57 protein-coding genes, 1 other RNA gene and 3 other annotated features (1 of these 61 only partly in view) are annotated in these 57,671 nt (G+C 37.3%); of the genes, 6 read left to right on the top strand and 52 right to left on the bottom strand.

Annotation, left to right across the window (positions count from 1 at the left end):
- Positions 1 to 15: 15 nt before the first annotated feature.
- The 14 genes from udk to cymR form a co-directional block, all read right to left on the bottom strand.
- Positions 16 to 654 (bottom strand): uridine kinase, encoded by a 639-nt coding sequence (udk, locus tag ACQKNZ_RS09575; protein WP_144535799.1) that lies wholly within the window; start codon positions 652 to 654, stop codon positions 16 to 18.
- The gene (locus ACQKNZ_RS09570) at positions 654 to 1,928 is read right to left on the bottom strand and encodes a peptidase U32 family protein (RefSeq protein WP_154312297.1); all 1,275 of its coding nucleotides are present in this window, start codon (positions 1,926 to 1,928) and stop codon (positions 654 to 656) included. The genes udk and ACQKNZ_RS09570 overlap by 1 nt, the downstream gene beginning before the upstream one ends.
- Before the next feature lie 56 nt (positions 1,929 to 1,984).
- Positions 1,985 to 2,914 (bottom strand): peptidase U32 family protein, encoded by a 930-nt coding sequence (locus ACQKNZ_RS09565; protein ID WP_427659381.1) that lies wholly within the window; start codon positions 2,912 to 2,914, stop codon positions 1,985 to 1,987.
- Between the two features lie 5 nt (positions 2,915 to 2,919).
- Positions 2,920 to 3,555 carry an O-methyltransferase gene (locus tag ACQKNZ_RS09560; RefSeq protein WP_427659379.1) on the bottom strand — a complete coding sequence of 212 codons (636 nt, stop codon included), beginning with the start codon at positions 3,553 to 3,555 and terminating at the stop codon, positions 2,920 to 2,922.
- A gap of 192 nt (positions 3,556 to 3,747) precedes the next feature.
- Entirely contained in the window at positions 3,748 to 4,866 is a 1,119-nt protein-coding gene (mltG, locus tag ACQKNZ_RS09555; protein ID WP_154310616.1) for an endolytic transglycosylase MltG, read from the bottom strand.
- A gap of 97 nt (positions 4,867 to 4,963) precedes the next feature.
- The gene (locus ACQKNZ_RS09550; protein ID WP_144535791.1) at positions 4,964 to 5,257 is read right to left on the bottom strand and encodes a DUF1292 domain-containing protein; all 294 of its coding nucleotides are present in this window, start codon (positions 5,255 to 5,257) and stop codon (positions 4,964 to 4,966) included.
- Positions 5,258 to 5,268: 11 nt separating this feature from the next.
- Complete coding sequence (ruvX, locus tag ACQKNZ_RS09545) at positions 5,269 to 5,688, bottom strand: Holliday junction resolvase RuvX (protein WP_144535789.1); 420 nt, start codon at positions 5,686 to 5,688, stop codon at positions 5,269 to 5,271.
- 2 nt (positions 5,689 to 5,690) lie between these two features.
- Entirely contained in the window at positions 5,691 to 5,957 is a 267-nt protein-coding gene (locus ACQKNZ_RS09540; RefSeq protein ID WP_053588802.1) for an IreB family regulatory phosphoprotein, read from the bottom strand.
- 76 nt (positions 5,958 to 6,033) lie between these two features.
- Complete coding sequence (gene alaS, locus ACQKNZ_RS09535; protein WP_427659375.1) at positions 6,034 to 8,667, bottom strand: alanine--tRNA ligase; 2,634 nt, start codon at positions 8,665 to 8,667, stop codon at positions 6,034 to 6,036.
- A 46-nt stretch (positions 8,668 to 8,713) separates the two neighbouring features.
- Positions 8,714 to 8,927 (bottom strand) — a binding site (T-box leader).
- Between the two features lie 38 nt (positions 8,928 to 8,965).
- Positions 8,966 to 11,401 (bottom strand): SF1B family DNA helicase RecD2, encoded by a 2,436-nt coding sequence (gene recD2, locus ACQKNZ_RS09530; protein ID WP_427659373.1) that lies wholly within the window; start codon positions 11,399 to 11,401, stop codon positions 8,966 to 8,968.
- Between the two features lie 23 nt (positions 11,402 to 11,424).
- Complete coding sequence (locus ACQKNZ_RS09525; RefSeq protein WP_427659371.1) at positions 11,425 to 12,081, bottom strand: tetratricopeptide repeat protein; 657 nt, start codon at positions 12,079 to 12,081, stop codon at positions 11,425 to 11,427.
- A 14-nt stretch (positions 12,082 to 12,095) separates the two neighbouring features.
- A complete protein-coding gene (mnmA, locus tag ACQKNZ_RS09520; protein WP_427659369.1) occupies positions 12,096 to 13,211 on the bottom strand; it encodes a tRNA 2-thiouridine(34) synthase MnmA in 1,116 nt (371 codons plus the stop codon).
- Positions 13,212 to 13,227: 16 nt separating this feature from the next.
- Positions 13,228 to 14,361 carry a cysteine desulfurase family protein gene (locus tag ACQKNZ_RS09515; RefSeq protein WP_427659367.1) on the bottom strand — a complete coding sequence of 378 codons (1,134 nt, stop codon included), beginning with the start codon at positions 14,359 to 14,361 and terminating at the stop codon, positions 13,228 to 13,230.
- A gap of 17 nt (positions 14,362 to 14,378) precedes the next feature.
- Complete coding sequence (cymR, locus tag ACQKNZ_RS09510; RefSeq protein WP_427659365.1) at positions 14,379 to 14,801, bottom strand: cysteine metabolism transcriptional regulator CymR; 423 nt, start codon at positions 14,799 to 14,801, stop codon at positions 14,379 to 14,381.
- A gap of 423 nt (positions 14,802 to 15,224) precedes the next feature.
- Between cymR and ACQKNZ_RS09505 the strand changes: the two genes are divergently transcribed.
- On the top strand, positions 15,225 to 16,511 hold the full coding sequence (locus ACQKNZ_RS09505) for a replication-associated recombination protein A (RefSeq protein ID WP_342577122.1): 1,287 nt from the start codon (positions 15,225 to 15,227) through the stop codon (positions 16,509 to 16,511).
- A gap of 139 nt (positions 16,512 to 16,650) precedes the next feature.
- On the opposite strand, the gene ACQKNZ_RS09500 is transcribed toward ACQKNZ_RS09505, so the two are convergent.
- The 3 genes from ACQKNZ_RS09500 to ssrS form a co-directional block, all read right to left on the bottom strand.
- On the bottom strand, positions 16,651 to 16,845 hold the full coding sequence (locus tag ACQKNZ_RS09500; protein WP_144535774.1) for a hypothetical protein: 195 nt from the start codon (positions 16,843 to 16,845) through the stop codon (positions 16,651 to 16,653).
- A gap of 67 nt (positions 16,846 to 16,912) precedes the next feature.
- Complete coding sequence (locus tag ACQKNZ_RS09495) at positions 16,913 to 17,674, bottom strand: tRNA threonylcarbamoyladenosine dehydratase (RefSeq protein WP_340863368.1); 762 nt, start codon at positions 17,672 to 17,674, stop codon at positions 16,913 to 16,915.
- A gap of 338 nt (positions 17,675 to 18,012) precedes the next feature.
- A non-coding RNA gene (gene ssrS / locus ACQKNZ_RS09490) (6S RNA) lies at positions 18,013 to 18,200 on the bottom strand.
- A gap of 223 nt (positions 18,201 to 18,423) precedes the next feature.
- Here ssrS and ACQKNZ_RS09485 point away from each other — a divergent pair.
- Both ACQKNZ_RS09485 and ACQKNZ_RS09480 read left to right on the top strand, forming a co-directional pair.
- Positions 18,424 to 19,053, top strand: a complete 630-nt coding sequence (locus ACQKNZ_RS09485) for a LysE family transporter (RefSeq protein ID WP_144535770.1) — start codon at positions 18,424 to 18,426, stop codon at positions 19,051 to 19,053.
- Positions 19,054 to 19,212: 159 nt separating this feature from the next.
- Positions 19,213 to 20,421 (top strand): MFS transporter, encoded by a 1,209-nt coding sequence (locus tag ACQKNZ_RS09480; RefSeq protein ID WP_427660134.1) that lies wholly within the window; start codon positions 19,213 to 19,215, stop codon positions 20,419 to 20,421.
- A gap of 284 nt (positions 20,422 to 20,705) precedes the next feature.
- Here the strand turns inward: ACQKNZ_RS09480 and ACQKNZ_RS09475 are convergent, their stop codons facing one another.
- From ACQKNZ_RS09475 to hisS, 3 genes are all read right to left on the bottom strand, one after another.
- Positions 20,706 to 20,981, bottom strand: a complete 276-nt coding sequence (locus tag ACQKNZ_RS09475; RefSeq protein WP_144535768.1) for a YqhV family protein — start codon at positions 20,979 to 20,981, stop codon at positions 20,706 to 20,708.
- A gap of 143 nt (positions 20,982 to 21,124) precedes the next feature.
- The gene (gene aspS / locus ACQKNZ_RS09470; RefSeq protein WP_144535766.1) at positions 21,125 to 22,885 is read right to left on the bottom strand and encodes an aspartate--tRNA ligase; all 1,761 of its coding nucleotides are present in this window, start codon (positions 22,883 to 22,885) and stop codon (positions 21,125 to 21,127) included.
- Between the two features lie 2 nt (positions 22,886 to 22,887).
- The gene (gene hisS / locus ACQKNZ_RS09465) at positions 22,888 to 24,165 is read right to left on the bottom strand and encodes a histidine--tRNA ligase (protein WP_154310601.1); all 1,278 of its coding nucleotides are present in this window, start codon (positions 24,163 to 24,165) and stop codon (positions 22,888 to 22,890) included.
- A gap of 54 nt (positions 24,166 to 24,219) precedes the next feature.
- Positions 24,220 to 24,458: a binding site (T-box leader), on the bottom strand.
- A gap of 113 nt (positions 24,459 to 24,571) precedes the next feature.
- Here hisS and ACQKNZ_RS09460 point away from each other — a divergent pair.
- Complete coding sequence (locus ACQKNZ_RS09460; protein WP_340844527.1) at positions 24,572 to 26,122, top strand: SH3 domain-containing protein; 1,551 nt, start codon at positions 24,572 to 24,574, stop codon at positions 26,120 to 26,122.
- Positions 26,123 to 26,436: 314 nt separating this feature from the next.
- On the opposite strand, the gene dtd is transcribed toward ACQKNZ_RS09460, so the two are convergent.
- The 6 genes from dtd to ACQKNZ_RS09430 form a co-directional block, all read right to left on the bottom strand.
- The gene (gene dtd / locus ACQKNZ_RS09455; RefSeq protein WP_144535760.1) at positions 26,437 to 26,874 is read right to left on the bottom strand and encodes a D-aminoacyl-tRNA deacylase; all 438 of its coding nucleotides are present in this window, start codon (positions 26,872 to 26,874) and stop codon (positions 26,437 to 26,439) included.
- Between the two features lie 37 nt (positions 26,875 to 26,911).
- Positions 26,912 to 29,104, bottom strand: coding sequence for a RelA/SpoT family protein (locus ACQKNZ_RS09450; RefSeq protein ID WP_144535758.1), 2,193 nt, complete (start codon positions 29,102 to 29,104; stop codon positions 26,912 to 26,914).
- 152 nt (positions 29,105 to 29,256) lie between these two features.
- Positions 29,257 to 29,769 (bottom strand): adenine phosphoribosyltransferase, encoded by a 513-nt coding sequence (locus ACQKNZ_RS09445; protein ID WP_144535756.1) that lies wholly within the window; start codon positions 29,767 to 29,769, stop codon positions 29,257 to 29,259.
- A complete protein-coding gene (gene recJ, locus ACQKNZ_RS09440; protein ID WP_427659359.1) occupies positions 29,760 to 32,117 on the bottom strand; it encodes a single-stranded-DNA-specific exonuclease RecJ in 2,358 nt (785 codons plus the stop codon). The genes ACQKNZ_RS09445 and recJ overlap by 10 nt, the downstream gene beginning before the upstream one ends.
- 199 nt (positions 32,118 to 32,316) lie before the next feature.
- Positions 32,317 to 34,587 (bottom strand): protein translocase subunit SecDF, encoded by a 2,271-nt coding sequence (secDF, locus tag ACQKNZ_RS09435; protein ID WP_154310595.1) that lies wholly within the window; start codon positions 34,585 to 34,587, stop codon positions 32,317 to 32,319.
- 152 nt (positions 34,588 to 34,739) lie between these two features.
- A complete protein-coding gene (locus tag ACQKNZ_RS09430) occupies positions 34,740 to 35,054 on the bottom strand; it encodes a post-transcriptional regulator (RefSeq protein WP_144535750.1) in 315 nt (104 codons plus the stop codon).
- Between the two features lie 91 nt (positions 35,055 to 35,145).
- Between ACQKNZ_RS09430 and ACQKNZ_RS09425 the strand changes: the two genes are divergently transcribed.
- Positions 35,146 to 36,672: an oligosaccharide flippase family protein gene (locus ACQKNZ_RS09425; protein WP_427659356.1), complete on the top strand. Its 1,527-nt coding sequence runs from the start codon at positions 35,146 to 35,148 to the stop codon at positions 36,670 to 36,672.
- Between the two features lie 291 nt (positions 36,673 to 36,963).
- On the opposite strand, the gene ACQKNZ_RS09420 is transcribed toward ACQKNZ_RS09425, so the two are convergent.
- The 8 genes from ACQKNZ_RS09420 to ACQKNZ_RS09385 form a co-directional block, all read right to left on the bottom strand.
- A complete protein-coding gene (locus tag ACQKNZ_RS09420) occupies positions 36,964 to 37,602 on the bottom strand; it encodes a DUF421 domain-containing protein (protein ID WP_427659354.1) in 639 nt (212 codons plus the stop codon).
- A 70-nt stretch (positions 37,603 to 37,672) separates the two neighbouring features.
- Positions 37,673 to 37,939: a preprotein translocase subunit YajC gene (gene yajC / locus ACQKNZ_RS09415; protein WP_225321660.1), complete on the bottom strand. Its 267-nt coding sequence runs from the start codon at positions 37,937 to 37,939 to the stop codon at positions 37,673 to 37,675.
- Between the two features lie 42 nt (positions 37,940 to 37,981).
- The gene (gene tgt, locus ACQKNZ_RS09410; protein ID WP_427659351.1) at positions 37,982 to 39,121 is read right to left on the bottom strand and encodes a tRNA guanosine(34) transglycosylase Tgt; all 1,140 of its coding nucleotides are present in this window, start codon (positions 39,119 to 39,121) and stop codon (positions 37,982 to 37,984) included.
- Positions 39,122 to 40,162, bottom strand: a complete 1,041-nt coding sequence (queA, locus tag ACQKNZ_RS09405; RefSeq protein WP_427659349.1) for a tRNA preQ1(34) S-adenosylmethionine ribosyltransferase-isomerase QueA — start codon at positions 40,160 to 40,162, stop codon at positions 39,122 to 39,124.
- A gap of 19 nt (positions 40,163 to 40,181) precedes the next feature.
- Entirely contained in the window at positions 40,182 to 41,192 is a 1,011-nt protein-coding gene (gene ruvB, locus ACQKNZ_RS09400) for a Holliday junction branch migration DNA helicase RuvB (RefSeq protein WP_427659347.1), read from the bottom strand.
- Between the two features lie 17 nt (positions 41,193 to 41,209).
- Positions 41,210 to 41,830 carry a Holliday junction branch migration protein RuvA gene (gene ruvA, locus ACQKNZ_RS09395; RefSeq protein ID WP_427659345.1) on the bottom strand — a complete coding sequence of 207 codons (621 nt, stop codon included), beginning with the start codon at positions 41,828 to 41,830 and terminating at the stop codon, positions 41,210 to 41,212.
- Positions 41,831 to 41,921: 91 nt separating this feature from the next.
- Positions 41,922 to 42,770 carry a hypothetical protein gene (locus ACQKNZ_RS09390; protein ID WP_154310591.1) on the bottom strand — a complete coding sequence of 283 codons (849 nt, stop codon included), beginning with the start codon at positions 42,768 to 42,770 and terminating at the stop codon, positions 41,922 to 41,924.
- 2 nt (positions 42,771 to 42,772) lie between these two features.
- The gene (locus tag ACQKNZ_RS09385) at positions 42,773 to 43,993 is read right to left on the bottom strand and encodes a LysM peptidoglycan-binding domain-containing protein (RefSeq protein WP_340863374.1); all 1,221 of its coding nucleotides are present in this window, start codon (positions 43,991 to 43,993) and stop codon (positions 42,773 to 42,775) included.
- 137 nt (positions 43,994 to 44,130) lie between these two features.
- Here ACQKNZ_RS09385 and ACQKNZ_RS09380 point away from each other — a divergent pair, with 137 nt between their 5' ends.
- A complete protein-coding gene (locus ACQKNZ_RS09380; protein WP_427659342.1) occupies positions 44,131 to 44,667 on the top strand; it encodes a transcription repressor NadR in 537 nt (178 codons plus the stop codon).
- Positions 44,668 to 44,980: 313 nt separating this feature from the next.
- Here ACQKNZ_RS09380 and pheA read toward each other — a convergent pair whose 3' ends face one another.
- The 18 genes from pheA to ACQKNZ_RS09290 form a co-directional block, all read right to left on the bottom strand.
- Positions 44,981 to 45,859, bottom strand: a complete 879-nt coding sequence (gene pheA / locus ACQKNZ_RS09375) for a prephenate dehydratase (RefSeq protein ID WP_225321659.1) — start codon at positions 45,857 to 45,859, stop codon at positions 44,981 to 44,983.
- A gap of 13 nt (positions 45,860 to 45,872) precedes the next feature.
- Positions 45,873 to 46,328 (bottom strand): ACT domain-containing protein, encoded by a 456-nt coding sequence (locus ACQKNZ_RS09370; protein ID WP_144535730.1) that lies wholly within the window; start codon positions 46,326 to 46,328, stop codon positions 45,873 to 45,875.
- Positions 46,329 to 46,343: 15 nt separating this feature from the next.
- Positions 46,344 to 47,633: a GTPase ObgE gene (gene obgE / locus ACQKNZ_RS09365; protein ID WP_154310587.1), complete on the bottom strand. Its 1,290-nt coding sequence runs from the start codon at positions 47,631 to 47,633 to the stop codon at positions 46,344 to 46,346.
- Between the two features lie 5 nt (positions 47,634 to 47,638).
- Positions 47,639 to 48,172 carry a Spo0B domain-containing protein gene (locus tag ACQKNZ_RS09360; RefSeq protein WP_427659339.1) on the bottom strand — a complete coding sequence of 178 codons (534 nt, stop codon included), beginning with the start codon at positions 48,170 to 48,172 and terminating at the stop codon, positions 47,639 to 47,641.
- A gap of 139 nt (positions 48,173 to 48,311) precedes the next feature.
- Positions 48,312 to 48,602 (bottom strand): 50S ribosomal protein L27, encoded by a 291-nt coding sequence (gene rpmA, locus ACQKNZ_RS09355; protein ID WP_144535725.1) that lies wholly within the window; start codon positions 48,600 to 48,602, stop codon positions 48,312 to 48,314.
- A 12-nt stretch (positions 48,603 to 48,614) separates the two neighbouring features.
- Positions 48,615 to 48,950 carry a ribosomal-processing cysteine protease Prp gene (locus ACQKNZ_RS09350; RefSeq protein WP_144535724.1) on the bottom strand — a complete coding sequence of 112 codons (336 nt, stop codon included), beginning with the start codon at positions 48,948 to 48,950 and terminating at the stop codon, positions 48,615 to 48,617.
- A 1-nt stretch (position 48,951) separates the two neighbouring features.
- Positions 48,952 to 49,260, bottom strand: a complete 309-nt coding sequence (rplU, locus tag ACQKNZ_RS09345) for a 50S ribosomal protein L21 (RefSeq protein WP_142538629.1) — start codon at positions 49,258 to 49,260, stop codon at positions 48,952 to 48,954.
- 14 nt (positions 49,261 to 49,274) lie between these two features.
- Positions 49,275 to 49,355, bottom strand: a sequence feature (ribosomal protein L21 leader region).
- 51 nt (positions 49,356 to 49,406) lie between these two features.
- Positions 49,407 to 50,015 (bottom strand): metalloprotease, encoded by a 609-nt coding sequence (locus ACQKNZ_RS09340; RefSeq protein WP_427659336.1) that lies wholly within the window; start codon positions 50,013 to 50,015, stop codon positions 49,407 to 49,409.
- Positions 49,993 to 50,541 (bottom strand): hypothetical protein, encoded by a 549-nt coding sequence (locus ACQKNZ_RS09335; RefSeq protein ID WP_195761994.1) that lies wholly within the window; start codon positions 50,539 to 50,541, stop codon positions 49,993 to 49,995. The genes ACQKNZ_RS09340 and ACQKNZ_RS09335 overlap by 23 nt, the downstream gene beginning before the upstream one ends.
- Positions 50,542 to 50,789: 248 nt before the next feature.
- Positions 50,790 to 51,590, bottom strand: coding sequence for a septum site-determining protein MinD (minD, locus tag ACQKNZ_RS09330; protein WP_144535718.1), 801 nt, complete (start codon positions 51,588 to 51,590; stop codon positions 50,790 to 50,792).
- A 1-nt stretch (position 51,591) separates the two neighbouring features.
- A complete protein-coding gene (gene minC / locus ACQKNZ_RS09325) occupies positions 51,592 to 52,263 on the bottom strand; it encodes a septum site-determining protein MinC (protein ID WP_144535716.1) in 672 nt (223 codons plus the stop codon).
- A gap of 36 nt (positions 52,264 to 52,299) precedes the next feature.
- Complete coding sequence (gene mreD, locus ACQKNZ_RS09320) at positions 52,300 to 52,827, bottom strand: rod shape-determining protein MreD (protein WP_151109332.1); 528 nt, start codon at positions 52,825 to 52,827, stop codon at positions 52,300 to 52,302.
- Positions 52,824 to 53,729: a rod shape-determining protein MreC gene (mreC, locus tag ACQKNZ_RS09315; RefSeq protein WP_144535712.1), complete on the bottom strand. Its 906-nt coding sequence runs from the start codon at positions 53,727 to 53,729 to the stop codon at positions 52,824 to 52,826. The genes mreD and mreC overlap by 4 nt, the downstream gene beginning before the upstream one ends.
- A gap of 13 nt (positions 53,730 to 53,742) precedes the next feature.
- Positions 53,743 to 54,762 (bottom strand): rod shape-determining protein, encoded by a 1,020-nt coding sequence (locus tag ACQKNZ_RS09310; protein ID WP_144535710.1) that lies wholly within the window; start codon positions 54,760 to 54,762, stop codon positions 53,743 to 53,745.
- A gap of 92 nt (positions 54,763 to 54,854) precedes the next feature.
- The gene (gene radC, locus ACQKNZ_RS09305) at positions 54,855 to 55,553 is read right to left on the bottom strand and encodes a RadC family protein (RefSeq protein ID WP_144535708.1); all 699 of its coding nucleotides are present in this window, start codon (positions 55,551 to 55,553) and stop codon (positions 54,855 to 54,857) included.
- Entirely contained in the window at positions 55,550 to 56,152 is a 603-nt protein-coding gene (locus tag ACQKNZ_RS09300) for a Maf family protein (protein ID WP_144535707.1), read from the bottom strand. Before ACQKNZ_RS09300 ends, radC begins: the two co-directional genes overlap by 4 nt.
- Positions 56,153 to 56,245: 93 nt before the next feature.
- Entirely contained in the window at positions 56,246 to 56,902 is a 657-nt protein-coding gene (locus tag ACQKNZ_RS09295) for a hypothetical protein (RefSeq protein ID WP_191696829.1), read from the bottom strand.
- A gap of 85 nt (positions 56,903 to 56,987) precedes the next feature.
- Positions 56,988 to 57,671, bottom strand: the 3' portion of a protein-coding gene (locus ACQKNZ_RS09290; RefSeq protein ID WP_427659331.1) for a prepilin peptidase. The gene runs 72 nt beyond the window's last position; only the last 684 of its 756 coding nucleotides appear in the window; the start codon falls outside the window, past its right edge; the stop codon is at positions 56,988 to 56,990.

The raw sequence follows: 57,671 nt of genomic DNA, 5'->3' as shown, positions 1-57,671 counted from the left end.
TCTTTCATCATCATATTATACAATAGCATTAGTTTCAAGAATAGTTTTTATTTTTGTAACCATTAAATCGATGGCCACCTCATTTTGACCACCTTCAGGGATGATTACGTCTGCATATCTTTTAGTTGGTTCGATAAATTGATTATGCATCGGACGAACTACCGTTAAATATTGCTCTACTACAGATTCTACTGTACGGCCTCTTTCATGAATATCACGTAATATTCTTCGAATAATGCGTAAATCGGAATCTGTATCTACGAATAACTTTATATCCATCAAATTTCTTAAACGCTCGTCCTCTAACACTAAAATTCCTTCTAAAATGATAACATCCTTTGGCTCGATTAAGATTGTTTCACTTGATCGAGTATGCTGAGCATAATCATAAATTGGTTTTTCAATAGCTTTGTCGTTTAACAAATCGTTTACATGCTGAATAAGCAAGTCATTGTCAAAAGCGAAGGGATGATCGTAATTTGTATTTAGTCTTTCTTCAAATGCCAAATGGCTTTGGTCTTTATAATAATAATCTTGTTCAATAACTACTACAGAATGGTCTTTAAAAACTTCACTAATTGCGTGGGTAACGCTAGTTTTTCCTGAACCGGAACCACCAGTGATACCAATGATAAGCGGAGTACGTTTAGCCATTATTTTAACCCCTTTCTCATCATGTTATTTGGATATAATTTTACAGGGCAATAAAATTGAACAATTTCCAAAGGATGTCTTGCCGCATCCAATTTCTGACCCTTTTCGTTTTTAATCTCTTCGATTACTAGACGTACGTTATCAATTTCAGGACCAAAAAACTCTACTTCATCTCCAGGCTTGAAATAGTTTCTTTGCTGTAACGTCACAACTTGTGTTTCCTCGTTATAATCAAGCACTAATCCTACAAAATCATATCCTAGTTTTTTGTCGTGAACTCCATACATTTGTTGTTCAACGCCAGGCTCTCCCTCGAAGAAAGCTGTATCTGCTTCTCGGTTTGCACATTTTTCAAGCTCGTCCAACCATTCTTGCTTCATTACAAAGTTAGCCGGGTCATTACAATACGAATCGATTACTTTACGGTATACACTAATAACCGTGGCAATATAGTGAATAGACTTCATGCGTCCTTCCACTTTGAGGGAATCAATACCCATTTCGATCATCTTAGGAATAGATTCAACAAGCTTCAAGTCTTTCGGACTCATTGCAAACGGAATATCTTCTTCCTCAAACAACGCTTTTTCCTCACCATTTGAATCTGTCTCATATAAATCATAGTCCCATCTACATGATTGACAACAACCACCCCTATTAGAATCACGAGCAGTCATATGGTTAGAAAGTGTACATCTGCCACTATAAGCAATACACATAGCACCATGGATGAATGTCTCAATTTCTATATCCACTTTTTCTTTCATTAGTTTAATCTCTTCACCGCTAGTCTCACGAGCTAAAACAACGCGGTGTAAGCCCTCTTCCTTCCAATATTGAACCGCCTTCCAATTTGAAAGCGATTGTTGAGTGCTTAAATGGATTTCAAGCTTAGGGGCCGCATTTCTACATGTTTCTATGATTAATGGATCGGCTACAATAATTCCTGTAACTCCCGCATCTTCTATAGACTTTAAATATGTCTCAAGTCCTTGCATATTTTCATTATGAGCAAAAATGTTAGTCGTTACATAGATTTTTGCCCCATAGCGTTTGGCAAATTCCACCCCTTCGCGCATTTCTTGAATAGAAAAGTTACCTGCGTTCGAGCGCAAACCAAACTCTTGACCACCTATAAAAACTGCATCTGCTCCATAATGAACAGCAATTTTTAACTTTTCTAGACTTCCTGCTGGCGCCAATAACTCAGGCTTTTTGGTAATAACACGTTTACCGTCGACTAATTCACTAATATGATCTATTCTGGTGCTTATCACATGTATTCTTTCCTTTCTAAACTGAAAATACAATTCAGCTACGAGCTAAGCAATTAATATACTGTTTCTTTAAAATAGAAACCGGTATCCAAAGGTCTAAGCGGCGGTTGAATAGCTTCGATTTTTTTGAGTAATTCTTTTTTAATTTCTTTGTATGCAGTTCGTGATTCGTAATATGCATCAATTGCCTGACGGTAGTAGCCAGTTACTTCTGTGACATAAGACGCCTCATGAAAAATACCATCAATTTTCAAACTATCCACTTCTGCATCCAAAAATTCGTCTAGCTCATCAATCATACAAATATCATTTGGACTAAAGATGTGTGTTCCATTTTGATCTTCGTAAATAGGATATTTATTCGAACGCTCTTTATCATGTAAAAACATATTATTGTTTTGAGAGCGATTTTCCACTTCCATTGCTTTATCTTGAAAAAGAAAGTAGTTACCGATTAATGAACGTTTTGATTGAAACATACATGTCATTCCATGTACTTGTGCCTCGATTTCTACTTCAGCGTTTTCTTTAATTTCAATAACTTCTTCCAAGCTAAGCTCGCGAGCCAACACTGCTCGAGTTGCTCCACGTTTTCCCCAATAATTTGCGGTAAAGAAGTTAGTTGCTGTTTGTTCAGTATTCCAATGAAGAGGTATAGTTACTTTTGCTTCTCTTTTTGCAATGATTACTGCTGGATCACCAAATACTATTGCATCCACACCGATTTCTTGCATTTTTTGCATATATGGACCTAACTCATCTACTTTATCGTTATGGAATATACCATTCATTGCAACATAGATTTTTTTATCATGTTCTCTTACTAGTTTAGTCGCCTCAGCTATTTCTTCAACAGAAAACTCCCCTGCTAACCTTAAGCCAAAATACTGCTCACCAACTAAAAAAGCATCTGCTCCTGCCTGAATTAGCTCGCGGATATGCTCAATATTTTTTGGAGTCACTAATAATTCCGTTTTATCCATAAATGTCACCTCTTTATACTGACTAGCATTCCATCTCCTACTGGGAAGAATGCTGTATCATAATCTGGGTGCTGCAATAGCCATTCTAAAAACTGATGCTGATTGCGCACCATCGTTCTTTTCCTTCTAGGAACATCCTCCATCGGAAGCTCTGAAAGGCCATTTAACAAAATGTTATCACAGTAAATAACACCTCTATCGTTTAACAAAGGTGCGTACTTTTCAAAGAATTTTTTATATTGTCCTTTTGCAGCATCTATAAATATTGCATCAAACCTTTGGTTATTTAAATCTTCGTCATTTATTTCTAACGCATCACCAGTAACTACTTGAATGCGATTATCCAAATTGGCTCGCTTTATATATTCCTTCGCGAGTTCTGCCTTATGCTCATCACGCTCTACAGTAACAATTTCAGTAGCTTCTAGCTTCATAGCCATGCGCATAGAGGAATAACCAATCGCTGTTCCTAGTTCTAAAATGGAGGAAGGCTTTTGAAGAGAGAGAAGCTGTAGTAATGCTTCCATCCCCGACAGTTGCATTATCGGAACATGGTTTTCTAGTGCATATTGCTCCATTTCAATTAATATGGACTCTCTCGGTTTAATAAGATTTTTCATAAAGTCTTCACTAATGTTCATTGCTTTGTTACTCCTTTTAGATGCCAGGTTGGTTCCTTATGTAGTGTATAGGGTCTTTGTACTTTCTCGAAATTCTACTCCTATAGACAAGTATATTCAACTGTTTAATATTACAGGGTCAATGAAAAAACCCATCTAATAATAACATAGCAGGAGAAGGAAAGCGATAACCTTCCTTCTCCTGCATGCTTATTATTTTAAATGTTCGTCAATTTTTTGAAGATGTTCCTCATATGTGACGGAGAAATAATTTTTTCCTTCTTTATCAGCTAGGAAATAAAAATACTCAGTATCTTCTGGGTCCAAAGCAGCTTCAATGGAGGACTTCCCGGCATTTGCAATTGGACCAGGTGGTAATCCTTTGTTTGTGTAAGTATTATATGGGTTTTCATATTCTAAGTCCTCATATAAAACGCGCTCTTTATGACTGCCTAGAGCATAAAGCACAGTTGGATCTGTTTGTAATGGCATATCAATCTCTAATCGGTTGTAAAACACACTAGAAATTTTCTGACGATCTGTTTGAGCAGTAGCTTCCTCTTCTAACAATGAAGCAAAAGTCAAAAGCCAGTGAACAGATTTTTCTTCTGCTTGTAATAACTCATAATAAGGTGCCATAGTTCTATCTGTCTGTGCTAATAACAATTCTGCAATCTCTTCATTAGTCGGTTTTTCTTCGAAAAAAGGATAAGTCGATGGATATAAATAACCTTCTAATGCGTAACGGACGTTTTCGCCTTTAATTTCTTCTGTAAGCAATGCAGGATATTTTGCCATCATTCTTTCAACAAACTCATCACTAGTAACTAGTTCAAAAAATTCCTTTGAAGAGTTTCCTGTTTTCTTTTCAATTACTTCTCCAATTTGTTCTAAAGTTAAACCTTCTGGAATTGTTAAAGAAAATAGTGGTTCTCTGTATATTTTACCAGTTTTTAGGCTTTCGATAATTTCATCTAAAGTCATATCCTTAGATAAATCATACGTGCCAGCCTGAAAATCAGATTGGTTATTAAATTTTACATAGTATTTAAATATCCTAGCATCTTTAATAATACCATTCTTTTCAAGTGTAGAAGAAATGCTATCAATGCCAGACCCAATAGGAATTTCCACCGTTACTTTTTCCGTCGAATCTGGATCCATCGGTGAAAGTGCTCCTTTAACATAGTTATAACCTATGTATCCGCCAATAGCTCCAACTAGTATAATGAATAAGGCGATTACTAATACAATTCTTCTAACAAGTTTTACTTCTTTTTTTTTGTTTTTCATTCGATTAAACATTATCTCTTTTTTAGATTTGTTTTCCACGGGCTTGCCCCCTTTTTTCTCCCTTATTATACATGATGCTGTACAAAAAGAAAAAGGATGGCTTGAGAATACTCAGTCCATCCTTTTTAAGCTTGAATTAGTCTTCGTCTTCTTCTGTTTCATCTAAAAACGTATTTAACATTTCTTCAATCATATCCCACTCAGCATCATCTTCGATAGGAAGTAAATCTCCGTCTTCTCCGTTTTCATTTGGAGTAAAGGAAGAAGCATGAATTTCGATTTCTTCGTTTTCATCCTCTTCAGCACCGATTGGATAATAAAGTACATAAGATTTACCAAATTCCTCTGATTCAAATGTAAATAGTACGTTACAAAGCTGTTCGTTCCCGTTTTCATCAACTACTGTGATATTTTCTTGTCCGTGGTCCATTTGTGGTCACCTCATCTGTTTTTTCTATCAAGATATCCCTGTAAAATCATTACAGCTGCCATCTTGTCAATAACTTGCTTGCGTTTTTTTCGACTAACATCCGCATCTATTAACATACGTTCTGCAGCCATCGTTGTCAATCGTTCATCCCATAATGTAACAGGAAAGTTGTATTTATCAGTTAACAGCTTGGCAAATTGCTCTGATGCCTCTGCACGGGGACCAATCGAGTTATTCATGTTTTTAGGAAAACCTACCACGAATTCACTTACTTGATGTTGTTTTACCAATTCATCAATCCGCTCAATTCCAAATTCTTGCACATCTTCGTTAATCTTGATTGTTTCTATGCCCTGGGCTGTCCACCCGAGAGCGTCACTTATAGCAACACCCACGGTGCGAGAACCGACATCTAAACCCATTATTCTCATAATTACGCCTCATTATTCTTTTTAATATAGAACTTGACTAACTCCTCTAAAATTTCATCACGTTCTAATTTACGGATCATATTTCGAGCATCTTGATGGCGAGGAATATAAGCTGGATCACCAGAAAGTAAATAGCCAACAATTTGATTGATAGAGTTATACCCTTTTTCCTCTAACGCAGAGTGGACCTGAAGCATCACATGTTTTACTTCTTGTTCCATCGATTCCTCTGGGAAATTAAATTTCATTGTTTTATCAAATGAGCTCATGATCAGCACCTCGCTTTCAATTTGGTAATGAAGTTTGCTTAGTTATTTGTTAAGTATACCCTATTTTCGGATAAGTTTAAACTGATTTGATATATTCGTAAACTGAGTTAAGTGCGGTTTCAAGTTGGCTTGCGTCTTTAGCCCCAGCCATTGCGAAGTCTGGACGTCCCCCACCTTTACCGCCACATTGTTCTGCTACTAGTTTGACGATATTTCCAGCGTGGTAGTTCCCGCCCACTAAATCTTTTGTCACGCCTGCAGAAATCATCACTTTTTCCCCATCCACTGCTCCTAGAACTATTACAGATTTATCCATTTTTTGTTTTAGATCATCCATCATTTGTCGCAGTTGATTGTTATCTTTTGCTTCTACTTTAACAGATAACACGGTAACATTGTTAATTGTTTGTGCTGATGATAACACAGATGCTGCTTCACTATTTGCAATTTTTGCAGATAAGGATTCATTTTCTCGTTGTATGTTTTTTAAATCTAATAGTATTTGGGAAACCTTCATAACTATATCCTTTGGCTGAGCTTTCAATAATGATGCTGCTTCCGAAAGAAGTTGTTCCTCTTCCTTGACAACCTCAAATGCGCCTTTTCCAGTAACAGCTTCAATTCGTCGTGTTCCTGCTCCAATACCGCTTTCAGAGAGAATTTTGAAGTAGCCAATTTCTGATGTATTTTTAACATGTACACCACCGCAAAGCTCTAAAGAATAAGTTCCCATCTGAACGACTCTAACTATATCCCCGTATTTTTCACCAAAAAGAGCCATTGCTCCCATACTTTTAGCTTCATCGATATTATGGTAGCCAGTTACTACCGGAATATTATCCCACACCTTCTCGTTAACTATACGCTCAATTGTTTCAAGTTCTTCCTTTGTAACTTGTCCAAAGTGAGAAAAGTCAAATCTAAGTCGGTCGGGTCCAACGTATGAGCCCGCTTGGTTTACATGGCTTCCTAACACATCTTTTAGTGCTTGATGCAAAATATGTGTAGCAGAGTGATTTTTAATCGTCAGTCCTCTTAGCTTTTGGTCCACTGTTGCCACAACCTCTGCTTCAACAATCATTTCTCCTGATTCAATTACTACAGTATGAAGATTCTGTCCGTTTGGAGCCTTTTGGACATCTTTTACAAAGCCTCGGAAGTTATCATTTTCGATTACACCATGATCTGCGATCTGCCCACCACTTTCAGCATAGAAAGGCGTTTGCGTTAATATAACTTTTACCTCTTCGCCTTCATGTGCAGATTTTACAAGATCTTTCCCCAAAACTATAGAAGAAACTTTTGTTGTTACACTAAGAGTATCGTAGCCTATAAATTCGCTAGCGTCTTGAAGGTTACTAAATACCTCTGACTGAACTTGCATGGAATCTACGTTTTGACGAGCTGCACGTGCTCTAGAACGCTGTGCTTCCATTTCCGCTCTAAACCCTTCATGGTCAACCGTCATATTAGCTTCCTCCGCGTATTCTTCGGTCAATTCAATAGGAAAGCCATAAGTATCATATAACGTGAAGGTTGTAGTACCAGGAATAAATGATTCTCCCTTAGCTCGTTGTTCTGCGATAACCTTTTCTAAAATGCTAAGTCCATCATGTAACGTTTCGTGGAATCTTTCTTCCTCCGTTTTAATAACTCGCATAATAAAATCTTTCTTTTCTGTAACCTCTGGATAGAAATCTTGCATAATTTCTCCTACTACAGGCACTAGTTCAAATAAAAATGGTTGGTCGATTCCTAGCTGTTTTGCAAAACGAACTGCTCTGCGTAGTAGCCTTCTAAGTACATAACCTCTTCCCTCATTTGAAGGTAAAGCCCCATCTCCAATCGCAAAAGCAACAGTTCGAATGTGATCTGCAATTACTTTGAATGCAACGTCGTCTACACTATTTAGTCTATATTCTTTTCCAGAAATTTGTTCTGTTTGTCGAATGATAGGTATAAATAAATCTGTGTCGAAGTTGGTTGGAACATTTTGCACCACACTAGCCATACGCTCTAATCCCATGCCTGTATCAATATTTTGCTTTGGAAGTGGAGTGTACGTATGATCAGGGTTATGGTTAAACTCAGAGAAAACTAAGTTCCAAATTTCTAAATAACGTTCATTTTCTCCTCCTGGATATAGCTCAGGATCATTTATATCATTGCCATAGGACTCGCCTCGGTCATAGAATATTTCGGAGTTTGGACCACTTGGACCTTCTCCGATGTCCCAGAAATTTCCTTCTAATCGAATAAGTCTTTCTTCTGGAATGCCGATCTCATCTCTCCAAATAACATATGCTTCTTCATCCTCAGGATGGATCGTAATTGATAGTTTTTCGGGTTCAAAAGCCATCCATTTTTCATCAGTTAGAAATTCCCACGCCCAGTGGATAGCTTCCTTTTTGAAATATTCTCCAATTGAGAAATTCCCTAACATTTCAAAGAAGGTATGGTGTCTTGCCGTCTTTCCCACATTTTCAATGTCATTCGTACGGATTGATTTTTGTGCATTGGTGATACGGGGATTATCTGGAATCACTCGTCCATCAAAATATTTTTTTAGAGTTGCAACACCACTATTTATCCATAATAATGATGGATCATTAATGGGTACAAGTGGCGCTGAAGGCTCTTGTGTATGGCCTTTTTCGATAAAGAAATCTAAATACATTTGTCTAATTTGTGCACCTGTTAACTGTTTCATCTTTCATTCCTCCTAAAAAAATAAAATAAAAAAAGCCCTCATCCCTAAAAGGGACGAAAGCTATTATTTCGCGGTACCACCCTAGTTACATAGCAGTGTATTTCTGCCATGTCTCTCAAGAAACCTTAACGCGGTTAAACGGCAGGTATTAGCTGCACTCAGAAGTAGCTTTCCTAATTGTTATAATCTGGGGATTCTTTCAGCCATGGAACCCTTCTCTAATCAGGTAACAATAGTACTTTCTCCGTCTACATTTTCATATATACAATTCTGATTATAAGTAACTATTTGTCCTCTGTCAATCCGAATCTAAGAACTGATAGGGATTTATACCCTTCATGCCAATCATTGGGTCAATCGAATGATAATTGTCTAAGGATAAATAAGTAGTGACTAAATCATCATGCGTAGATTGACTTGTAGCTTCTTTTGCTTCTATTTCTTCAGCTATTGATTTTGCATCTTCTACTGTTTCTTCGTCCGCAAGACGTTCCTTTAACGTTGTTAAACGCTGTAAATCATCCGTTCGTTTCACTCCAAAAGTAAAAACTTCCGGATCACCACAAAGAATTAAAAAGTTTTTTGCTCTTGTTATACCTGTATACAACAAATTGCGTCTAAGCATTTTCATATAGCTTCTAGTAACCGGCATAATAACCGTTTGGAATTCACTGCCTTGTGACTTATGGACAGAGCAACAATAGGCAAGAGTAATTTGATTCAAATCATTTTTTTCATATGTTACTTCATTGCCATCAAATGATACGACTAGCATCTCTTTCTTTTCCACTGTTTCGTTTGCTTTAAAAAGAGCCACTACCTCACCCATATCACCATTAAAGACATTACTTTCTGGTTGGTTGACCAGCTGAAGTACTTTATCTCCAATCCGATAAATAGTTTCTCCGAAGGTCATCTCTTTTCTTGTACCGTCTGGATTTGGATTGACCATTTCTTGAATCATCTTATTTAGCGTGTCAATCCCAGCCGGTCCACGATACATAGGAGCTAGAACCTGAATTTCTCGGATGGATTGTCCCTTCGATAATGCTGCTTTCAAAACTTGTTCTACTACTTTAGGAATTTGTTCCGGAGAAGCCTTGATGAATGAGCGATCCTTAGTTTTCGCAGTTAGAGTTGCAGGCACACTTCCTTTTTTCATCTCGTGTGCTAGCTCAATAATTGAGGACCCTTCAGATTGACGATAAATATCGACAAGCTCCACTGTAGGTATCCTTTTACAAGCCAGTAGATCCTTTAATACCTGACCCGGACCAACAGGTGGCAACTGATCTTGGTCACCTACAAATATGACTTGAGCGTCTTTGGGGATTGCCTTTAAGAGCTGATGCCCTAGCCACGTGTCTAGCATGGAAGTCTCATCGATAATTACTAATCTACCTTCAATCTCTTTGCCTTCTGTATCATTATCTTCTTGCCCATTAAAACCGAGTAGTCTATGAATCGTCATAGCTGGTAGCTCGGTCGATTCACTTAAACGCTTTGCAGCTCTCCCTGTAGGAGCTGCCAAAACAATAGGAAACGGCTTTTGTTCTTTCGCCCATTCTTTTGGATCTAAGGATAGTCCATGTAGCTCTGCATAGAGCTCTACGATTCCTCTTACAACAGTCGTTTTCCCGGTTCCAGGCCCTCCCGTTAAGAGAGTTATAGTAGAGTTCAGAGCGGTTTCAATCGCCTTAATTTGTGTTTTTGCATATTGAACACCTAAGCGCTCCTCTAATGCCCCTAAATGCTTTTTAATCTCCGACAACGGAAAATGATGAAGGTCCTTCTCTGTTAACAAGGTTTCCACTTTCGAACTGATTCCCACCTCTGAAAAATATAGAGAAGGAATATAAAATCGGTTAACTTCCCCAACAATACGGCTTTCCTCTGCGAGTTCAATACAGCATTTGGTTATAGCATCATAAGAGATTTCTTCTCTTTGGGCATTTTCAAGCATTCTTTTAACGTCTTCAAGAAGTTGCTCAGCATATTGAAAAACATGTCCCTCACTCAGTGAAGATGATTGAAGTAAATGGTAGATAGCAGCTTTTATGCGGTCCGGATGATTTCCTTTTATCCCAAGCTTATAGCCTAGCTCATCAGCACGAACAAAACCAACACCCTCCACATCTTCTATTAAACGATATGGATTATCAGTTAGTTTAGAGATTGTTTCTTCTCTATAGACCTGATAGATTTTCATCGCTATTTGTGGACCGAAGCCCCATTCATTTAGCTGAATCATTACTTTTTCCAAGCCTAGATTTTGCTCCAAGGTAGCTCTGATTGTCTGCTTCTTTTCCTCTGCCAACCTTGGAATAATATCCAATGCAGAAGGGTCATCTAAAATTCGATTGATCGCATTTTCTCCAAGCTTTTTCACAATCTGCTCAGCAGTCTTTCTCCCTATTCCAGGAAACATATCACTTGAAAGATAATGGACTATACCTGTCTCAGTAGCAGGAACTTCTTTTTGAAAAGTTTCTACCTGAAATTGAACCCCATACTTAGGATGATTTTTAATATAACCAGTAAATTTATATGCCTCTTCCAAAACCAATGGAGGAAAATAACCAGTTACAATTATTTCTTTCTCCTTATATACGGTATTTGTTGATTTTACTTTTAATTTAATGATGGAGAACAGGTTTTGGGGATTATGAAAAATAGAGACGATTGGTCGACCAGCAATAAATTGCTTTTCATTATTAATCATTTCATTTGTCATCACAACCGCCTCCTAACTTTTTCTTAATTACGTAGAGAAATCATATCGTACACATATCTTGCTTGATCATAGTTTGGTTGAATGGTAAAAGCTTCTTTCAAATGCTTAAGGGCACTTTCTGTGTCTGAAGTAGACACGGCATATAATACCCCCATATTGTAATGAGCATCTGCATTTTCTGGATCTAATGCTAAAATTTCTTTGAAGATTGGTTCTGCCACATCGAACATTTCTATACTTGCAAGTGCTATGCCATATGTTAGCTTAATCTGAATATCTTGGGAGTCCAATTCATAGGCTCTCTGAAGATATGGAAGGGCAAGCTTAGTTTGATCCACTTTTTGAAAGCTTTTACCAAGCATAAAATAAGCATCCGGGCCTTCTATACCATTTGTAATTGCTTTTTCATATAACTTGGCAGCCTCTTCAAAGCGTTCAGCATTAAAATACAAGTTTGCTAAGCTATAGTATGCAGTTGCAGCATTTTCGTCTAAAGTAATTGCTTTTTGAAAGAAACGCTCCGCACGTTCGTTTTCATTCATAGAAGCTAGTAAATTGCCAAAATTAATATAACCAATTGACTCTTCTGGGTTTTCTTCAATTGCTTTTGTAAATAACTCTGCTGCTTTTTCATAATTTTCTTCTTGAATCGCTTGGATTCCTAGTTCATTAAAATTCAAATCCATTACCTCCGTTAACCTACATAATCCAGTTTAAGACCATCTTTAAATACTTCGTCAATTGTTGCTCCCCCAAGGCATTCATCCCCTTTATAGAAAACAACTGCTTGACCAGGAGTTATCGCACGAACTGGTTGATCGAATATTACACGAACACGATTGTCAGCCAGTAGCTCTACATGAACTCCTACATCTTCTTGACGATAACGGAATTTAGCTGTGCAATCAAAAGATGCTGGCTTGTCTAATGTAGTTGTAAAAGATAAATCAGTAGCAGTAAGGCTTGTAGAGAACAAAGCATCATTATTGATATTTTGTCCAACTAATAAAACATTTCTTTTCAAGTCTTTTCCTATAACAAACCAAGGATCACCTGAACCACCAATGCCTAAGCCATGACGTTGGCCAATAGTGTAGTACATTAAGCCATCATGTTTGCCCATCACTTTTCCGTCCATTGTTTCCATCGTACCTTGTTTAGCTGGTAGATATTGACTTAGAAACTCTTTGAAATTTCTCTCACCTATAAAGCAAATTCCAGTGGAATCCTTTTTAGTAGCTGTCGCAAGTCCTTGCTCCAGAGCAATTTCCCGCACTTTTTTCTTTTCTAAATGTCCAATTGGGAACATAACCTTTTCAAGCTGTTCTTGATTCAATTGGTTCAAGAAATAGGTCTGGTCCTTATTATTATCTCTGCCTCTTAGCATCCTCGTTTGGCCGTCTCGCACTTCTACTTGAGCATAATGACCCGTTGCAAGATAATCAGCCCCAAGTGCCAATGCATGCTCTAAAAATGCTTTGAATTTTATTTCTTTGTTACACATTACGTCAGGATTTGGTGTTCGTCCCGCTTTATATTCCTCTAAGAAATATGAAAATACTTTATCCCAATATTGTTTTTCAAAATTAACAGCATAATAAGGTATACCAATCTGGTTACATACTTTAATAACATCTTCATAATCCTCTGTTGCCGTACAAACTCCATTTTCATCTGTATCATCCCAGTTTTTCATGAAAATCCCGATTACATCATAACCTTGTTCTTTTAAAAGATAGGCAGCAACGGAGGAATCAACTCCTCCTGACATACCGACTACAACTCTTGTATCTTCTTTTCTCTTCATCATTACTCACTCATTTCAGTTATCCAAGAATAATTTCACTTATTTTGTTAGCTGCTTCTACAGCTTCTTCTTTAGTATTGTTTAGCCCAAAGCTAAAACGTACTGAGTTTCTTAGTTCTGGAGAGCTCTCTCCGTACATAGCAACTAGCACATGGGATGGATCTATAGAGCCTGCTGTACAAGCTGAGCCGCTTGAGGCATCGATTCCTGCTAAATCTAATTGGACGAGGAATGTCTCTACATCTGTTTTCGGAATACTTAAGTTCACAACATGGGTTAGAACCTCGTTCTGCGTCCCGTTGATTTTAAAATCTACTCCATTTTTCTCCAACTGTTTGACAAAAGCATCCTTTAGCTTACGATAATGCGAATTGTTATCCTCTATATTTTGCTGTTTAAGCTCAACTGCTTTGGCAAATGCAACAACTGCAGGGACATTTTCGGTGCCTGCTCGTTTTTTTCGTTCCTGCTGTCCACCATACAATAATGGCTTTAAATAAATATCTTTTCGTTGATATAAAAAACCAATTCCTTTAGGTCCATTAATTTTGTGACTTGATACGCTTAGCATATCAATATGGAACTCTTGTACATCTATTTTGACACTGCCGTAGGCCTGTACGGCATCCGTATGGAAGTATGCTTGGTGATCCTTTAGGAGATTTCCAATTTCTTTAATTGGCTGAATCGTTCCTACTTCATTGTTTGCAAACATTACAGAAACTAAAATAGTATCTTCTCGTAATGATTTTTTCAAGTATTCAATACTGATTAAGCCAGAACTGTCTACGGGTAGGTAGGTTATTTCAAAGCCTTCTTTTTCAAGTTGTTCACAGGCATGCAAAACAGCGTGGTGTTCTATTTGTGTAGTAATAATATGCTTACCTACATCTTTACGGGCATATGCTGTCCCAAATATCGCATAATTGTCAGCTTCTGTCCCACCACTCGTAATAGTTATCTCTGTTTCATGGCAGCCAATAGAGTGAGCTAGAATTGCTCGAGCATCGTCTAGTTTTTTCCTAGCGTTTCTACCTGTTTGATGAATACTAGATGCATTTCCGTATATTTGGTTTATTTCTTCTACAAATGTATTGACCACTTGTTCTGCCATTGGCGTTGTAGCAGCATGATCTAAATATATTCTATTCATGATGAACTCTTAACTCCTTATATATAAAACATATACCCTTTTGTATCTGGGTTTTCTTCCGAATATTTTGATAGGTCTTCAATAGTAGTTGTATCGAGTACATTCTTGACCGCATCACGAATTCTCATCCATAACTCTCTCTGCGGTGGAGCTTCCTCTTCAATTCCTTCAACTATTTGAATGGGACCTTCAAGCACACGAATGACATCGCCTGCAGTAATTTCATTTGGCGCTTTAGAAAGCATATAGCCTCCATAAGCTCCTCTAACACTTTTAACCAATCCAGCATTGCGCAATGGAGATACGATTTGCTCCAAGTATGCTTCCGATAAGGAATGCTCAGAGGCAATTTGACGTAGCGCATGAGGTCCTTCTCCGTATTGCTTACCTAGCGCCACCATAATTGTAAGACCATAACGGCCCTTTGTTGAAAATTTCAACTGTCCCACCTCATTTTTCGTTTATCCATTCATTCTTATATTTCACTATAAAAGTATTTATAGGACTTAGATTGTTTCTATTTAGATTAACTTCATAGGTAAAAAAATTCTTTCCCTAGTATAGCATAACTCATAGGGCTAACGACTTCAAAATGACTTTTTGTCTCATCTTCTATATAATAAAGGAACAAATGTACGTTTTGTATAACCAAAGCACATTCGCTTGTACCTGCACTGACAAGTAAATGATTATCTTTTGACGAACACGTTCCAGTACAATCAATTTGTAATAGACATACATTCGTACTTGAGTGTCTTAAATGTAATCTAGGTGCCAGATCAAAGTCACTCAAATACTTTATTTACAATCAATCCTCTCTTCAAAAACAGGATTTCAAATACGAATAAAAAGGAGAGATCATTTTGCAAAATGAACCTTTAGCTTATCGAATGAGACCTCAAACAATCGATGAAATTGCTGGTCAACAGCATGTAATCGGTAAGGATACTGCACTATATAAAATGATAATGAATGGGCATGTACCATCTATGCTTCTTTATGGAGATCCTGGTGTGGGCAAAACCTCTTTAGCTTTTGCGATTGCTGGGACAACCAAATTACCCTTTATTGCATTAAATGCAACTAAGGCCGGAAAAAAAGATGTCGAGGATGTCGTAGCAGATGCTCGGATTAGCGGAAAGGTAATTTTGTTTTTAGATGAAATTCATCGCTTCAACAAGCTACAGCAGGATACACTTTTGCCCCATGTTGAAAACGGTTCTATAATTCTTATCGGGGCTACAACGGAAAATCCCTTCCACGATGTAAATCCAGCGATACGCTCACGCTGTGGAGAAATAAAGCAGTTAAAGCGTCTTACTACTGAGGATGTAGATGTTCTTCTAAAAAGAGCCTTAGAGGATCCTGACAAAGGGCTAGGCAAAACTCCTATTAAAATCACCGATGAGCAACGGCTAAAAATAGCGGATGCTTCAAATGGAGATGCTCGAAAGGCATTGACTCTATTAGAATCTACCGTTTTTGCCAGCTTTGAAGAAAATGGCGTGACTGTAGTGGAGAATGGCACTCTGGATAGCCTTATCGATCGTGTAGGCGTCTTTGGAGACAAAAAAGGTTCACACTTTTATAATCTGTTATCTGCACTGCAAAAATCAGTTCGGGGTAGTGATACGGACGCAGCATTATATTATCTTGCCCATCTATTAGAAAACGGAGATTTGGTAGCAGTTAGCAGAAGATTATTGGTAATGAGCTATGAAGATATTGGACTTGCCAATCCTTCAGTGGGCCCACAAGTATTAGCTGCTATACAATCAGCAGAAAGACTTGGACTCCCTGAGGCACGCATCCCCCTTGCCAATGCCGTAGTTTTAATGTGCTTATCAGAGAAATCTAATTCGGCATATGTAGCACTTGATAAGGCTATTAGTAGTATACATTCAGGTAAAACAGGAGAAATCCCAAGTCATTTAAAGGATACTCATTACTCTGGAGCCAAGGAGCTTGGACATGGTGGCTATGTATATCCTCATGATCATAAAATAGGAACCTTTGGCGGTTGGGTAAACCAAACCTATCTTCCAGATAATTTAGTCGGAACAAGATTCTACGATCCAATAGATGCAGGGGAAGAGAAACGTCTTTCTGCTATTTATAACAAATTGGAGAAATTTAAGAAGGAAAAGTAGAAAAATAGCTTTTGTGCCTGTTGGCAATGCGAGAAATAGAGAAATTCATATACTGCTTTACCATGAAAAAACGCTACCGAAAAAATCGGTAGCGTTTTTTGTTCGCAAACTTAAAGGTGTGCACCTTCGAATTTAGTAATTACACACCCATTTTTCTGCGTGTATTACTCACTTTCTTGGTTTGCTGGCTTTTCATTTTTTGGTTGGCTGCTGGACCGTTTCCTTTTGCTTTGCCGCCACCAGCTTGGTTTTTCTTTTCTTCAAGCTTTTGTTTCACAGCTTCTTGAAGAGTCATTTTTTTCTTTGGCTCTTCTTGATTTGTTGTTTCTGTCATAAAGTTTCCACCTCGTTTGAAATGTGATTAGTTTTAGTATAAGTGATGTGGAAAAAACTGCAACCAATTACTGCACTCGATTCACTGTAATATTTTTCGTGATATCATTTATTACCCAGCTAGCACAGATTAATCCAACTACAGAAGGTACAAAAGCATTAGATGATGGTGGCATTTTTGCTTTACGAATTGCTGCATCTGGTTTTCCTACTGTCTCTACTACATCTTCTCTTACTACGATAGGACTTTCATCCGAAAAGACTACTGGGATACCTTTTGTAATTCGATCTTCTTTACGAAGCTTAGTACGAATCACTTTTGCTATTGGATCGGTATGTGTTTTAGAGATATCTACAATTTTAAATCGAGTTGGATCCGTTTTGTTTGCTGCTCCCATACTAGAAATAATTTTAATGCCTCGTTTTAAACATTCCTTCATTAGATGAATTTTATATACAATGGTATCAGATGCATCTATTACATAATCAATATTCATCTCAAAAAATTGTTCATAAGTTTCTTCGGTATAAAACATATGCATGTCAATTACTTCACATTCTGGATTAATATCTGCTATTCTCTCTTTCATCACCTCGGATTTTGATCGCCCAATTGTAGACATATAGGCTACTAATTGACGATTGATATTCGTAATATCCACGTTATCCTTATCAACTAAAATAATACGCCCCACTCCACTGCGAGCACATGCCTCTGCTGCAAATGAACCGACACCTCCGACTCCTAAAATTGCAACAGTTGTATTTTTCAAGAGATTTACACCCTCTTTACCGATAGCAAGTTCATTTCTAGAAAATTGATGTAACATACTAAACACTCCATTTATATCAGATTAGTTGGTTTTATCTTTTCACTTCTCAAATACTAACAAAATCATTATGCCTACGCTAGTACATTCTAAATTTATTACTGTTGTACCCACGACTCATATTATAAACTAAATGCAACTTTTAAGTCGATGTATCTAATATGTCGTCTAACGATAGCTAATCCTATTTCAAAAAGATTTATTCATTTCTTGTTCTTTTTTGCTCAGATAGAGATTACTATTTGATTATAATTGAGGAATTGGGGCACATGCCGACCTCAAAGCTCACAAAAAACCTCCTACAAATAATATGCAGGAGGCTGACTGTTTAAAGATAGACGAATCCCAATCGTGCCGACTAATAGAGCTTATCGTTTTGAACCCGCACAGAGCAGGTGGGTGTCCTCTTCACTGTCTTTGAAGTCCCTAGACTAGAGGGCATGTCATCAACAATAAAAGTTAGACTCCCGACGATATAATTGTTCGGTCAAAACTGATTGGCATTTTGCGAACACATCAGGATTCGTATTACTTGTATATTATCACAGATATTAATGAATTTCAAATGAAACAACACACTATAATTTAACTATTCTGAATAATTATTTATAGTAAAATTTTCATACTCATACTTAATTCCTTTAATTTATGATTAAAGTCACCACTTAAAAATTCTATTGAAAACTAGTCCTAGATGTCCCTACCTGTGAATATTATTCATAGACAAGACATTTAACGGAGGTCTATTTGTGAATTCACTGATGACGTATTTTATTCTTGGTGTCTCCTTGGCGGCACCCATTGGCCCTGTAAAGGCTACCCTACTTAATACCGGTATAAAGAATGGATTTTTTCATGCATGGTTTTTTGGTTTGGGTGCCATTGCAACAGATATACTTTATATGCTTATGGTGTATTTTGGAGTGGGACAATTTATCGACAGTCCAATGATGAAAACTTTTTTATGGTCTTTTGGCTTCTTTGTTCTGATGTATACTGGCATTGAAAATTTACTTACGGTCAATAATATATCTATGGATGCAAAATATCGAAAAGTAGTACGTTTAAGACATTCTTTTTTATCGGGGCTACTCATGGCATTATTGAATCCTTTGACTATTTTATTTTGGCTTGGGATTTATGGCTCCATACTAGTTGGTGGCGCTAGTGGCTCGTTATCTGGACTAGAAGTTATTTTATATAGTATTACTATCTTATTAGGTATTACACTTGTAGACTTAACGATGGCTACTATCTCAAGTGGTTCAAGAAAATTATTATCAACTTCTCTTCTAAAAACGGTGTCCATTATTTCATCATTATCAATGATTGGGTTTGGAATTTACTTTGGCATTCAGGCCTACTATTCCTTATTTTAAGTTAAGGATTTTTCCTTATACATAATAATTAACTGTTAGAGGACATTTGTTTTGATGAATGCATAAAACAATTTCTCAAGGAGAACATACCCTTAATTGACAATTAAAATTGAGGTGTGTAGGTTGGGTAAGAAAGATGAAAATAATACAGTAAGCAAGATGTGTATTATAAGCATATCTTCCATTCCTTTAGTTATGACGTTAGGGAACTCTATGCTGATTCCAGTTTTGCCGATCTTAGAAAAAAAGGTGGATATCAGTTCTTTTCAATCGAGTATGATTATAACTAGTTACTCCATTGCCGCTATTATTCTCATTCCAGTGGCTGGTTATTTATCGGATCGATTAGGAAGAAAGAAAATTATTTTGCCCTGCTTACTTCTTGCTTTGATAGGTGGACTAATTGCTGGTTTTGCCTCTTGGAAAATGGAGAATCCTTACACAACTATTATTATTGGTAGAATTTTACAAGGGATGGGTGCGGCAGGAGCAATGCCGATTGTATTACCACTAGTCGGAGACCTTTTTAAAGATGATTCAGAAAAAACTAGCTCCACCTTAGGTATTATTGAAACATCTAATACGCTTGGGAAAGTGTTAAGTCCTATTATAGGCTCGGCGATTGCAGCAATACTATGGTTTTTTCCATTCTTTTCAATCTCAATTTTTAGTGCCATTGCTTTCGTTTTAATATTTTTCTTTGTCAAAGTTCCTAAAGGGGACAATGAAGAGCCAGACAAAATAAAAGAATTTTTAAGTAAAGTAAAGGAAACCTTTAAAGCAGAGGGTAAGTGGCTGACTTCGGTATTTTTAAATGGTATCTTTGCGATGTTCGTATTATTCGGAGTATTGTTTTACTTATCAGAAATACTAGAAAAAATTCATGATATTAAAGGTGTTAAGAAAGGTTTTGTCTTAGCAATCCCCCTATTGTTTTTATGTATATCTTCTTTCCTTACTGGCCGAAAAATTCAAGGAAAGCTCCAAACGATTAAACGAATGATGATCATATCTCTTATTATTAGTTCAGCTAGTGTCGTGTTTATTGGTTTTGTCAAGGAACAACTCATTCTGTTGTTAATAGTTACAAGTATACTTGGTATAGCTATTGGAGCCATACTCCCTGTCTTAGACACAATAATCACAGAAAATATAAAAAAAGAAGAGCGAGGCACCATTTCTTCTTTTTATAGTTCAGCTCGTTTTATAGGGGTTGCAGCAGGACCACCTATACTTTCACTTGTCATGAAAAACTATTTAAATCCATTTTATATCGGCTGTGGTGTTCTTGGCATACTACTTATGTTTCTTGTCTTTAAGCTAGTTAAAATAGAGGAGATAGAGAAGACAGAGAATGAAATTGCCTAGAAGATTATACGTCAATACTATAAAAACGACAAAGACCGATAATTTGCATTCGCATTATCGGTCTTTTTATTATTTTTTTACGGAGTCACTTATTTAATTTTATTAATACAACCATTCATGACAATTATTAGCTAATATTTGAAACTCCACTAAAGTTATACTAGCTTGGTATCCACCGCAAATTTTAACATAGCAAAAAAAATTAACACCTACTCCCTCTATTTAAGTAGAGACAATCCAGGTGCTCAATTTTTGTCAAAACTATATACTAAATTCTTCAAACTCTATTTAGAATTCACGCTGAACAGTATCAATAAAATACCCGCAAATAAGCATATTATTCGAGTCATAGATATTTTATCCGCTAGGCCCATTAAACCTATACCAGTTGTGACGATTAAAATACATGGTCCGACTAGAGCTAGCATGGAATTAATATAGAAAGCTTTTTCCAAGTTATTAAATTTCAGCATAAACATTGCTGCAGTGATTTCTACACTTCCTGAAAGAAGTCTTAATAAAATAATAAAGAGTAATGCTTTTTCTATAACTTCGATCATCCTTCCAATTATCAATCATTTAATAGAGTATATGTTAGCTCCTTCTAAATTATTTTATAACCTCTCCTAGATTCAATTTATTCAAAAACCACCTTTTATTGTATGACCTAACATACATAAAAGGTGGTTAATTATTATTGTTCTTACTTATTTAATTTTAAGTGCAATTCATCTAGCTGTGCTTCTGCTACTGGGCTTGGTGCTTGTGTCAGTAAGCAGCTTGCGCTAGCTGTTTTAGGGAAGGCGATCGTATCACGAAGATTTGTTCTTCCAGATAGCAGCATGACCAAACGGTCCAACCCGAAGGCTACTCCACCATGTGGAGGTGTTCCGTATTCGAATGCTTCCATTAAGAACCCAAACTGAGCTTTTGCCTCTTCGTCAGAAAAACCTAGAATCTCAAACATTTTTTCTTGTACTTCTCTTGAATATATACGCAGGGATCCTCCACCAAGTTCATAGCCATTTAGTACAAGGTCATATGCTTGTGCTTTTACTTGACTTGGATCTGTTTCCATTAAAGGTAGGTCCTCATCAGCAGGACGTGTGAATGGGTGGTGTGCAGCATAATAACGTCCTTCTTTTTCGTCATATTCGAATAATGGCCAGTTTACTACCCATAGGAAAGCATAACGACTTTCATCGATAAGATTCAAATCCTTACCTAATTTCAAACGTAACGCTCCAAGTGCATCAGCTACTACAGACTTTTTGTCTGCTACGAATAACAATAAATCTCCCGCATTAGCATCTAAGGTTTTAATAAGAGTGCTAGCCGCTTCTCCTTCAAAGAATTTAGCAATAGGACCTTTTATGCCCTCCTCGTCAACTTTTAACCAAGCAAGACCTTTAGCACCATAGCGAGAAGCATATTCTCCTAACGCATCAATATCTTTTCGAGAATAGTTATCGGCTGCTCCCTTGACGTTTATAGCTTTAACTTGGCCACCTGCTTCAACTGCTGAAGTAAATACTTTAAAGGCACTATCTTTTACTTGATCTGAAAGATCTGTTAACTCTAAACCAAATCGAACATCTGGTTTATCTGATCCAAATCTAGCCATTGCTTCGTCATAATCCATTCGAGCGAATGGTATACTAACCTCTACACCTTTAACATCTTTCATTATCTTTTGCATCATGCGCTCATTCATTTCTAAAATTTCATCCATTGATAGGAAGCTCATTTCCATATCAATTTGAGTGAATTCTGGCTGACGGTCAGCACGTAAATCTTCATCACGGAAGCAACGAGCAATTTGATAATATTTTTCAAATCCACCCACCATAAGCAATTGTTTGAATAGCTGAGGGGATTGAGGCAGCGCATAAAATTCTCCATCATGCACTCGACTTGGCACTAAATAATCTCGCGCTCCCTCTGGCGTAGATTTTGTTAAAATTGGTGTTTCTACTTCTAAGAAGCCTTCATCATCTAAAAATCTTCTAACAGTTTTCGTAATATCTGAACGCATTTTAAATGTGTCATACATAACAGGTCTTCTTAAATCTAAGTAACGGTATTTTAAACGAATATCTTCCCCTGCATCTGTTTGATTTTCGATAGAAAAAGGAGGATTTTTTGCTTCGTTAATAATTGAAATCTCTAATGCTTGAACCTCGATAGCACCAGAAGGAATATTAGGATTAATTTGATTTTCTGCTCGCGCTACAACATTCCCTTTTACCTCGATGATAAATTCGTTTCTTAAAGTATTTGCTACCTGGATTGCTGATTCTGAAATCTCTGGGTTAAATACTACTTGCACAATGCCAGAACGATCTCTCATATCAACAAATATTAATCCACCTAAGTCTCTTCTTTTCTGAACCCATCCGATTAATTGAACGGATTCTCCTATATGTTGTTCGTTTAGTTGTCCACTTGTATGCGTTCTACTCATTGTTATTTTGCCTCCGTTAACTTTTTTACTTCATCTATTAAGGATGTGAAAGATACAAGCTGTTGAGTTCCTGTAGATAGATCCTTTAACATGACACTTTGTTTTTCAAGTTCATCCTCACCAATTACAATAACTGCCTTTGCTTTTAAGCGGTCAGCTGATTTCATTTGAGCCTTTACTTTGCGTTCCAAATAGTCCATATCAGCAGAGATTTTATGCTTACGAAGCTCAAATGTAAGCTCTGTTACCTTTTTCTTGGCTTCCTCACCCATTGCTACTAAGTAAACGTCCAATGATGTAGTGTCTGGAAACTCAATTTTTTCTGCTTCCATTGCAAGTAATAGTCGTTCAATACTCATTGCGTAGCCAATTCCTGGAGAATCTGGACCACCAAGCTCTGCTACTAGTCCGTTATATCTTCCCCCGCCAGCAAGTGTAGTAATGGCACCAAATCCTTCTGCAGTGCTCATAATTTCAAATGCAGTGTGATTGTAATAGTCTAGCCCACGTACTAAATTAGGATCTACCTCGAAATCAATATTTAACATTGTTAAATATTCTTTTACTTTTGCAAAATAAGCTGCAGATTCTTCATTTAAATAATCTGTTAATGAAGGAGCCGTTTCCATCAATGGATTGTTTCGGTCTATCTTACAGTCTAAAATTCGAAGTGGATTTTTTTGTAATCGATTTTGGCAATCTGAGCAAAACTCTTCAATATGTGGCTCAAAGTGATTTACTAAAGCCTCGCGGTGAGCAATACGACTTTCAGTATCACCTAATGAGTTAATCACTAATTTTAAGCTTTTTAAGCCTGCTCTTTTGTAGATGGACATTGCTAGCGAGATTACTTCTGCATCAATCGCTGGATCGGAGCTACCTATTGCCTCCATACCAAACTGAACAAACTGACGATATCTACCTGCTTGCTGACGCTCATATCTGAACATTGGCCCCATATAATATAACTTTACTGGTTGGTCCGGATAGCCAAACATCTTGTGTTCAACGAACGACCGAACTACAGATGCTGTACCTTCTGGTCTTAATGTTAGGGAACGATTTCCTCTATCTTGGAATGTATACATCTCTTTTTGAACAATATCCGTTGTATCTCCTACACCTCTTGTAAAAAGCTCTGTATGTTCAAAAACAGGTGTCCTGATTTCTTTGTAGTGGTACATACGACATTGCTCTCTTATTAATTCCTCTACTACCTGCCATTTTGCTGTATCTGATGGCAAAATGTCCTGTGTTCCTCTTGGTAATTTAATATCCATTTCCTTAGACTCCTCTCAAATCCATATAAAAAAAGCTCTCATCCCTTGCATATAGCAAGGGACGAGAGCTTTTATAAGCTTCCGCGGTTCCACCCTAGTTGGTTAATACATCTATTAACCCTCTCAACGCTGGATAACGGCCAGATCCGTTTTTGCCTACTAAAGAAAACTCTTTCGACAAAAATCCTCTCGAATGTTGTTCACTGTAGGCGTATGTAGGAAAGATTTCAGCCACGTCTTTCCCTCTCTTGTCATCCCGTTCAAACAGTTACTTTTTCGGTCATCGGTTTGTTATATTTTTTAATTATACTTTATCATAATGACGTAAATGAAATAAGTCAACCTTTTTAAAGAAAAGGTAGTAATTTTTTATTTGACTATTTACAATATAGTTAGAGGTGATCCAATGAATAACAAATTAGTCCACAAATTGGCAATATTTCTGCTTTTAATTGTACTAATAATCCCTAATGTAAAGATGGAGGTCCAAGCTCAAGAACAGCAAGCTGTGGTCAATGTGGATTCTTTAAAAGTCAGATCTGGTCCAGGCCTCACTTACGATGCAATTGGATCGGTACAAAAGAACGAAAAGTTGACAATAATCTCTAAAGAAAACGATTGGTTAAAAGTAAAATACAAAAATACATCTGGATGGGTTGCAAGTTGGTATACAACTGAGGAAACATCAGATTTAGCTAACAAGCAAATTGTTTCCAAGGTAAACCGATTAAATGTCCGCACAGCACCTTCAGTATCCTCAGCTGTCATTGGACAACTAAACGAAGGAGACAAATATTTAACATCTCGTTCGGAGAAAGAATGGATTGAAATTGACTTCAACGGGCAAAAAGGATGGGTAAATAATACATACGTTACAATAGTTGATCAAACACCAGTGGAAACTTCTACACCATCCAGTACAACTGAGAAAAGAACCTTTGTTATTTCAGTTGATGTATTAAATGTCCGAGCCAATCCAGATTTGTCTTCTAAAAAGATTGGACAAGTGAACAAAGGCGAAGAATTTAAGGTGCTTGCAACAGATCATCAATGGATTCAAGTAGAGCTTAAAGATGGAAAAAAAGGATGGCTCTATAGTTTTTACGGGAATTTCTCTAATGCTGTAAAATCTAATTCCTCTATTCAAGCATCGGATACGATAACCGTTCTATATAGTGGAACTAATATCCGTTCGGACAAAAGCACTAATAGCGAGGTTTTAAAAAGAGCTTCTGCCGGTGAATCATTTGCTGTTTTAGAAACTATTGATGATTGGTATAAGGTGGAGTTAGGAAACGGTAAAGTCGGCTACCTTGCAAGCTGGGTAGTTTCAAATACAGGGGACTCCACTTCACAAAATACGGTTAAAGAAGGGGAAAAGAAGGAAAATTCTAAGCGGAAAAAAGGAACTCTAGATGGAGTTACTATCGTTATCGATCCTGGGCACGGAGGTAACGACCGTGGGACAACAGGTGCTCTTGGAACAGATGAAAAAGATATTACCCTTAAAACTGCAGAGTTACTTTCTTCCAAGCTTCAAGCAGCGGGCGCTAATGTTAGGATGACCCGACAATCAGATGAATATGTAGATTTACGAAAAAGAGTTTCAATAGGTCATCAAGTTGGAGCCGACGCATTTATAAGCCTACACTATGACGCTATCGATAATAGCTCTGTTCGAGGTTTTACAACCTATTACATGAATAGCTATCAGAAAGAGCTAGCAAAGCATGTCCATGATGGTCTTGGAGATATGATTTCTCTGAAGGATAGAGGGACTCAACCAGGCAATTATCTAGTATTGAGAGAAAATAAACAGCCTGCTATTTTAATAGAGTTAGGGTATTTGAGCAATCCAACAGAGGAACAGAATGTCACTACTCAGAGATTTAGAGAACAGGCGACACATGGAATATACAACGGGATTATTGATTATTTTGATAGTCAATTGAAATAAAAATAGTTAAGAAACATCAAAATAACTATAAATGCTATTTTAGAGAGGGAAGTAGTGACTAATGTCATGACTTCCCTCCTTTTTCATACATGGCTTTTGAAGCGCACAGCTGATTTCCGCTTTAAGAGGACGCTTTCCGCATGAGGAACAATAAGCCATCTCTGCCGCTTGTGCGTCTTGTGTGATGTCTTATCTATCTCCCTCCTCCTGTTGGACAAGAAACCTTACTAATCCTATAAACGAGGATTGTAGTAGGATAATGCGATACCAAAATAAAAACAGTGCCACTTAAAAATAGTAGCACTGCTTTTAAATTATGCTTCTAGCATGATTGTCACAGGACCATCATTTGTAAATGCCACGTCCATCATTGCACCGAATGTGCCGGTTTCTACTACAAAACCTTTTGAACGTAGCTTTTCATTAAATAGCTCCCAAAGGGGCTTTGCAATTTCTGGCCGAGCGGCTTCTATAAAGCTTGGTCTACGGCCACGCTTAGTATCAGCATATAGGGTAAATTGAGAGACAGAAAGAATAGAACCATTTACTTCCTTAATCGAAAGATTCATTTTGCCTTCTTCATCTTCAAAGAGACGAATGCCTTCAATTTTGTTCGCTAAATATTCTATTTCTTTTTCAGTATCTGTAGTCGTGATTCCTACTAACAACAAATAACCGTTGTCTATCTTACCAGTCACTTCACCGTCAACAGTAACACTTGCATCTTTACATCGCTGCAACAAAACCTTCATATACCATAACTCCTTTAATAATACGCTGTTGTTAGCTTTAATTAATAATACGCTGAACAGAGTACACATCTGGCAGCTGCTTAATACGATCTACCACTTTATGAAGATGAGCAATATTAGAAATAAGAATAGACAGATGAATGGAGGCAATATCATTATCCGATTTGCCACTTACTGCAACAATATTCGTTTTAGATTCGTTTACTACTTGAAGAACTTCATTAAGAAGACCTGTCCGATCAAATGCAGACACTTCTATATGAACTTGGTAATCCTTCTTGGTAGGTGAATCAGTTTGCTCCCATTCAACCTCTATAATGCGTGAATGAGCATTGTCATTTTGGACATTCGGACAATCTGCTCGGTGAACAGATACACCTCTCCCTTTGGTTATAAATCCAACAATAGCGTCCCCAGGAACGGGGCTGCAGCAACGAGAAAGTCGTATTAGAAGGTTGTCTATCCCCTTGACGACTACTCCTGATTCTGTCGTTTTCTTGGTAGGTGGAGTGTTCATTTCTGTATTAATTTTTTCTAACGCTTCCTCTTGGTCGCGTATTTTTCTCATTTTTTCTGCTAATCGGTTAACGACTTGCTGGGCGGTAATTCCATTAAAGCCCACAGCGGCATATAAGTCCTCTTCCCCAGCAAATGCATATTTTTCACAAACTCGTTTGATATTTTCGAGAGTCAAGACCTCTTTTATTTCAAATTCCTGTGCCTTGATTTCTTTTTCAATTGACTCTTTACCTTTGATAATGTTTTCTTCTCTAAGCTGTTTTTTAAAGAATTGCTTAATCTTGTTTTTTGCTTGAGAGGATTGAGCAATTTTAATCCAGTCTCTGCTCGGACCAAAGGACTGCTTAGAGGTCAGAACCTCTATAATATCTCCTGTTTTTAGCTTTGTATCTAAAGGAACCATTTTTCCGTTTACCTTAGCACCAATTGTTTTATTGCCAACTTCCGAATGTACTCGGTAAGCAAAATCAATAGGAACAGAACTAGCAGGTAATTCGATGACGTCCCCCTTAGGGGTAAAAACGTAGACCATATCTGAGAACAAATCAAATTTCAGAGATTCCATAAACTCTTCTGCGTTGGATGACTCTTGTTGAAACTCAAGTATCTCCCTAAACCATGTAAGTTTTGAATCTATTGTTTGCTTACCAGTCTCCACCTTCTTGCCCTCTTTGTAGGCCCAGTGTGCAGCAACCCCATACTCAGCAATATTATGCATTTCCTCTGTACGGATCTGAACCTCTAATGGCTCTCCATTAGGGCCAATTACTGTAGTGTGTAAGGATTGGTATAGGTTCTGCTTTGGCATCGCAATATAATCTTTAAACCTACCTGGCATTGGCTTCCAAAGCGTATGAATCACACCTAAAACCGCATAGCAGTCTTTAATGCTATTGACGATGATTCGCATTGCTAGTAAATCATAGATTTCATTGAATTGTTTGTTTTGGACTACCATTTTTCGATAGATGCTGTATATATGCTTTGGTCTTCCGGATATATCTGCATCTACCTCCATCTCGTCCAACTGTTTACAAATATCATTCATTACATCTTTTAAGTATGATTCACGCTCCGTGCGTTTTTTCTTCATGAAATTGACAATTCTATAATACTGCTGCGGATTCAAGTATCGTAAAGCTGTATCCTCTAATTCCCATTTCACTGCGGATATCCCTAAACGATGAGCAAGTGGTGCAAAAATCTCTAGCGTCTCATTTGAAATTCTACGTTGTTTTTCTTCGGGTAAATGCTTTAAAGTACGCATATTATGTAAACGGTCAGCAAGTTTAATCAGGATGATCCGAATATCTTGCGCCATTGCTATGAACATCTTGCGATGATTTTCTGCCTGTTGTTCTTCTTTAGACATATATTTAATTTTACCTAGCTTGGTCACTCCTTCAACCAAAAGAGCAACTTCTTCGTTAAACTCTCGAACAATATCATCTCTTGTATACTCGGTATCCTCTACTACATCATGCAAAAAGCCAGCAGCAACAGTCTCCGGATCCATTTGAAGATCAGCAAGAATACCTGCTACTTGTATGGGATGAAGAATATACGGTTCGCCAGAATTACGAAATTGTTCTCGATGGGCATGTTCTGCTAACTCGTATGCTTTTTTAACGAAGTCAACATGTTCCTTATTCATATAAGTAGAAAGTGTTTCAAAAACATCTTCTGCTGTCTTCACCTGATCTTTTGCCATGCTAACTCACCTGTTTTCGTTATTTTTCAAAAATAGTATATAGGCTATATTTTATAAAAAAAAAGAGGGACTTGTAAAGTCCACCCTTAAACTGTATAGTCGATTACTTTCTTATTATACACAAATTATGTCTATATAGAAAATGAATAATATTAGTATTGCATTAACGTACGAATATTGTAGTCTTTTAATTTGTCGCGTCCTTCTAAATAAGACAATTCTATTAAGAATGCACAACCAACCACTACACCGCCAAGTTCTTCTACTAACTTAATCGTTGCTTCAATCGTTCCACCTGTTGCAAGTAAATCATCTACAATAAGTACACGCTGACCAGGTTTAATTGCATCCTTATGCATAGTTAAAACATCTTTCCCATATTCTAATCCGTATTCAGCACGAATTACTTCCCGAGGGAGCTTGCCTTCCTTACGAACTGGTGCAAAACCTATGCCTAAAGCATAAGCAACTGGGCATCCAATGATGAATCCACGTGCTTCTGGTCCAACAATAATATCTGCATCCACTTCTTTTGCATATTCAACAATTTGGTCAGTCGCATATTTGTATGCTTCTCCATTGTCCATAATTGTTGTAATATCCTTGAATCGAATACCTGGTTTAGGCCAGTCTTCTACAATTGTTACATATTTCTTTAAATCCATTTTTGCTCCTCCTCAGGAACGGTTTGTGCTGCTCTTCGCTCTTCAAACCATTGTTTCAGCTCTTTATATGGTGCATACAAAAGCTTTTGCTCTAAACTTATCTGCTTTGTACGCTGTTGATAGGCTGGCGCTTCAGATAAATCTCTTTTTGGGAGATTTTCATTCAATACCAATGTGCCACCCTCTATTCTAACAAAATTTAACTCAAAAAACACCTTTGACATAAAATTTATTGTGTTTGGACTCCATCCAGTATGTTTGGATAGTTCGTGAATATGCTGTTTTAAAGCAAAATTTTTCCTTTTAGCAATGAAAGAAAAATACCATTTGAATTGTTCTCGGGTTGGTAATCCTTCAAAATAAGTAGACTCGTTTGCAAAAAAGTGAGCATAAATTCGTTGCCAATCATGGTGTTCTAACAAGTTTATTAAATCTTGCTCCTCTATTGGTAGATCTAGTAAACAAATACAATCGGAAACAATGCCTTCTTCTATTACGTTATCATGAAACCATATTTTGCCAGAAATAATAGATTCAAAATGAGCTAAAGATTCCTTGTTAAAGCAGACAAAGGTAGTATTTCCCTCTGGTATAGTAGGCAGCCATCTATTCACCTGGCGGATGCCTCTTATATCAAACAACTGCCACTGATTCGTTTTTGCATCTTGAATCATAAGCTGTGGTTTTTTTCGCCCATTCCACTCGTTGATTTGCAAGTCTCCAATAAAGGATAATTTGGTTGCCGGTGCTATCTCATCAGCAAGATCACCTTTTCCAAATCCGATAGCGTCTAACAAAACAGCACCCTGCATTAGCTCCATCTTCACATGGTTTTGGGCAGAGCCAATTTTCCTTACTGAGTTCACTTCTATATTTTCTAAACAATATACAGGTTTAGCAAAGCCCATTCCAAAAGGAGAAAGCATTTGAATGGATTGAATGGATTCCGTGGATATTTCATGCATTTCCAGTGGCACATCAATTGATACAACAGGTATTAACTGTTCCTCAGTCAGGCACGCCGTCGCTTGTTCATTAAGTCTGTTTCTAAATTCTTCTACATGTTCGAGAGGGAAGGTCATACCTGCTGCCATCGGATGACCACCAAAATGAGTTACTATATCGCTATTCTTAGCTAGCTCATTGTACATATGAAATCCTTCGATGCTACGTGCAGAACCTTTAGCAATTTGTCTTTCTACGTCTAACCCAAGAACTATGGAAGGATGATAATATTTTTCCACTAATTTTGACGCAACAATTCCTAATACGCCAGGATTCCATCCCTCTTTACCAACTACAATAACACTTGGACCTTTTAAGTCTAAGTTTTGTTGTTCGATTAATTCAATCGCTTCATCCGTGATTTGCTTTACAATAGCTTGTCGTTCTTTATTTTTATCGTTCAACATATTAGCTAGAGCAAGTGCTTTATTCGGTTCTTCTGTTAAAAACAACTCAACTCCCGGGAAAGCTTCTCCAAGACGCCCTACAGCATTGATACGCGGTCCAAAAGCGAAACCGATAGTTTCCTCATTTATCGCGCTTGTTTCAACTCCACTTACATTTGCCAAAGCCTCAATTGCAATAGAATCATTTTTCTTCATCTGCTTAATACCCTGCTGGACAAAATAACGATTCTCACCCTTTAACGATACGAGATCGGCAATTGTCCCAATGGCTACTAGGTAAAATAATTCTTTCGGTATTTCACCTAGTAATGCATGAGCAACTTTAAATGCCACCCCTACACCAGCCAAATGCGAGAAAGGATATTTTGTATCTTGTAAACCAGGGTGAATAATTACATCTGCCTTGGGAAGCACCTCACCAGGTTCATGGTGATCCGTTACTATTACATCCATTCCTAAGTTTTTAGCAAACTGAATTTGCTGTATGCCGGATATTCCATTGTCTACTGTAATAATAAGCTTGACCCCTTCATCAAAGGCCTGTTGGAATAAGCGCTCGCTTGGTCCATAACCATCTATAAATCTGTTAGGAATTTTAAAGATAACATCTGCACCCATAGCTTCCAATGTTTTCATCATGATAGTTGTGCTTGTTATTCCATCTGCATCATAGTCACCGTAAATCATAATTCTTTCTCCAGCATCTATCGCTTGATGGACTCTTTCAACCAGTTTTTCCATCCCTTCAAAGAGAAAAGGATCATGAACGTTATCTTCAGTAATATATATAAAGCTTTTAGCTTCCTCTACGCTATTAAACCCTCTAGATACTAGTACTTTAGCACAGACTCTTGGAATCGTGAGTTCTTGTTCAAAGGTTGTAACCAAATCATCATTAGGTCTAGAGATTCTCCATCTTTTTTGAGATTGTATCATTTTATTTCACTTCCTTAAGTTTTATTATAACGTAAAAACCTGGAGGGATTAATATTTTTACTTTACCAAAAGTGTCTGTGTAACTAACATTTCAAAGTCAGTCCATTTTTTCCAATAGCCTAGAATTCTACATAAATCATTTGCTTCCATGTTAAAAAGAAAAAAAGAGCAGAGAATGAATACTCTGCTCTTTTTACTGTTATACCACAGGCTCGTCTGAACCCCATTTTTTCTCTTCTTTTTCTACTTTTATACCACCTGTTTTACGAAGCTCTTTGGCTTTTAGATCAAACCATAATTGAGTTGCGATAAATAGTGATGAATACGTCCCTGCAACTAAACCGATCAATAATGCAATAGAGAAGTTTCTAATACCTTCTGCACCAAACAATAATAGTGCCACTACTACAAGAACAACAGTTAACACAGTATTTACTGAACGTCCTAATGTTTGACGAAGTGATTTATTTACAATTGTCGCAAGCTCTTCCTCCGTAGTAATTGCTTTACTACGGTGAAGATTTTCTCGAATTCGGTCAAACGTTACAATTGTATCGTTAATCGAGTAACCTACAATTGTTAATACAGCTGCTATAAATGTAATGTCGACTTCTAAACGAAGAATGCTAAATATCGCAATCATTAAGAATGCATCATGTAATAAGGAAATAATAGCAGCAACACCCATGCGCCACTCAAATCGGAACGCCACATAAATTACAATTCCAATAGCAGCGAATAGCAAGGCTTTCATTGCATTTGCTGCAAGTTCCTTACCAACCGTAGATGAAACAGTACTTACTTGTGGCTCTGCACCAAATTGTTCGTTTATATCTGCTTTTAAAGTCTTAATTTCTTCTTGAGAAAATTCGTCTTTATATCGAACGACAGCTCCATCAGCATTTTCTCCTGAAATTACAATATCCTCAGTAGATAACCCGATAGAATCCAATTTCTCCGATACTATTTCCTGCGTTAATGGAGTATTTGACTCAATTTGAACGCGTGTACCAGATGAAAAGTCAATTCCAAGATTCAGTTTAAATACACTTAATATAACAATCCCTGCTACCGTTAACACAATTGAAGCGATATAGAAAATTTTACGATTATGAACAAAATCTATACGATCAAACTTTGTTGTTAAATCTAATGTATCCACTTCTTCTTCAGGAGCATGAATACGTTTTTTCGGAATCCCAAACCAACCTGGTTTATTGTCAAAGTACCCACTATGCACTAAAAGACCTAATAAAATACGTGAAGCCCAAACAGCTGTAATAAATACAACCAATATACTAATGATTAAAAGCGTTGCAAAACCTTTTACTGAGCTTGTACCAAAATAGAATAATACGACTGCAGCTAAAAGTGTCGTGATATTAGCATCAAAGATAGCAGTAAATGATTCCTTTGCTCCGCTTTCAAAAGATTTCTTCACTGACTTACCTACACGCAACTCTTCCCTTATACGTTCATAGGTAAGAATGTTGGCATCAACCGCCATACCTACCCCGAGAACAATTGCTGCGATACCTGGCAGCGTAAGTACCCCATTAATCCAATCAAAAACTACCAAGATTAAGAAAATATAAACAACCAATGAAATTACCGCAATAAGACCTGGAAGGCGATAATAGAAAATCATAAACAAGAATATAGCTGAAACACCAATGATACTTGCTAGAATTGTGCTATCCAATGCCTGTTCACCGAATTGAGCTCCAACAGAAGTTGAGTAAATTTCGGTAAGCTTAACCGGAAGTGCTCCTGCATTTAGAATTCCCGCAAGGTTTTTAGTTTCATCCACTGAAAATGCTCCAGAGATTTCTACGCTTTCTGAACTGATTCTTTGCGTAACACGAGGGTTGGAAATGAATTTTTGTTCTTCCTTCAACACCTCAGCAGCGTAGGAGTCAACTCCTTCTTCAAAATCTAACCAAATAACTAACACATTGTCAGGTGCTGGTTTAGCAGCTATTTGTTCAGTTACTTCTGCAAATTTATTTGCATCCTTTAATTCTAATGTAACAATCGGTTGTCCTTGTTGATTAAAGGCAGATTTTGCTCCGCCTTCTTTTAAGTCCATACCATCTAGCATGATATTATCTTCTGAGTCTCGGAAAGACAGATTAGCCTGAGTAGAAAGTAATTCCCGCGCTGATTCCTGATTTTCTACTCCAGCGAGCTGAACCCTAATTCTATTTCCGTCTTCAATCTGAATACTAGGCTCACTTACACCTAGAACATCAATTCTGCTTGTAAGAGCAGATGCAGTATCAGCTACTACTTCCTCTGTGATTTTTTGTCCCTCGTTGAGTTCATCTACTTGATAAAGAACTTCAAATCCACCTTGTAAGTCTAGACCTAATTTAATATTGTTTAATACTCCACTAACTGTCGGGCTTATAGTCCCGGCAAAAATCACTAGAAGCAGTAGAAACGCAACTATGCGTCCTCTTGTTTTCATATGTACTTCCTCCTAAAAATAACCACAGACTTCCTTCGTCAGAAAGACTATTGCTAAAAACAATTACGTAATATTCTATCTGTTATAATTCCAAAAAATGCAACATGTTTATTATGAAACACGATACCCCTTACTGTCAAATGACTCTTTGCTTATTTTTCCTCTGTTTGAGGATTCAATAAGATTTGTAATTCTTCTTGATTGATTTCCGAGAACCAATTAGATGTTCGAGAATTTTCAATTTGTTCGTAGGTCATATACTCGGCAGGTGTTATGGAAAGAACGTCATTAACAATCTTATGAAGAGATAAGGAAAGAACATCTAGCTTTCTCCATTTCTTTTCTACACAATACTTCCAAATATCTGCTTCTGTTACAGTTTCGTACTGATAAACTTTAAACTCACTCTTTTTGCTCTCTAGAGCAGGTAGTACGTGTGTATAGATATGATTGTATGAGTTTTCCAAAATACTGCACCTCTTTATAGAATAATGTGGTAAGTAGCTTGCATATTATTATTGTAAACGAAGTTCCTGTATTTGAGAAGGAAGTGTTTAATTGTCAACCTATTTAAGAGGGTCTATTGTATTAATGTTTGCCATTTTTTTGTCCAAGTTCCTAGGTTTTATTTATCGTATGCAATTTGTTCGATTGACGGGAGAAGAGGCTGTTGGAATTTACAGCACGGCTTATCCAGCATTCATATTCTTTCTTTCGCTGATCCAACTGGGTATACCTATAGCTATTACTAAAATAGTAGCAGAGTTACGAACGAGGAACGCTATTTCAGAGTACTTTACCGTTATGAGAACATCCGTAATTGTCACAGTAGTCTCTATGATAGCTTTTACTCCCCTCTTTATCTTTGTTACTCCTCTAATTTCTAGTAACTTGCTAAAGAACGATGCTATTACAATGACTCTCTATGTTTCAATTGCAATTGTCCCTATTGCTGCAGCAGGTGGAATTCTTAGGGGATTCTTGCAAGGTATTGCGAGACTTGAAGAAACAGCAATAGCCCAACTTATTGAACAGATTGTGCGTATTTTACTGATTACCTTTGCATTACCATTGTTTTTAACTTCCTCAACTCCTCAGGAAGCAGCTGCTTACGCCATGTTCTTAGCCTTATTAGCAGAGGCCGCTTCTTTACTTTATCTGAAGTGGAGATATAACAAATGGAAGAAAAGCCAGACCTATAAGAAATCTAAAAAAGCATATCCCTTATCACCATTATTTGCAATTGCACTGCCTTCTTCGGGCAGTAAGCTTTTTGGATCGTTCACTTGGTTTTTAGAGCCTATCATCTTTATTAAAGCGTTAGCCATTACTGGAATTAGTGCCGTAGCCGCTACAACTCTTTATGGTGTCATCTCCGGTGTTTTAGTTCCTTTGTTGCTCTTCCCATCATTCATACCTTTTGCCTTGTCTATCGTCCTTATACCAGCTGTTAGCGACGCCTATGCAAGGAAAAATTATAGCTTATTAAAAGAGAGAATACATCTTTCATTAAAGTTCTCTACTTTAACTGGTTGTTATGCAGCTACGTTATTCTATCTACATGGAGGCGAACTTGTCTATGAATTGTTTCATGTAGAAAACGCAACAGTTTATATGAAAATACTTGCACCGATATTTTTCTTTTACTATATTCAAAGCCCACTCTTCTCCATCCTACAGGCGTTGAATAGTTCTAACAGTGCTTTTTTAAACTCTCTGTATGGTGGCGTAGGGAAATTATTATTATTGTTTTTCCTTGCCTCTCAGGTATCCATTCAAGAAAAGGGAGCAATTGTCGCGATTGGATTTGGTGTTCTCATCACTTCGTTTTTACATATCGCTTCACTTAAAGAAAAGAAAGAAGCCCAAATCGGATTCTCTTTCTTTGCATTGCCATATGTAGTTTTTATCGCCACGATTATTACCCGTCCAATGGTAATATCCATAGGGAGTCAGCCATTAATAATAGATTGTGTGATAACTTTGGTTTACTTAACTATTGGTCTATTGCTATTTGGACAAATTAAACGAAAAGAAGTTAGTGTCATTTTTAAAATTGCAAAAACAACTAAAAATAAATTTTAATATAAATTAATTATAAAGTGACTAAGAAGAATCTGGGACAAAACCCACCTTAGAAATTTAATAGTCCTGGAAATTTACCGATTAGTAAATTTTCAGGACTTTTTTTCTGCTCATAGTCAATGTTCTAGGATATCAAATGAAAATAGAGGATATCTTCCTTTAAATAAATGACTACCAAAACGAAATTCAATCAGATTGAAGTTTCCTCTTGTTTAAATATTGTAACAAGAATCTACTCACAACATTTTTACGTAGCATGAATCTACTTATGTCCCAGCCTCTTCTATCTTTTTAAAATGAAGTCTTTAATTGAATATATAGTTCATCGTCCTCATAGCTACAATAAAACACCTTGGTGGGATCCAGAATCATTTTCTTTTCAAGCTCTTCTAGTAACCATTCCTTACTTTTACCAATTCGTGTAAGGTGTTCTAGTTGTATATCGCCATCAGTAATCAAAGGGAAAATAAATTGTTCCTCATTTTTCTTAAAAACAGATAAGTTTCCAGAGGGTTCTAAGAACGCATAGGAAACTGAACGGATAGAGCCTATTTGTTGCTCCCGAAGCTGTTGAAGCAAATCGTCCATATTATATCTTTGTTTCCTCATCTCTTTTTCAACAATAATTCCATCCTTCATAATAATAGAGGGATGGCCTTCCATCATATCTCTAAATTTTTTACTTTTTAAGGAAGTATAAGAAGCAATTAACTGAATGATCAATAACGTTAACATTGGTAGTAAAGCATGCATAAATTCACTTCTTGGATCATCTATTGCTATTGCTCCAACTTCAGCTATCAATAAAAAAACGACTAAGTCAAAAATACTCAACTCACCGACTTCTCTTTTTCCCATCATTCTCAATATAGCTAGTATGATCCAATATAATGCTATCGTACGGAAAATAATAATGAGAATCTCGTTCACAAAATTCACCTCACTATTAGATTGCCCATAAAAAAAGAACTTACTCCTAAGAGTAAGCTCTTTATTTTTTTTAGATTGTTGAATCCGTTACAACTCGTCCAACTGCAACGCGTTCAAATTGTAAACGCGTACCATCTGCTACTACTACAAAAATAGTTTGGTCATCCACTGCGTCTACTTTACCGTGTAATCCACCAACTGTGATAATATGATCTCCACGCTTTAGATTGCTTTGCATTTCAGCTGTAGTTTTCTGTCTCTTTTGCGCTGGTCGAATGATAAAAAACCACATTACGACGAACATAGCAATAATTGGTAATAAACCTACTAAATCCACTAATATTTCCCCTCCTTTTCCTCATTATACAGTATACAAGAATCAGAAGTTTTTTGCATTTGGTTTGTTGTACCCATACTCTTCAAAAAACTCTTCTTTAAAATCAAGCAGTCTATCTTCTCTAATTGCCTGGCGAACATTCTCCATTAATTTCATTAAAAAATGTAGATTATGATAAGAAGCTAAACGTAATCCAAAGGTTTCATCTGCTTTAAATAAATGACGAATATATGCTCGAGAATAGTTTTTACAAGTATAGCAATCACACTTCTCATCTATTGGGCCAAAATCTCGGGCAAATTTTGCTCCCTTAATTACTAGACGTCCTTTATGTGTAAAGAAAGTACCATTACGAGCAATTCGGGTTGGTAATACACAGTCGAACATATCCACTCCACGAATAGAGCCGTCAATAAGTGAGTCTGGTGAACCGACTCCCATCAAGTATCGAGGCTTGTCCTCAGGCATTAAAGGAGTAGTAAAATCAAGAACACGGTTCATGACATCCTTTGGTTCACCTACAGACAATCCACCAATCGCATATCCCGGGAAGTCTAATGACACTAAGTCTTTGGCAGATTGTTTACGAAGCTCCTCATATTCTCCACCTTGAATAATACCAAATAAGCCCTGTTTTTCGGTATTCATATGTGCAGTTAAGCAACGCTCTGCCCAACGAGATGTACGCTCTACGGAAGCTTTCATGTATTCAAAGGTAGCTGGAAAAGGCGGACACTCATCAAAAGCCATCATAATGTCCGAACCTAGTGCATTTTGAATCTCCATTGACTTTTCTGGGCTTAAAAATAGCTTGTCCCCATTTAAGTGATTACGGAAATGAACCCCTTCTTCTTCTATCTTGCGCATATCACTTAAACTAAATACTTGGAAGCCCCCTGAATCTGTTAAAATTGCACGGTCCCAATTCATAAATTTGTGCAATCCACCAGCTTCACGAATAATATCGTGGCCAGGACGTAGCCATAGATGATAAGTATTGCTTAAGATGATACCAGCATCCATCTCTTTTATATCTTCGGGCGCCATTGTTTTGACAGTAGCTTGTGTACCAACCGGCATAAATGTCGGTGTTTCAAACGATCCATGCGGAGTGTGTACAATACCAAGACGAGCACCTGTTTGTTTATCTTTTTTTATTAACTCATACGTAATTGCTGCCATTTAATAATTCCTTCCTTTTATGAACATCGCATCTCCAAAGCTAAAGAAACGATAACGTTGCTCGATAGCTTCACGGTATGCAGATAGTATAAATTCTTTTGATGTTAAAGCACTTACTAGCATTACAAGGGTAGACTTTGGTAAATGGAAGTTAGTGATCATTCCATCAATACATTTAAATTCATAGCCTGGATAAATGAATATAGATGTCCAACCACTATCCTCTTGAAGAATACCATTAAATCTAGTGGCAACAGTTTCAAGTGTTCTAGTGGAAGTTGTACCCACCGCAACGATCTTTCCACCAGCTGCCTTCACTCCATTGATTAAATCTGCTGTTTCCTTTGTGATACGGTAAAATTCCGCATGCATTTCATGATCATCAATGGAATCCACACTTACTGGTCGGAATGTACCCAAACCAACATGAAGTGTCACAAAAGCAATTTTAACACCTTTTTCTTTTATAGCTTCCAATAATTCCGTTGTAAAATGAAGTCCAGCTGTTGGTGCTGCTGCTGAACCCTGTTCCTTTGCGTAAACAGTTTGGTAACGATCCTTATCATCTAGCTTTTCATGGATATAAGGTGGTAGTGGCATTTCTCCAAGCTTGTCCAATACCTCAAAAAATACTCCATCATATTCAAAACGGAATATTCTTCCTCCGTGATCCTTTAATCCTGTACATACAGCTGTCAACAAGCCTTCTCCAAATACAATTTTTGTACCAATTTTCACTCGTTTTGCTGGTTTGACAAGTGTTTCCCACTCATCACCCTCCATTTGAGTCAATAATAGAACCTCAATATTTGCTCCTGTGTCCTCTTTGACGCCCATTAAACGAGCAGGCATAACCTTCGTATCATTTAAAACTAGGCAATCCCCCTCATTCAATTCATCAATAATCATGGCAAAGCTTTTGTGTTCAAGCTTGTTATTCGGATAGTCCGTTATTAAAAGTTTACTACTCGTGCGATCAGCTAATGGTGTTTGTGCAATTAACTCTTCTGGTAATTCAAAATCAAAATCTTCTACTCTCATTAATAAGTACTTCCTTTTTTTAGTTGTTTGTATCAGTTGGTAATGGTATTCCTAAGTGTTCATATGCTAGTGGAGTCACAATTCTTCCACGTGGAGATCGTTGAATAAAACCAATTTGCATTAAATACGGCTCATATACATCCTCTATTGTAGTAGATTCTTCTCCAATGCTTGCCGCAATCGTATCTAATCCAACTGGACCACCTCTAAAACGCTCAATCATTGCGTTAATGAGTTTATGATCTATATGATCCAAACCTAGTGGATCCACTTGTAATAACTCTAAAGCATCTTTAGCAATACTTAAAGTAATCTTACCATTTCCTCTAACTTGCGCATAATCCCTTACCCGTTTTAGCAAACGATTGGCAATACGAGGAGTCCCTCTTGAGCGACGAGCAATTTCTCCCGCAGATTCATGATCGATTGTAGCGTTAAATAGCTCTGCACTTCTTACAACAATCGCCGATAGCGCTTCTTCATCGTAGTAATCTAAACGAAGCAGTACCCCAAACCTGTCACGTAGCGGAGCAGATAATGCACCTGCTCTTGTCGTTGCTCCCACTAATGTAAAAGGTGGTAGATCCAAGCGTACACTTCTGGCAGCTGGTCCTTTCCCTACAACGATGTCTAAACAAAAATCTTCCATAGCAGGATAAAGTACTTCTTCAATAGAACGATTTAAACGATGAATCTCATCTATGAATAGCACATCGCCCGGCTCAAGCGAACTAACTATCGCTGCTAAATCACCAGGTCGTTCAATAGCTGGACCGCTTGTCATCCGCATTTGTACATCCATTTCGTTTGCAATAACTGCGGCAAGTGTTGTTTTACCAAGTCCAGGAGGTCCATATAAAAGACAATGATCCAGACTCTCATTTCTCATTTTTGCCGCTTCGATAAAAATACTCAGGTTATGCTTTATTTTATTCTGTCCAATATATTGTGATAATAACTGTGGACGAAGTGATTGCTCAAATGGCTCATCATATGGAGAAACATCACTGGAAATCACACGTTCTGTCATACAAAGCCCCTCCTTTCTTATTTACCTGAAAATAATAGCTGCAATCCTTTTTTCATAAATTCGTCTGTAGTATGTAATTCATTATTTGACTTAAGTAATGGGCGTATTTTTGAAAGCTCCCGTTCAGAGTATCCTAGTGCTGTGAGAGCTAGAATAGCTTCTTCTAATTCATGATCCGATTCATTTTCAACAAATAGGCCAGGTTCTTCATCATCGAATTCCATTAACTCAATATCGATTAAGTCATTTAGCTTTCCTTTTAAGTCTAATATCATTTGTCTTGCTGTTTTTTTACCTACTCCAGGGAATTTAACTAAAAATGATTCATCTTCCCTTTCTATTGCTTGTATTACATGAGTAGGCTCTCCACTTGCAAGTATAGCCAGTGCTCCCTTAGGACCTATACCAGAAACAAGTATTAACTTTCGGAACAGCTCTCTCTGTGCAAGTGTAGGAAAACCCATTAACTGCTGAGCATCTTCTCTTATATGAAGATAAGTAAAAACTTGTATTATCTCTTCACTTTTTCTAAATGCATATGGGTTTGGCGTAAACAATTGATAGCCAATGCCCTGTTGCTCTAAAACAACATATTCAGGAGTCACTCTAGTGACCTGCCCTTTTATGTAATCATACATACTTTGCTTCCCACCATTTCCATACAATCATTATAGCATATCAAACAAAGAGGGCCGCCCATAGCTTGAGCGACCATCCTCCATTAAACTATTATAGCTGACTTAAATTATAGCATAAACTAGGCCAATTTGTTAAAGCTTTGTTCGTATACGGAATAAGCTGGTTAATAAACTTTTGTTTCCTCTCGCCGGGCAAGGCAAACGCATACAACCATTCTCTATACAATTCATTTGGGTACATGATTGCTTCTTTATATTTTGCAATAATTTTCTCTAACTCAGGAAACTCGTTTAGGAACAATTCAAGATCATACTCCATTTCAGGCAAAACCCGGTGAATCCAAAGGATGTACTCCGTCTCCTTAGGTCCTAACACCGCCAAGTCAAAATCAATTATTTTATAAGTAAAGTCATTTGCTAAAAAGTTATGATGTACGACATCCCCATGCAATAGTGTCGGATTCTTCATACTAAATGGTCGAATGTTTTGAAGTGCCATATCCCCATATTGCACTAGCAATTTTGTCTTATTAAAACCAATATAGGATTCTATAAAAGGAGCTATTTCATCTACTTTTAGAAATCTAGTTTGCCACTTAGAAATTAAATTAAAAGGATAAAGTAAATTACTCTTCTCCCATTCAATCTTTTTTCTAGTGCTATGCATTCTCTTAAGTAAAGAATAAGTCTCAGATCTATCCTTTTTGTCTTTATAACTCACTGTTCGATTATTTTTAAACCACGGCTGAATTATATAATCCTGCTGTGTTGAAGGAATTATAGGTAAGACAAAAGGTTTTTCTAATCGATATAGCTCCTCATGGATATAACGAATTTTTGCAGCTTGCTCTCCCGAAGTGTATTTTTTTACAGAAAAAACACCATCTTCGTTTTTCCACTTCCATACATTTTTCTTTATCTGCTTTATATAAGTATCCACATTTAAAAGTGCTGATGCGGATATGGTGGACACGGATATACATGTTGATAATATGGTTGTGGAGGGCAAGGATAACCACCGTGATACGGATTATGACTATACATTTGTGGCTGAGCATAGTTCATATGTGAATCTCCACATGATGCACATGGGGTTTGCTCAAAATGTGGTTGAATGTATGCCTGTTGAACATTCTGCTGTTGATATTGCTGAAAATGATCATTTTGCATATACTCGTTAGCCATTTCTAGAGCAGAAGAAGGTTCCTCCACCATCATTTCTGTCATCTGCGTCTCTAGAGTCTCTACAGCCGGCATACGAGGATGACTAGGCATAACACTGTACTCTACCTGTTCTTCTACATCTATATTGGAAGATTCGATAAGCATCCAACTATTTGGTGAAGGCATTTCATATTCTGGCGATGGCATCATTTGCATTGGAGCAAAATGGGTTGGTTGAATAGCCATTGGTTGATTTTGCTGCATATAATGCATCGGGTGAACGTGTGCACATGGATCCGGCGGACATGGCATAGGTGGACAAGGCATTGGCGGGCAAGGCACAGGGTACATAATAGGATGCTGCATTGGTGGACATGGAACAGGTATTAGCTTAGGCTGAACTGGTTGAATTTGAATTGGTTGTACGGGCTTAGGCTGCGGTTTTACCTCCGGTTTTGCTTGAGGTACTGGCTTTGGCGCTGGTTGTGGCACAGGAACTGGTTTTGGTACTGGTACTGGTTTTGGTTGCGGTGCTGGTTTAGTTTCATGTACTATTATCGGAATTGGTACAGGTACGGGGACAGGTATCGACTTTTGTATAATTTTTTCTTTTGGAGCAGGTACACTTGGCTGAATTGGTGGCATTGGTTGTGCAGGTTGGGCTTTTGGTATAGGGGCAGCTTTTGGTGTAGGTGCAGCTTTTGGAATTGGTTGCGCTTTTGGTATTGGCTGAGCCTTTTGAATTTGTTTAAGGTTGCCATCGTATGGCTGAGCTGTTCCATCACCCATCATCCCCTTCTTGTTTGGGCGATTCTCCCCATAAGGATGTACCATACTTTCTGTCTTCCTTGCTTCTGGTATGAAGATTTTCATTCCTGGTACAATATATTCGGGATTAGCTAAATGAGCATTTATCTTTTTTAAATCATCAAAAGAAACTCCATACTCTCTTGATATTTTCCAAAGGGTATCACCCTTTTTAACAATATGAATTTGCACAGTCTTCCTCCTTCCTTCACCTTAAAATATGTGTAACAACAAAAATTGGTCACAGATTTTAAAACATTGATAGTTCCCTTCATGATAAACTTATGAATAGCAACTATACTGTTATGCAAGGTTGGAGGAATTTACTTATGAAAAAATTAAAAGGGGCAGAGCGTAGAACTTGGATCTGTTCTTATCTCAAGGAACAAGACCAACCTATTAAAGGTTCTGAGCTTGCTAAATTAGCAAATGTGAGTAGACAGGTAATAGTAAACGATATTACCCTGCTGAAGGCCACCAATCATCCTATTATGTCTACTAACCAAGGGTACATTTTATTACCTAACCGCGAAGACTTTGGTTCTGTCAAAAAAAGCGTAGTATGTATCCATAAATCAGAGGAGACTGAGGAGGAGTTATTAACATTAGTAGATGCTGGCGTTACAGTAGAAAATGTAACTGTAGAACACCCAGTATACGGCGAAATTACCTCATCTATTATGGTTTCCAATCGACATGATGTGGAATTATTTTTAAAAAAAGTACGAGAAACAGAAGCTTCCTTTTTACTAGAGCTAACTTCAGGGGTTCACATTCATCGGTTATCTGCCCCAAGTGAGGAGATATTAGAAAGAGGAATAGAGGCTATTCGAAAAAAAGGGTATATAATGGATGAGCAAAATTAAAGGGTAGTTGAAGCCTCTTAAAGTGCCCACTATATTTTTGCTTTAAAACAATTAAGAACACAGTAAAGTTTCTAAATTAGTTTGGTTTAGGAGCTTTTTATTTTTGAAAAATGAAACCTCAACATTTGAAAATCTATACTTACTTGATTGATACGTATACTTTTCATGAATATTTCGTTGGTTACTTTGCCGCATTCTATTCGCAAAGAGCAATATCCAACATTTTTCTGTGTATTAAACAAGAATGCCATGAACAGAGAGTTCATGGCATTCTTAATATATAAAATTTCTGGTCTATTAAATAAAGGGTAATTTATTCAGAGGGTACTTCCGCTTTTGTTTCGTATGTATAATAGGAGCCAAGTGATTTAACCTCACAACCTAAAGCCTTCAACTCTTCAATTGCCCCTATCATCATTGGAGCTTTCTCGTCTTCGAGCACGTCTATGATGAAAAAATATTGTCCGAGTCCGGTTTTTAAAGGTCGAGATTCGATTTTACTCAAGTTAAGCTGACGCCATGCAAATACAGAAAGGACTTGATGAAGAGCTCCTGATCGATCATCTTTTGGTAGTGTGATCATTACAGTAGTTTTAACCTGTCCATTATGCCCTTTGGTTTCTATACATCTTTTCTTTTTCGAAAGCACGAAGAACCGAGTATGGTTAAAATGAAAATCATGAATATTATGTTCAACGATTTTTAAATCATATTCAGCTGCTGCGGATGTATTTGCGATTGCAGCAATACATTCATCTGCTCGTTCCGAAACATACTTTGCTGCTGCTGCAGTTGAGGAAGATTGCTCTAAAGGCACCTTACCAAATCGATAGTATAAATATTTGTGGCATTGAGCCAATGCATGTGGATGGGAATAAATGGTTGAGATTTTTTCCCATTTTTCCATATTATTTGGATGAACCATCAAATGCTGAGCAATCGGTGACAAAATTTCTGCAATTACGTTTACTTCAGCTTCATGAAATAAATAATCTATCGTTAAAGGCACCGTGCCCTCTAAAGCATTTTCAAGTGGAACAACTGCCACCTCAACCTGTCCGTTACTAACCATTTCAATACACTCTGGAATTGTTCGTATTGGTAGTAAACAATCTGTTGGAAATAACGCCTGTGTTGCTAAGTGAGTAAAAGAAGCCTCCGGTCCAAGGTAGGCAATCTGTAAATTTGTCAAAACCATACACTCCTTACAAAGCACCAGAGCTAATTACTTCTGCTGATTCTACAAAGTCTAGTCGCTTCATTTCGTTTATAAACTCGTCCAATTCCTTATTCATGGCAGTCACATCCAATGATAACGTGACACTAGCTCTTCCTTGAATTGGAATTGTCTGGTGAATCGTCAATACATTGCATGTAGAATCTGCCACTAAGGAAAGTAGTCGCGCAAGCGTTCCTTCTCGATCTTCTAGCTGTAAAAAAACAGTTAAGATTCTTTCTTGTACAATCGAATGGAACGGAAAAACCGCGTCACGATATTTATAAAAAGCACTACGAGACAAATCTACTTCTTTCACTGCATCCCAAATCGAGGAAACTTTCCCCGATTGAAGAAGATGCTTTGCTTCTAAAGTTTTTTGCATTGCTTCTGTCAGCACATCTTCTCTAACAAGATAAAAGCGCTGGCTTGTAACATCCTTCATGCGGTTCCCTTCCTCCTATTCGATAAATTCAAACTCGAATTGTAGTAATCGTACAGTATCTCCGTCCTTCGCTCCACGTTCACGAAGTGCATCGTCGATACCCATACCACGTAACTGTCTAGAGAATCTACGAATAGAGTCTTCTCGACTGAAATCAGTCATTTTAAACAATCTTTCTACAGTTCCGCCAGATAATACAAATGCCCCGTCATCGTCTCTTGAGATAACAAAGTCATCCTTAGAAGCCTCATGTTTGTACATTACAGATGTCTCTGTCTCTTCTTCTTGCATGTGCTCTAATGGATATTCAGGTGCATCTTCTAAAATATCTGCTATTGCAAATAGTAATTCTTGCAAGCCTTGACGAGATACAGCTGAGATAGGGAATATCTTTACATCTTTCCCTACTTTCTCTTTAAATAGCTCAAGGTTTTCTTCTGCCTCTGGCATATCCATTTTATTTGCTACAATAATCTGTGGTCTTTCTGTTAAACGAAGATTATATTGTTTTAACTCTTCATTGATTGTAACGTAGTCTTCGTAAGGTTCGCGGCCTTCCATGCCAGACATATCAATGACATGAACAATAACTCTCGTGCGCTCTATATGACGTAGGAATTGATGTCCTAGTCCAACGCCTTCATGTGCTCCTTCGATAAGCCCTGGTAGATCTGCCATTACAAAGCTTCGATGATCTTCCGTTTCAACCAAGCCTAAGTTCGGTACAATTGTTGTAAAGTGATAAGAAGCAATTTTAGGTTTAGCTGCTGATACTACAGATAATAATGTAGACTTACCTACACTTGGGAATCCAACAAGTCCAACGTCCGCTAAAACCTTTAACTCTAATGTTACATTTAATTCATTACCTGGCTCACCTTTTTCAGAAAGCTCTGGTGCTGGATTTGCTGGAGTTGCAAAACGTGAATTCCCACGTCCTCCACGACCACCTTTGGCAATAACTGCTTGTTGTCCATGCTCTACAAGGTCTGCAATAACTTGTCCAGTTTCTTCATTCATAACTATTGTGCCAGGAGGAACTTTTACGATTAAATCATCCGCATTTGCTCCGTGCATATTTTTACTTCCACCGTGAACTCCACGATTTGCTTTAAAATGACGTTTATATCGGAAGTCCATTAGTGTGCGCAGTCCCTCATCTACTTCAAAGACTACATCTCCACCATTACCTCCGTCACCACCAGCGGGGCCACCCATTGGGACATACTTTTCTCGACGGAAACCAACCATACCATCTCCGCCGTCACCGCCTTTTACATACACCTTAACGTGATCGACAAACATTTATTTCACTCCAATCTTTCCTTTGCAACCAACTTAAATTGCAGGTTTCCTTCTCTGTTGCTTAGTCTTTCCATGTTAAATAATTCATTTCCTGAATCGTCTATCCAAGAATAAGGAGTCCAATCTCCTTGAACCTCAATTAAAATCTCTAGTAATTCAGTCGAACTGATATGAACTTTTAGTATTTGTTCCTGATATCCTTGTAGTCGTGGATAAATAGATTGTACAAATTGATCCAATATACCATTTAAAGCAGTGTCATACTTTTTGGCACCGTATTTTTCTATAGTTGTTTGGACCTCTAATGTCATATGACCATACGTTATCGGAAACGTCTGCAGCCATTCATTCGTCTTTAACAATCCTATGTTGTTTAAATCGAAGAATTGAGCGCACTTCTGTGAATACATACGAATTAATTGCTTAGCCTCTTCTTGTCTACCCATATCCAAATTCATTTGAATCAAATGCATATTGTTTAAATAATCATGCATAGAATGACGAAGTACTTCATTAATTGATATATTTTTAGAATTCATATTAGTATACACGCTCCAACGTTTACTATCCTTTCTAGTATAACAGGAAAGGAATTATTTTGCGTAGAACGAAGAATACTTTTTAACTATTTTTAAAAATAAAAAAGGACTGCATAAATGCAGTCCTCTTATTTGTAAATTAAGCTTCTTGAGCTACAGGATATACACTTACTTTTTTCTTGTCGCGGCCGAAACGCTCAAAGCGTACTACACCGTCAACTTTCGCGAAAAGTGTGTCATCTCCACCACGGCCAACGTTTTCACCTGGGTGAATTTTTGTACCGCGTTGACGGAATAAAATTGATCCGCCTGATACGAATTGTCCATCAGCACGTTTAGCGCCAAGACGTTTCGATTGAGAGTCACGACCATTTTTAGTCGAACCTACTCCTTTTTTCGATGCGAAAAACTGAAGATCTAATCTTAACATATGTTCCACCTCCTACTTTTTGAAGGTTATTTTTATATACTTAGCGTAATCTTGCTCAATCGTTTGTAAAGATACAATCATTGACTCCAATATCAACTGCATACTCGCAGCTTTTTCAGAGCTTTCAATGCTAGGTACTTCAACGTATAAATACCCTCCGTCACCCTTTTGCTTAATAATAGGTGTAATTTTTGTAAGTGAGATGATGGCATTTACTGCACCAAACGATACAGCAGTAGCACCAGCACATACTAAATCCTTCCCATGCTCGGCAAAATCAGCATGTCCCTTCATTTCAAAGGAATGAATAAGACCTGATTGATCTCTTGTAACAGTCACTTTAATCATATTATAAGCTAATAGATTCTACTACTAATTTAGTGTATGGTTGACGGTGACCTTGTTTTTTACGATAGTTCTTTTTAGCTTTGTATTTGAAAACGATGATTTTTTTAGCTTTGCCGTTTTTTACAACTTTCGCTGTAACTTTAGCACCTTCCACGAATGGAGCACCAACTTTAACATCATTTCCACCTACGAATAATACTTTATCAAAAGTTACAACTTCATCAGCATTTACATCTAATTTTTCAATGTAGATTTCTTGCCCTTGTTCAACTTTGATTTGTTTACCACCAGTTTCAATAATTGCGTACATTTACCTGCACCTCCTCTTAGACTAAGACTCGCCTTCCAAAAGGTGATTCAGTAGACTGAATACTTAAAACCTTTTCAGAGCGGTTGTAGCAACGGGTGCTGCTACAAACAATAACATTAAAATGTTAACACATATAAAAAATCGAGTCAAGCATTTTTCGTAATACGATCAAATGCTAGCTTGTACCTTCTAAATCTCCAAAAAGATAAATTTTGTAATGCTATAAATAAAAAGATTAGCGAGACAAATAATCCTTTAGGAAAATAGTACAAACTTGTATAAAAAATTAGCAAACTGATCAATAAGGAAAAACTGATTAACTCGATATAAAGGTTTGGAAATAATGAATTAATTACTCGCCCTCCGTCAAGAGGATATATCGGAAGTAGATTTAAGCAAAGAATAACTAGCTGAGTATAGGTTAACAGCTCTACTTGTGGAAAATCGACTACCTTACTTACCAGTAGAACCACCAAAGTAAAGAAAGGTCCTCCTAAAATAACTATAAGCTGTTCTCTTTTTCCCCACTTTCCAAATTGCTCAATCTTTATCTCCCCACCATAGGGAAGTATAGTACAGGACGTAACCCTTCCTCCAACTGCTTTTGCCGCAACTAGGTGGCCTAGCTCATGAATGATTAAGGATCCAAAGACAATTGCATACACTGCAATCTCGCCAGAAAGGTAAAAAAATAAAAGAAAGGGAATCATAATAGGATGAATTCTGAAAAGCCTACTCTTCATAATTTGTTGCAAGCCAGTCGACAATATCCGTTGTCTCTAAAGTTTCTCCATCCTTCTCTACTTGAACATACAGAATATCTCTTTTTACTGATGCAAATATGTCTCCCGCATTTACGGTTGTATATGGTAGCTGATAGAATTCTTCCACAAATCCATAAGTAACCGTTTCTCCATTGTCATATAGAATAGAAATAGTCTTCCCAGTTTTTTTCGTATAGCCGGTAAATATAATTAAACCATTTTCAGAAGCACCAATTTTTTGGGAAGCACTGATTGAAAGCACTGCTCCTTGACCATATGGTTGGATGGTACTGTACTCAAGCATTGGATGTTCTAAAAGGGGTGCACTAACCGTCACCACGTCTTCATTTGGGGTAATCCATTCCCTAACTTTTTGATAAATTTCCGTCGGCTTTTGAGGTGCTAAAAGTGTATTTGAATAGTTTGTAGATAGCACATCGTTTTTTTCAAATTTGTCCATAACGATGAATAGAAATACTAATAGAATTGCAAGCATCCATTTTTTTTTCGATAGCATAACATTCCCCCTAAAAAAATATATGACTATCTGTCCCATTTCATGAATAAAAGAGGTAAGGGTATTTTTTCTTGAAAGTTTGAAATCAAAGAACATAACAACAGCCTGGACTAAATTTAACCCAACAGATTCATTTGAAGTGACAAGGTAACACAAAAATAAAATATAGATAATGTAAATAAGGCACTTTCTGTTCAAATCGAACAGAAAGTGCCTTATATAATCTTTATAAATAGCTTAGTCATTTTTTATTTAGAAAAAATTGATTTTATCTTCGAAATGACGCCTTTTTTAGGTGTATCCATTGACATTAACGGAACGGATTCTCCTAGAATTCGTCTAGCTATGTTTCTGTATCCAAGCGCTGCGCGGTTGGAAGGATCCATTACTACAGGCTCCCCCTTATTAGATGAGGTAATGACATTCTCATCATCAGCTATAATTCCAAGTAAGTCTATGGATAAATGTGTAGTGATTTCGTTAATATCTAAAGCATCCCCACTTTGCATTAAATGCTGACGGATACGATTGATGATTAATTTTGGTGGATCGATGGAATCCTCTTGCTCTAACAGTCCAATAATTCGATCTGCGTCACGCACTGCCGAAATTTCTGGTGTAGTGACAACAATTGCTTTATCTGCTCCGGCAATAGCATTTTTGTACCCTTGCTCAATACCAGCAGGGCAATCAATGAGAACATAATCATAATCTCTTTTTAGTTCTGTTACAAGATTTTTCATTTGCTCTGGTGTCACTGCATTTTTATCCGTAGTTTGTGCTGCTGGCAACAGGTATAGCTTGTCCTCAAAACGCTTATCTTTTACAAGCGCCTGATGTATTTTACAGCGGCCCTCTACTACGTCTACTAAATCATAAATAATTCTATTTTCTAGTCCAAGAACTACGTCTAAGTTTCTTAGACCTATGTCTGTGTCCATTAAACAAACTTTCTTACCTTGCAAAGCCAATGCAGTACCAAGGTTAGCAGTGGTCGTCGTTTTACCGACTCCTCCCTTACCTGAAGTTATTACGATTGCTTCTCCCACATTAGCTTCCTCCTTTAAATGTTGATAGATTTGGTCTTATTAATCTTAGCTCCTGTAAGCGATCGATAGCTATAGAGCCATTAGTATGTAAATAAGCACATTCCATTTCAGGCTGCTCAGATAAGACACTTAACTCATCTGTCATCGTTTCTATAACACTATCAATTATTAGATGGGTTGCCTCTAGCCATGATGCTGCGATGACAGCCTCTCTGTTACCATTTGAACCAGCATGCGCGATTCCTTTTAATCGTCCAAGTACAAACACATTACCGCCTGCAACTACTCGTCCATTCGGATTGACATCCCCTATGACAACGAGGTCACCTTCTGCTTTGATAACTTGTCCAGAACGTACTATTCCGACGTAAGTCTCTGATTGATTTTCTATTAATCTTCTATTACATTCTTCAACAGCCATAACCTCGCTCTGTATTTTCGAAACGCGAAGATGCTCTGTTTGTTGAACACAGTTGATAATTTCTTTTGCCTGCTCGTCATTACAATATCGATATCCAAGTTGTAAGAGTACTTCTGCCTGGCCTTCAAAACCTTCATCAGAAACCTTTTTCGTTAATTCTTCTAAAAGTTCTGTGTATGAACACTGATCGTCTAAACGTAATACAAGGCCCTCTTTCGTCCCTTTAATCGATATTAACTGCTTTTTTGTCAATCAAGTCACCTCAGATCTACTGTCAACCAAAAACAATTATTTTTGAAGAAGTAATGCTTTTTGATTAAACCGATATAGAAGAATATATTTAAAAGCCCACCCGAACATCAAAATAAAAATGAGATTCGCAATCATCGTTGGGATGAGATTATGTTGATAGAAAGTTGTAAATGTCATGAATTTAATACCGATGGCCGTGTAGAAAAAGAACAGTAAGGTTTCTACTACTGCCACCAAAACTAATGAGAGAAGTGTAGCTACTATCAGATGTTGATGGATAAATTTTACGATAAAGCTTGCCACTAAACACATTAGAGGGTAAATAAAAGAATATAATCCAATAATATCAATGAAAAAGACATCATACAAGAGGCCAAACAATAAACCATATAACATTGCTCTTTTTCTATTGTAATAAATGGAAACAAAAATCAAGTATATGATTAAAAATCTTGGAACTAATGTATAAAGTTGATCGTTCAGCTCAATCGGTGAGAAAAGACCAAAAATCGGTTCCATATAAAATAATAGAACCGAAATGATCACTACTAGATATCTTATCATGAGCCATCCCCTGCCTCTTCCGTCAAGTCAGCCTCTGTATTGTCACCATCCGAACCGTCTACCGGATTGATAGAACGCTTAGCAATGATTACATGTTCCAATATAGAGAAGCTTGCCGAAGGTTTAATATAAGCAAGTTTTGTTAAACCGTAATCATCGGTGGTAACCTCAGTCACCTCACCTATTATGATTCCTTTCGGGAATATTCCACCTAAACCTGAAGTAGTAACTTTTTGCCCTTTTTCCACTTTAAACTCTGAATCAATTCTTTTCAGTATTAATTCTTTTCTAGTTTCATCATATCCTTCGATTAGTCCAAAAACCTCTCCCTCTTCGCTAGCAATAACTGCTGAGACCCGGTAATTAGGATTTTGAGTAGACATAAGTTCAACGGTTGACGTGTAAGGAGTAGTTAAAATTACTTTACCTATAAGGCCTTTGGCAGTCATCACAGCCATATTAGGCTGGACACCATGAATTTCCCCTTTATTGATAATAATTTTTTCTTCCCACTGATCGGGATTACGAGCAATTACCGTCGATTGGATCGGATTGAAGTCTCGTAGATCGTCCTTTTTGTCTAGAATTTCTTGTAATCTTTCATTGTCAAGTTTTAAGGAATTAACATCTGCTTGTAAGGAGGCATAATCTTCTAATCTTGCTTTCAATCTTTGGTTTTCATCATATGTATTGAGTAAAGAATCTACATTATTAAAAATACCAGAAACATACTGAGTCGGCTTGGAAAACATTGTTTGTCCAAAACCGACTACATCTTTGATCAATTGCTCTGGCAATGATGCATGATTTCGATCGCGCAAAGAAAAGCTGATGAGTGCCACAAGAAAAATCATCCCTACAAGTAGCAAGATTAATCGCTTATTTGAAAAAAACTGTGGCATATCTCACTTCCCCTTAACCTTTTGTTTGTTGACGTTTTAATAATCCCATATGATCTAACGCTTTACCAGTCCCAATTGCAACACAATCTAACGGATTTTCAGCTATAAATACAGGCATATTCGTTTGATCGCTAATTACCTTGTCTAAGTTACGTAGCAATGCTCCACCACCAGTTAGCATGATTCCACGCTCCATAACGTCCGCAGATAATTCTGGAGGAGTCTGTTCCAACGTTTTTTTCACTCCATCGATAATTGAAGCAATTGATTCGCGTAAAGCACTAGCAATTTCCTTGGAGGAAATTTCAATAGTTTTTGGTAAGCCTGTTACTAAATCACGTCCGCGAATATCCATCATTTCTTCTGCTTCCATCACACGTGCAGAACCGATTTCCATTTTAATAGCTTCAGCAGTACGTTCACCAATCGTTAAATTATAAGTTTTACGTACATAGCTAGTGATTGCTTGGTCCATTGCGTCTCCGCCAACACGTACAGATTCACTAGTAACAACACCGCCTAGAGAAATAACAGCAACTTCTGTAGTTCCCCCACCTATATCAACGACCATACTTCCCGTAGGTTCCCAAACTGGCAAATTAGCACCAATCGCAGCAGCGAACGGCTCTTCGATTGTTAGAGCTTCACGAGCTCCAGCTTGCTTTGCAGCATCAATAACTGCACGTTGTTCTACAGAAGTGATGCCAAAAGGAACACAAATCATGACATTTGGCTTACTCCAAGACATTCCAGATGCCTTCATCGCATTTTTTAAGTAGTATTCTATCATTGCAGATGTAGTATCAAAGTCAGCGATAACCCCATCCTTCATTGGGCGAATCGCCACTATAGAACCAGGAGTACGGCCAATCATGTTTTTAGCATCATTACCTACTGCTACAATATCACCATTTTGTACGTTTTTAGCTACAACGGAGGGCTCTCTTAATACAATGCCCTTCCCCTTAATGAAAACAAGCGTATTCGCTGTTCCTAAGTCTATTCCTACGTCTCTTGATCCAAATCCAAACACTATTTTTTACTCCCTTTCTATCCCAAACAAGTTTCACTTATTCTTTAAGTAATAACACTTATTATAACGGAAAGAAAGGAAAATGCACAGTGTCACATATACCCCTTTTCTTTTAAGCTGATAAATTGATGATCTCCAATGATTACATGGTCAAGAAGTTCAATGCCCATCAGCCTTCCAGCCTCCATGAGACGCTTAGTCACATCGATGTCTTCTGTCGAAGGAGACGGGTTACCTGAAGGATGGTTGTGTGCACAAATAATGGAGGCGGCTGAACGTTTTACCGCTTCTCGAAATATTTCCCTTGGATGAACAATGGAAGCATTTAATGAGCCGATGAAAATGGTTTGCTTGTGTAATATTTGGTTTTTGACATTTAGAAACAAAGTTACGAAGTGTTCTTGAGTGAGGGAGGCCATCTCGGGCATCAAATAAGTGGCTGCATCTTTCGGGGACCTAATAGTAAACTTTTCATTTGTTTTTTGCTGAGACAATCTTTTTCCTAGTTCAACTGCCGCTAATAACTGAACAGCCTTTGCCTGGCCTATGCCTTTAACTGTCATCATTTCTTCCATCGTAGCATTTTTTAATTCTTGAATTTGTTCAAAAAAACCAAGTACACGATTGGCTAGGTGTAGAACAGACTCTTGCTTCGTTCCTGTACGAAGCAAGATGGCTAGCAGTTCTTGGTTAGATAAGCTTTCTGCACCCTGTCTGATCAATCTTTCTCTAGGCCTATCGGCAATATGTACATCCCTAATCATCAAAGAAGGCGGAGTATTTACAGTCATAGAAAATCCTCCTTATCTATTTGGATAACGTTTAAAGTAAGAAGTGTATGGAACAATCGGCTGAGTGGTAGACCTACCACATTATTGTAGTCTCCATTAATCTTTTCTACAAACATCCCACCCAGCGTCTGAATCCCATAAGCCCCCGCTTTATCAAGAGAATCTCCTGTAGCAACATAAGCATCAATTTGATCATCTGTCAGCTCATAAAATGTAACGGTTGTCGTTTCTGCAAAGCCGATTGACAGACCTGCTCCGCGAATAGACACACCTGTAATTACCCTATGCTCTTTGCCGGACAGAGCCCGAAGAAACTCTCTCGCCTGATTATTATCTACAGGCTTAGATAATAACGTTTCTCCTAAGTAAACCGTTGTGTCTGCTGCAATCACAATTGCTTCCTTATTTCGTTGTACTATTTCGTCAGCTTTTTTTGTAGCAATTGCTAGAGCAAATTCCTCTGGTGGTAATTCCCCTTCGATTTCCTCCTTTATACCTGACGCCTTCACCTCAAAAGGCACTCCTAATCGAGAGAAAAGCTCCTTTCTTCTCGGTGACTCACTAGCTAATATAATTTTATTGTTTGCAATAACTTTCATTGTATCTCCTCCTTTTTCTAAGCATACAAAATAATGGAGAAAATGAAAATTGTATAAAAAACGCGACTATTCCATTTCGAACTGTTTTCAGGCTTAAAAACTTAATTTTACACAATTATTTTGTTCCAAATAATGTGTAAAAACATGTAGTCGGATGACTGAAGGATTGTCTGAAAACGTTGTTACCGCTTGCACGATTGTTGCTAGGTCTTCAGGATATTTATCCTTGCTTGCAATAGAATCAAAAAAATTTTTAGATAAGTTTTCTTCTGTTAATAGAGTCATTAAATTTTTTACTTTTGGATTCTCACACGCACTCGTGGATACATAGAAATTCTTTACAAATGAAGGCAATGCCTCTGAACTTACTGCAGACACTTCATTCACATATAAATCACTCCAAATGTAAAACTGTCCCTCTGCTTGAACTATTCCTGCTCTTTCTAAGGATGGCTCAACTGCCATAAAGGAAATTGCACTTTCTTTCGTGGAAAACATTCCATATTGCCTAGCCTTGAAAGTCAGCGATGGATTTGCAGATACATCTATCTTATCTCCCTCGGGTGCATTTTCCTTTCCGGTTACTGGGGTCTCTGTTTCGTTCTTTTCTTTTCCCTCTCCCTCTAACTTTCGATCGTTAGCCATATTCAAAAATAAACCAAACAATAAAACACCTACCACACCTATAACAAGTCCTTGTAATCCTGCCAGCAAAACCATTTTTTTAGGATTTTTTTTTCTAAATGGCATACAATCACCTCTTTTTGACCACTTTACCATTCACCATATAAAAAAGGACAAGACCTTTGTCGGCCTGTCCTTAAAATTTATCGAGTTAAAAAAACAAATTGATATACCAATCGACAATTGACTCTGCGTAAAAATAAGAAATAATAGCGGCAACTGCAATAGATGGTCCAAATGGAATAGGTGTTTTTCTACCTTGCTTAGAGATTCGAAGCGTGATAACCCCAACCACAGTTCCAATAATAGAGGCTAAAAATAATGTCACTAAAGTAGGAGTTGTTCCTAACACAAGGCCGATGACGAAAAACAGCTTAATATCACCACCGCCCATTCCTCCTTTCGACACAATAGCGATTAAAAATAAAATCCCGAACCCAATGACCGCTCCAACAATGCTATCCCACCAAGGGGTTAAAGTTGAAAAAAACCTACCAATCACCAATGGTATTAAAAAGAACAAAAGGATTTTATCCGGTATAAGCATATACGCGATATCTGAAACGGTGATAATTATTAATAATGAAATAAACAAAAGAGCAACAAGCAATTCCCATGTAAAACCAAGCTGAATATAAGCAAAGGTAAAAAATAGGCCAGTAGAAAGCTCAATAACAGGGTATACCCAATGGATTTTAGTTCCACAACCTCGACATTTCCCCTTCAAAAAGACATAAGAAAATACAGGCACTAAGTCTCTTGCTGTTAAATTTCTATTACATATAGTGCAATGAGAAGGTGGCCGAACAATAGACTCACCCTTAGGTACTCTTAG

This window comes from Psychrobacillus sp. NPDC093200, assembly GCF_050280345.1.
GTDB classification, from domain to species: Bacteria; Bacillota; Bacilli; order Bacillales_A; family Planococcaceae; genus Psychrobacillus; species Psychrobacillus faecigallinarum.
This window is presented reverse-complemented; position numbering and strand designations above follow the sequence as displayed.

What these genes read in the sequence shown, in the direction of transcription:
- ACQKNZ_RS09350 (WP_144535724.1), bottom strand. Translation starts at nt 48,950, where the DNA reads ATGATTAAAGTGACTGTTACAAGAGATCAATCAGGTCTTATTCATTCC.
- ruvX (WP_144535789.1), bottom strand. Translation starts at nt 5,688, where the DNA reads ATGAGAATAATGGGTTTAGATGTCGGTTCTCGCACCGTGGGTGTTGCT.
- ruvB (WP_427659347.1), bottom strand. Translation starts at nt 41,192, where the DNA reads ATGACAGAACGTGTGATTTCCAGTGATGTTTCTCCATATGATGAGCCA.
- mreD (WP_151109332.1), bottom strand. Translation starts at nt 52,827, where the DNA reads ATGATAAGATATCTAGTAGTGATCATTTCGGTTCTATTATTTTATATG.
- ACQKNZ_RS09295 (WP_191696829.1), bottom strand. Translation starts at nt 56,902, where the DNA reads ATGCCATTTAGAAAAAAAAATCCTAAAAAAATGGTTTTGCTGGCAGGA.
- ACQKNZ_RS09335 (WP_195761994.1), bottom strand. Translation starts at nt 50,541, where the DNA reads ATGCTATCGAAAAAAAAATGGATGCTTGCAATTCTATTAGTATTTCTA.
- ACQKNZ_RS09360 (WP_427659339.1), bottom strand. Translation starts at nt 48,172, where the DNA reads ATGAATTCTAAAAATATATCAATTAATGAAGTACTTCGTCATTCTATG.
- ACQKNZ_RS09515 (WP_427659367.1), bottom strand. Translation starts at nt 14,361, where the DNA reads ATGAATAGAATATATTTAGATCATGCTGCTACAACGCCAATGGCAGAA.
- ACQKNZ_RS09560 (WP_427659379.1), bottom strand. Translation starts at nt 3,555, where the DNA reads ATGAACATTAGTGAAGACTTTATGAAAAATCTTATTAAACCGAGAGAG.
- ACQKNZ_RS09500 (WP_144535774.1), bottom strand. Translation starts at nt 16,845, where the DNA reads ATGACAGAAACAACAAATCAAGAAGAGCCAAAGAAAAAAATGACTCTT.
- ACQKNZ_RS09300 (WP_144535707.1), bottom strand. Translation starts at nt 56,152, where the DNA reads ATGAAAGTTATTGCAAACAATAAAATTATATTAGCTAGTGAGTCACCG.
- recD2 (WP_427659373.1), bottom strand. Translation starts at nt 11,401, where the DNA reads ATGACAAATGAAATGATTAATAATGAAAAGCAATTTATTGCTGGTCGA.
- obgE (WP_154310587.1), bottom strand. Translation starts at nt 47,633, where the DNA reads ATGTTTGTCGATCACGTTAAGGTGTATGTAAAAGGCGGTGACGGCGGA.
- ACQKNZ_RS09480 (WP_427660134.1), top strand. Translation starts at nt 19,213, where the DNA reads ATGTGTATTATAAGCATATCTTCCATTCCTTTAGTTATGACGTTAGGG.
- ACQKNZ_RS09460 (WP_340844527.1), top strand. Translation starts at nt 24,572, where the DNA reads ATGAATAACAAATTAGTCCACAAATTGGCAATATTTCTGCTTTTAATT.
- dtd (WP_144535760.1), bottom strand. Translation starts at nt 26,874, where the DNA reads ATGAAGGTTTTGTTGCAGCGATGTAAAGATGCAAGTGTTACTGTTGAC.
- alaS (WP_427659375.1), bottom strand. Translation starts at nt 8,667, where the DNA reads ATGAAACAGTTAACAGGTGCACAAATTAGACAAATGTATTTAGATTTC.
- ACQKNZ_RS09380 (WP_427659342.1), top strand. Translation starts at nt 44,131, where the DNA reads ATGAAAAAATTAAAAGGGGCAGAGCGTAGAACTTGGATCTGTTCTTAT.
- rplU (WP_142538629.1), bottom strand. Translation starts at nt 49,260, where the DNA reads ATGTACGCAATTATTGAAACTGGTGGTAAACAAATCAAAGTTGAACAA.
- aspS (WP_144535766.1), bottom strand. Translation starts at nt 22,885, where the DNA reads ATGAGTAGAACGCATACAAGTGGACAACTAAACGAACAACATATAGGA.
- ACQKNZ_RS09370 (WP_144535730.1), bottom strand. Translation starts at nt 46,328, where the DNA reads ATGAAGGATGTTACAAGCCAGCGCTTTTATCTTGTTAGAGAAGATGTG.
- ACQKNZ_RS09445 (WP_144535756.1), bottom strand. Translation starts at nt 29,769, where the DNA reads ATGGATTTAAAGAAATATGTAACAATTGTAGAAGACTGGCCTAAACCA.
- rpmA (WP_144535725.1), bottom strand. Translation starts at nt 48,602, where the DNA reads ATGTTAAGATTAGATCTTCAGTTTTTCGCATCGAAAAAAGGAGTAGGT.
- ACQKNZ_RS09540 (WP_053588802.1), bottom strand. Translation starts at nt 5,957, where the DNA reads ATGAGCTCATTTGATAAAACAATGAAATTTAATTTCCCAGAGGAATCG.
- hisS (WP_154310601.1), bottom strand. Translation starts at nt 24,165, where the DNA reads ATGGATATTAAATTACCAAGAGGAACACAGGACATTTTGCCATCAGAT.
- queA (WP_427659349.1), bottom strand. Translation starts at nt 40,162, where the DNA reads ATGAGAGTAGAAGATTTTGATTTTGAATTACCAGAAGAGTTAATTGCA.
- mreC (WP_144535712.1), bottom strand. Translation starts at nt 53,729, where the DNA reads ATGCCACAGTTTTTTTCAAATAAGCGATTAATCTTGCTACTTGTAGGG.
- ruvA (WP_427659345.1), bottom strand. Translation starts at nt 41,830, where the DNA reads ATGTATGATTACATAAAAGGGCAGGTCACTAGAGTGACTCCTGAATAT.
- ACQKNZ_RS09550 (WP_144535791.1), bottom strand. Translation starts at nt 5,257, where the DNA reads ATGGACCACGGACAAGAAAATATCACAGTAGTTGATGAAAACGGGAAC.
- recJ (WP_427659359.1), bottom strand. Translation starts at nt 32,117, where the DNA reads ATGATACAATCTCAAAAAAGATGGAGAATCTCTAGACCTAATGATGAT.
- ACQKNZ_RS09475 (WP_144535768.1), bottom strand. Translation starts at nt 20,981, where the DNA reads ATGATCGAAGTTATAGAAAAAGCATTACTCTTTATTATTTTATTAAGA.
- radC (WP_144535708.1), bottom strand. Translation starts at nt 55,553, where the DNA reads ATGACTGTAAATACTCCGCCTTCTTTGATGATTAGGGATGTACATATT.
- mnmA (WP_427659369.1), bottom strand. Translation starts at nt 13,211, where the DNA reads ATGATGAAGAGAAAAGAAGATACAAGAGTTGTAGTCGGTATGTCAGGA.
- tgt (WP_427659351.1), bottom strand. Translation starts at nt 39,121, where the DNA reads ATGGCAGCAATTACGTATGAGTTAATAAAAAAAGATAAACAAACAGGT.
- ACQKNZ_RS09450 (WP_144535758.1), bottom strand. Translation starts at nt 29,104, where the DNA reads ATGGCAAAAGATCAGGTGAAGACAGCAGAAGATGTTTTTGAAACACTT.
- ACQKNZ_RS09495 (WP_340863368.1), bottom strand. Translation starts at nt 17,674, where the DNA reads ATGTTACATCAATTTTCTAGAAATGAACTTGCTATCGGTAAAGAGGGT.
- udk (WP_144535799.1), bottom strand. Translation starts at nt 654, where the DNA reads ATGGCTAAACGTACTCCGCTTATCATTGGTATCACTGGTGGTTCCGGT.
- ACQKNZ_RS09565 (WP_427659381.1), bottom strand. Translation starts at nt 2,914, where the DNA reads ATGGATAAAACGGAATTATTAGTGACTCCAAAAAATATTGAGCATATC.
- secDF (WP_154310595.1), bottom strand. Translation starts at nt 34,587, where the DNA reads ATGAAAACAAGAGGACGCATAGTTGCGTTTCTACTGCTTCTAGTGATT.